Consider the following 44,516-nt stretch of genomic DNA (forward strand, 5'->3'; position numbering starts at 1 on the left):
TGCGGGGAGCGCAACCGCTCGCCGCCTGCTCGATGACCGGCTGCTTGACCGCCTCGACCGACAGGCGTCGGCCGAACTGGCGGAGGAAAATGGGCAATGACCGCACTGGTTTCGGCAAGCCGCCGGGTCCGGCTGGCCAGCAAGCGCCAGCGACTGGCGGTGACCGCCCGGATGCGTCTGACCCTGGTACTGGCGGTGTTCGGGCTGGGCATGGCGTCGATCCTGATGCGCCTGACCTTCATCGGCGTGTTTGGTGAGCAGGCGCAGGCGGCATCGCGATCCTCGCATGTTGATCCGGGTCGCGGCGACATTGTCGACCGCAACGGCGTGCCATTGGCGCGCACCATCCAGGGCTACGCCATCCGCGTCGTGCCCGAGCGGCTGATCGGGGATCGTAAGGCGCTGGCCGCCTCGCTCTCCGAGATTTTCCCTGATACCAGCGAGGCGCGCTTCCTCGCTTTGCTGAACAACAAGAAGCCCACCTATTTGCGCCGCCGCGCCGTTCCCGAAGAGGTCAACAAGGTGCATATGCTGGGCGAGGTCGGCATCGAATATCCACGCGAGCAGGAACGCTTTTACCCGCAGCTGCAACTCGCCGCGCACGTGCTGGGCTATGTCGGTCATCCTGAGCGGAAAAATGCCGCTGGCCAGATGGTGCCTTCGGTTGCCGAAGAGGGCATGATGGGCATGGAGCGCGCGCTCCAGAAGCAGCTTGTCGATCCGGTGCAGCGGCTCACCCCGGCGGCGCTCTCGATCGATATCCGCGTGCAGGCGGCGCTGGAAGACGAGCTTGGCCGCGCGATGAAATCTTATGACGCCAAGGCCGCTGCCGGCATCGTGCTGGATGTCGATACCGGCGAGGTGATGGCGATGACGTCGCTGCCCAGTTTCAACCCCAACCGTTTCGATGCCAGCAGCGCGCCGTTTGAGGCCAATCAGGTCACCTATCGCTTTTTCGAACTGGGATCGACGTTCAAGCCGCTGACTGTTGCGGCGGCGATCGATGCGGGTACTGTCACTGATCTGTCGCGGCGCTATGACGCGACCGCACCGCTTAAGGTGGGCGGCTTCCAGATCCGCGATTTGCATTCGCAGCGCCGCTGGCTCAACGTGCCCGAAACATTGATCCACAGCTCGAATATCGTGACCGCGCGGATTGCCGACGAGCTTGGCCCCGAGCGGTTTCAGAAGGTCATGCGCGATCTGCACTTTGACCGGCCCGCCGAGATCAACCTGCACGAACGCGCCAAGCCGCTGTGGCCTGCAAACTGGGGACGGCTGACCAACATGACCGTCGGCTATGGCCATGGCATCGCGGTGTCGCCGCTGCATCTGGCGAGTGGCTATGCGGCAATGGTCAACGGCGGACTCTACCGTCCCGCAACGCTCGTCAAGCTCGACCCCAGGGAGGTGCCGCGCGGCGACCAGGTGTTCAAGCCGGCAACCAGTGCGCGGATGCGACAGTTACTGCGGATGATTGTCAAGGATGGCACCGGGCGCAAGGCCGATGCGCCGGGGTTCCGGGTCGGGGGCAAGACCGGATCGGCTGAAAAACCGGGTGCGGGCGGCTACAAGCGCAGCTCGGTGGTTGCGACCTTCGCTGCGGTCTTCCCGATGGATGCGCCGCGCTATGTCGTGCTGATCATGATCGACGAGCCTGCGGGCAATCAGGCGTCATCATTCCAGCGCACTGCCGGTTGGACAGCAGCGCCGGTGGTGGCGCGGCTGGTGCCACGCATCGGGCCAATGCTCGACATCATCCCCGATGACCGGCGCGATGTCGATGTGTCTGAACTGATGCCGCTGCTGTGGAAGGCCCCGGTCAAGGCGCAGGCCACCGTCAAAGCCAAGCCCAAGGCAAATAATGATGATGGCTGAGCGATGAAGGACGGGCGGGCTTGCATCTCGCAATATGCACCATAGAGGAGGCAGGGATTTTCAGGGTCGGTAAAGGGTGTTGCGATGAAATTGGGTGAACTGACAGCCGGACTGTCTGACGCCGATGCCGCGCACACGGTTACCGGCTTTGCCATCGATCACCGGAAGGTCGCGCCCGGCACCGTGTTCGGCGCGTTCGCCGGTGCCCGCTTCAATGGCGAGGATTTTATTTCCACAGCGGTCGCATCAGGCGCGGTAGCGGTGGTGGCGGTGCCGAATGCGCAGGTGACTGGCGCGGTGCACATTGCCGACGCCGAACCGCGCCGTGCCTTTGCGCAGATCGCGGCGCGGTTTTTCACGCCAGTGCCCGCAACGGTCGCTGCCGTCACCGGCACCAACGGCAAAACATCGACCGCAGAGATGACCCGCCAGCTGTGGCACATGGCCGGGCACAGCGCCGCCTCGATCGGGACCTTGGGGGTCACCACCTCGGTCGATCAGGTGTCGACCGGGCTGACCACGCCCGACATCGTCACCTTCCTCGGCAATATGTCCGGGCTGGCGCGCGAGGGGGTCAGCCACGCGATCTTTGAGGCATCGAGCCACGGCCTGTCGCAATATCGCACCGAAGGCCTGCCGGTGCAGATCGGCGCGTTTACCAACCTCAGCCGCGACCACCTCGACTATCACGGCGACATGGACAGCTATTTCGAGGCCAAGATGCGGCTGGTCGATGAGGTGGTGGTCGATGGCGGCGCGTTTGTCGTCTGGGCCGATGACGACTGGTCCGCCAAGGTGGTCGCGCGCGCGCAGCAACGCGGGCTCGCGGTGATGACCGTGGGCCACGATGGCGATGCGATCCGCCTGATCGACCGCGTACCGACGCAGCTTGGCCAGAAGCTCAAGGTCGTGCATCAGGGCAAGGAGTGGATGCTCAACCTGCCGCTGATCGGTGCGTATCAGGCCGCCAACGCGCTGGTTTCGGCAGGCATCGTGCTGGCGAGCGGCGAAGACCCCAAATCAGTGTTCGATCACGTCCAGCGTTTGCAGCCGGTGCGCGGGCGGCTGGAGCGCGCGGTAATTTCGCGCACGGGCGCGCCGGTCTATGTCGATTATGCGCACACCCCCGATGGGCTGAAAGCCGCAATCGAAGCGCTGCGTCCACATGTAACCGGCAAGCTGATCACGTTGTTCGGCGCAGGCGGCGACCGCGACACCGGCAAGCGGCCCGAGATGGGCAAGGTCGCCAGTGACCTGTCTGACGTGGTGATCGTGACCGATGACAATCCGCGCTCGGAAGATGCTGGCCTGATCCGCGCCGCCATTATTGCCGCTGCGCCGGGAGCCATCGAGATCGGCGAACGCCGCGAGGCGATTGCCGAGGCGGTGGCGATGGCAGGCGCGCATGACATCGTGCTGCTCGCGGGCAAAGGGCACGAGCTTGGCCAGATCATCGGCGACCGTGTGTTGCCGTTCGATGATGTGCAGGTGGCGCGCGAGTGCGCGGCGTGAGCGTGATCAACCGCGACTACCCCTCCCCCTCGACGGGGTGGACAGAGTCACGTGCCTCTGTCCACGGCTGCGTAGACTTGTCAGCTTGTCTGCCTAGTCGAAGCCGGGAGAGGGTGAAGGCGGCTGGGCGCGACGGTTGTTGTGCAGCCGCTTCCCCCTCTCCAAGACTTGCCAGGCAGCAAGCTGCCAGGCCAAGTCTTTCCTCTCCCGCAAGGGGAGAGGAAGGATGACATTGTGGACCTCCGCCGAGATCGCGACCGCCACCGGGGGCACAGCCAGCGCTGACTTCTCCGTCACCGGGGTCGCGTTCGACTCGCGCGAGATCACCCCCGGCGACCTGTTCATCGCGATGGTGGGCGAGGAGACCGACGGCCACCGCTTCATCGACAGAGCGATGGCAGCGGGCGCGACAGGGGTGATCTGCCAGCAGCCTGTGGAATATCCGCATGTGCTGGTCACCGACAGTGCCGCCGCGCTCACCGCGCTTGGCCGCGCGGCGCGTGACCGCAGCGACGCAGTGATCATCGGGGTCACCGGATCAGCGGGCAAGACCGGCACCAAGGAGGCGCTGTTTCAGGCGCTCGACCGGATGAGCTTTGGCGGCGCGCACCGTTCGGTCAAAAGCTACAACAACCATGTCGGCGTGCCGCTCAGCCTCGCCCGGATGCCGCGCGATGCGCGCTATGGCGTGTTCGAGATGGGGATGAACCATGCAGGCGAGCTCGCCGACCTGACCCGCATCGTTCGGCCCCATATTGCGATCATCACCACCATCGCGCCTGCGCATATCGGCCATTTTAGCGGCGAAGAGGCCATCGCCGATGCCAAGGCCGAGATTTTCGAGGGGCTTGTCGACGGCGGCACCGCGATTGTGCCCCACAACAACGCGCATTACGAGCGGCTGTTTGCGGCGGCCTCGGCTCACGCCGCGCACGTCATCCGCTTCGGATCAAGGCCGGACAGCGAGGCAAAGCTGATCGACACCATCCGCGCGACAGGCGGCGGGTCGCTGGTCACCGCGCAGATCGGCGAGGCGCGGCTGTGCTTTCGCGTCGCCCCTCCCGGCGACCACTGGGTGATGAATGCGCTGGCGGTGATGGCCGCAGTCGATGCGGCGGGCGGCGATCTGGCGGTGGCAGGTGTAGCGCTCGCTGAACTTCCGGGCATGGCGGGGCGTGGCGCGCAAACCCGTATTGCGACGCCAGATGGCGGCACCGCATTGCTGATCGACGAGGCCTACAACGCCAACCCGGCATCGATGCGGGTGACCATCGAGGCGCTTGGGCAGGAACCGGTCAAGCGGCGCATCGTGGTGCTCGGCGCGATGAAGGAACTTGGCGCGGGCAGCGCGGGCTATCACGCCGGGCTGATTGAGCCGATTGTCGCTGCCGATGTGACCCATGCGATCCTGGTGGGCGATGAAATGGCTCCACTCGCCGATGCGCTCGCCAAATCGCTTGTCTGGCAGGGGCAAATCACGCATGTGCCCGCCGCTGGGGTTGCGTTGGACGTTCTCTCGCCGCTGTTGTCTGATGGCGATGCGGTGCTGGTGAAGGGGTCCAATGCGATGGGGTTGAGTAAGCTGGTGCGTGCGCTTGCCGAGCCGCGCCACGAGCCGGTTGCCGCGCGAGAGGGGTTCTGATGCTGTATCTGCTGGCACAATATCTGGATTTTGAGGGGCCGCTGAACCTTATCCGCTATTTGAGTTTCCGTTCGGGCGCGGCGATCATCACTGCGCTGTTCATCGGGATGGTTATCGGTCCGCGCTTCATCGTGATGTTGCGGCTGCGCCAGGGCAAGGGTCAGCCGATCCGCGAAGATGGTCCGCAGACCCATCTTGCCAAGCGTGGCACGCCGACGATGGGTGGGCTGATGATCCTGATTTCGCTCAGCATTTCGTTGTTGCTGTGGATGGACATGAGCAGTGTTTTCGTCTGGGCCTGTCTGGCGGTGACATTGGGTTTCGGGCTGATCGGGTTCCTTGATGATTATGACAAGGTGCGCAAGGCGAGCCACAAGGGCGTCTCGGGCAAGGTGCGGCTGGCAGCCGAGTTTCTTATCGCCGGGGTCGCGAGCTGGGTGATCCTCAACGAAACCGGCACGATGCTCTATGTGCCCTTCCTCAACTATCCGCCGTTTGATCTGGGCTGGTTCTACATCCTGTTCGCGGCGTTCACGATTGTCGCATTTGGCAATGCGGTGAACCTCACCGACGGGCTTGATGGGCTGGCGACCTTTCCGGTGATCATCGCCAGCCTGACCTTTCTGGTCATCGTCTATCTGGCGGGCAACGCCAAGTTCGCGGCCTATCTGGGCATTCCGCACGTGGTGGGCGCTGGCGAGCTGGCGATCCTGTGCGGGTGCATCATCGGCGCGTGCCTTGCATTTCTGTGGTTTAACGCGCCCCCGGCGGCGGTGTTCATGGGCGATACCGGCAGTCTGGCCCTCGGCGGGGCTTTGGGCGCAATTGCGGTTGCCGCGCATCACGAAATCGTGCTCGGCATCGTCGGCGGGCTTTTCGTGATCGAGGCGATGTCGGTGATCATCCAGGTGTTCGTGTTCAAGCGCACCGGCAAGCGTGTGTTCCGCATGGCCCCGATCCACCATCATTTCGAGCAGCTGGGCTGGCCCGAATCGACGGTGGTGGTGCGCTTCTGGATCATCTCGCTCGTGCTCGCGCTCGCGGGTCTTGCGACGTTGAAAATCCGGTGATCGTCTCGCAAGCCTTTACCGCGAAACGCTATTGCATCCTCGGGCTGGCGCGCTCGGGGCTGGCGACGCTCGACGCGCTGATGGCATCGGGCGCGCAGTGCACCATCTGGGACAGTCGCGAAGAGGCGCGCGAGGCGGCGCTCGCATGCCACCCCGACGCGGTGGCCGGCGACCCGATGGAGATTGACCTTACCGGCTTCGACGGCCTGATTGTCTCCCCCGGCGTGCCGCTGAACCGCCACCCGGTGGCCGACCGTGCGCGCGCCGCCGGGGTCGCGATCATCGGCGATATTGAGCTGTTCGCGCTTGCCCGGCCCTGCCTCCCGCCGCACCGGGTGGTCGGGATCACCGGAACCAACGGCAAATCGACCACCACCGCGCTGATCCACCACATCCTGCATGTCGCAGGTGTGCCCGCTGCCATGGGCGGCAACATTGGCCTGCCTATTTTGTCGCAGGCACCGCTTGCCGCCAATGGCAGCGCCACCGGCGTTTATGTGCTTGAGCTGTCGAGCTATCAGATCGACCTGACCTTCAGCCTCGATTGTGACGTCGCGGTGCTGCTCAACATCACCCCCGATCATCTTGACCGCTATGATGGGTTCGCAGGCTATTGCGCATCAAAGGCCCGGCTATTTTCAATGCAGCAGGGTGATCACCCCGCCGTAATCGCGTGCGACGACGAGCCGAGCTGTGCGATTGCCGCAAGCCTGAACCATGTGATCACGGTCCACGCCGCCGATATCAACCCCGCAGATCAGGCCGCATGGCCCAGCCTGCAGGGACCGCACAACGCGCAGAATGTCGCGGTGGCGCTCGCGGTGACCGAGGCGCTGGGGGTGGATGCAGCCAAGGCGCGCGCTGCGCTGGCCAGCTATTCCAGCCTGCCGCACCGTATGGAGCGCGTCGCCGAACACAATGGCGTGCTGTATGTCAACGACAGCAAGGCGACCAACCCGGCCTCGACCGCGCCCGCGCTTGCCGCCTATCCGCGCATCCACTGGATCGTTGGCGGGCTGCCAAAGGGCGACAGCCTTGATGAATGCGCGCCGTTTTTCGGCCATGTGGTTGAGGCCTATACGATTGGCGAGGCCGGGCCGGTCTTTGCTGACCAGCTTGGCGCCCACATGCCGGTGACCCGCGCCGAGATGATGGACACGGCGGTGCGCGCCGCGATGGCGAATGCCTTGCCGGGCGATACCGTGCTGCTGTCGCCCGCCTGCGCATCGTTCGACCAGTTCCGCGATTTTGAGGCGCGTGGCGACAGTTTCCGCCAGATCGTCGCGGCTTTGGTCACGGCGCAGACCGAGGACGCCCGAGCAAAGGACAATGTGCGATGAATGATCTCACCGCCGGTACCATGCCCGAAACGCAGCCGGCGGTGGCACGCCCCTATCAGCTGCCGCGCAGCCTCGGCCGACGTCTGGGCCGGTCAGACCGTTCGCAGCTGGCGATCTGGTTCTGGGAGCTGGACCGGGTGTTGCTCACGTTGATCCTCGTGCTCGTCGCCATCGGGCTGATCGCGGTGCAGGCGGCATCGCCCGCATCGGCGCGGCGCTTGTCCACGCCCGATGAAACGCTCAACCCGCTGTATTTTTTCTATCGCCAGCTGGGCTGGGTCACCGTGGGTCTGGTGGCGATGTTCATCGTCTCGATGCTGCCCAAGCGCGAGGCGCGGCGGCTGGCGATCATCATGACCGGCATATTTCTGGCGCTGCTGGTGCTGGTTCCCGTGTTCGGTTCGGAAATCAACGGGTCGAAGCGCTGGATCGGCTACGGTCTGACGCTGCAGCCGTCGGAATTCCTCAAACCCGCCTTTGCGGTCACACTCGCGTGGATTCTGTCGTGGAAGATCAAGGACCCAAGCCTGCCGGTGATGACGGTGTGCATCTTGCTGACCGCGTTTGTCGCGGTGCTGTTGATGCGCCAGCCCGATCTTGGCCAGACCATCGTCTTCATCGGCATCGCTTTCACCCTGCTGGTGCTGGCCGGGCTGCCGCTGCAGGTGGTCGGGCTCGGGCTGGGCGCGGGCGCGCTGGGCATGACCGCAGCCTATTTTCTCTATCCCGTCGCGACGCAGCGGATCAACGGCTGGCTGTTTGGTGGCGGCGAATACGATCAGGTGATGTTCGCGCACAAGACGCTCACCGGTGGCGGGCTGATCGGCACCGGGCCGGGGCTGGGCAGCAACAAGTTCAACCTGCCCGAAGCGCACACCGACTATATCTTTTCGGTGATCGGCGAGGAGTTCGGGTTGCTTGCCTGCGCGGCGATTGCGCTCGTGTATTTCGCCATCATCGTGCGCGTGTGCCTTCGCCTGCTTGAGGAACGCGACCTGTTCACGATCATGGCGGTGGCCGGGCTCACCGCGCAGTTCGGCGGGCAGGCGTTCATCAACATCGCGGTCAACCTGCAGCTGTTCCCGTCAAAGGGCATGACCTTGCCATTTATCAGCTATGGCGGATCGTCGATGATCGCGCTGAGCATCGGCGTGGGATTGCTGTTGGCGCTCACCCGTCGTAACCCGTTCCAGGACCGATCCATGCTTGGGTCCGAATGGAGCAGACCATGACCATCACCCGCCACTATGTGCTCGCCGCTGGCGGCACCGGGGGTCACCTGATCCCCGCTTTTGCACTCGCGCGTGAGCTGCAGCAGCGCGGCCATCATATCGCGCTTATCACCGATGAGCGCGGCGCGAAGATTCCCGGCGTGTTCGAGGGCGATCAGGTCCACATCCTGCCGCCGGGGCGGATTGCCGGCGGCCCGATGGGCTGGCTGCGCGGCATGAAGGGCATCTGGGCGGGGCGCAGGATGGCGCTCAACCTGTTCGAAACCTTCCAGCCCACCGCTGTGATCGGCTTTGGCGGATACCCCGCGCTGCCCACCTTGCTGGCGGCACAAAAGGCGGGCATCCCGACGATCATTCATGAACAGAACGCGGTGCTGGGCCGGGTCAACCGCTTTATGGCGGGCCGGGTGAACGCGATTGCCACCGCCTACAAGCAGGTCGACCGGCTGGACCCCAAGCACAGCCACAAGTTGCACATTGTTGGCAACCCGGTGCGTGAAGAGGTGCTCGACCTGCGCGGCCAGAACTATCCGCCGCTGCTTGAGGACGGGGTGTTCCGCGTGCTTGTCACCGGCGGCAGCCAGGGCGCGCGCATATTGTCAGAGGTGGTGCCCGACGGGCTCGCCATGCTGCCGGTCAATCTGCGCCGCCGCCTGCAGGTGGTGCAACAGTGCCGCGAGGAAGACATTGACGGCGTGCGGGCCAAATATGCCGAGTTCGGCATTCCGGCGGAGCTCGCCACCTATATGAACGATCTGCCCGCCAAGCTGGGCTGGTCGCATCTGTTTATCGGCCGCGCGGGCGCATCGACGATTGCCGAGCTGACCGTGGCCGGGCGGCCCGCGATCCTGATCCCGCTGCCCATCGCCACCGATGACCACCAGAGCGCCAATGCGCGGGAGATGGTCAAGGCAGGCGGTGCACGTTCGATCCGGCAGGAGGCATTCACGCCCAAGGAACTTGCCAAGCAGATCCAGAAGATGGCGCTCGATACGCAGGCGCTGGAGAATGCCGCGCTTGCCGCGCATACCTGCGGTTACCCCCACGCGGTGCGTGACCTTGCCGATCTGGTCGAGAGCTTTGGCGCTGCGCCGCTTGCCGACATCATCCGTGTCGCGCCCTCTGCGAAGGGGCATGCGATCGGTGGCGAGGCACTCGCCCGCGAAACAGAAAGAGCAGAAGCATGAAGGGCGTCGGCATCGACATCGGCACGATCCATTTTATCGGTATCGGCGGCATCGGCATGTCGGGCATTGCCGAGGTGATGCACAATCTGGGCTACAAGGTGCAGGGCTCGGACATCGCAGAAAGCTATGTCATCGATGGTCTGCGCAAGCGCGGCATCAACGTGATGATCGGCCACACCGCCGAGAATCTGGGTGACGCCGCCGTGGTTGTCACCTCGACCGCGATCAAGCGCGGCAATCCCGAGGTTGATCTGGCGCTGGAAACGCGTGTGCCGGTGGTGCGCCGCGCCGAGATGCTCGCCGAACTGATGCGGCTCAAGTCCACCGTCGCGATTGCCGGAACGCACGGCAAGACGACCACGACATCGATGGTCGCCGCGATGCTCGATGCCGGCGGCATCGACCCGACCGTGATCAACGGCGGCATCATCAACAGCTACGGATCGAACGCACGGCTGGGCGCGAGCGAGTGGATGGTGGTTGAGGCCGACGAAAGCGACGGCAGCTTCCTGCGGCTCGACGGCACGATTGCGGTGGTCACCAACATCGATCCTGAACATCTCGACCATTATGGCAGCTTCGATGCGGTCAAGGACGCGTTTGTCGAGTTCGTCGAGAACGTGCCCTTCTATGGCGCAGCGATCCTGTGCCTCGATCATCCCGAAGTGCAGGCGATCCTGCCGCGCGTCAGGGACCGGCGGATCGTGACCTATGGCTTTTCCGCGCAGGCCGATATCAAGGGCGAGAACGTCACCCCGATCCCCGGCGGCAACCGCTTCGACGTGACGGTGCGCGAGCGCGATGGCTCGATCCGGCAGATTGCGGGTATCGAACTGCCGATGCCGGGACGCCACAATGTGCAGAACGCGATTGCGGCGATTGCGGTCGCGTTGCAGATGGGCATGGCCGACAGCGACATCGTTACCGGCTTTGCCAAGTTCGGCGGGGTCAAGCGGCGCTTCACCAAGGTGGGTGAAGTCGACGGCATCACCGTCATTGATGATTATGGCCACCATCCGGTTGAAATTCGCGCGGTGCTTGCTGCCGCGCGCGAGGGCGCGGAAAACCGCATCATCGCGGTCGTGCAACCGCACCGCTATTCGCGGCTGGGCGATCTGATGGATGAGTTCCAGCAAGCGTTCAACGATGCCGATGTCGTCTATGTCGCGCCCGTCTATGCGGCCGGCGAGGACCCGGTCGAGGGCGTCGATGCCGATGCGCTGACCAGCGGCCTCAAGCAACGCGGCCATCGGCAGGCACGCACGATCAGCGGCGCGGATGAGCTGGCGGATTTGTTGGCTGAGGAGGCAGAGCGCGGCGACATGGTCGTGTGCCTGGGTGCGGGTGATATCACTAAATGGGCGGCGGGGCTTGCTGATGCGATAGCTACGCGGAGGGTGACTGCGTGATTTCTGCGGCCTCCCGCTCTGAGACAATGCCGAGCGTGCGTGGCAAGTTGACCGCCAATGCGCCGCTGGCCCCCTTGCTGTGGTTCAAGACTGGCGGCCCTGCTGAATGGCTGTTCGAGCCCAAGGACGCTGACGATCTGGCGCAGTTCCTCGTCGCGCTCGACCCGTCAATCCCGGTGATGGCGCTGGGCCTTGGCTCCAACCTTATCGTGCGCGATGGCGGGGTGCCGGGCGTCGTGGTGCGGCTGGGCAAGGCGTTTGCGCAGGTTGAACGGCTGGACGACATAACCTTGCGCTGCGGCGCCGGAGCCTCGGGTATTCTCGTGTCCTCCACCGCGCGCGAAGCCGGAATTGGCGGGCTGGAGTTTCTGCGCTCGATCCCCGGCACGGTCGGCGGCTTCGTGCGGATGAACGGCGGCGCCTATGGCCGCGAGGTGATGGACATCCTGATCGATTGCGAGATTGTCGATCGCAACGGCGCACGCCGGACGCTGGCGCTCGCGGACCTGCACTACAGCTATCGCCACTCCGATCTGCCCGATGGCGCGATTGTCATCAGCGCGCGGATCCAGGGCGCGCCTGCCGACCCCGCCGCCATTCAGGCCGAGATGGACCGCATCGCCACCTCGCGCGAGGCCAGCCAGCCGCTGCGCAGCAAGACCGGCGGATCGACCTTCAAGAACCCCGATCGGCACAAGGCCTGGGCGTTGATCGACGCCGCCGGATGCCGCGGATTGGCAGTCGGCGGCGCGCAGGTGAGCGAGAAGCACACCAACTTTCTGATCAACACCGGCGATGCGACCAGCGCCGATATTGAAGCGCTGGGCGAAGAGGTGCGCGCCCGCGTGAAGGCGCAGTCGGGCGTGGAGCTGGAATGGGAAATCCAGCGGATAGGAAATACTTCTCCCTCTCCCCTTCAGGGGAGAGGGCTGGGGAGAGGGGGAGTCAGCACATGACTAGCTCAGCACACTCCCCTCTCCCTTCGCCGCTGCGCAGCTCTTCCCTCTCCCCTGAGCCGCAGGCGAATGTAGCTCAACGAGAGAGGGCGAGGTTGCACATCGCTGTCCTGATGGGCGGCTGGTCGGCGGAGCGCGAGGTGTCGCTGATGAGCGGCGAGGGTGTTGCCAAGGCGCTTGAATCGCGCGGGCACACTGTCACCCGCGTCGATATGGACCGCAATGTGGCTGCGGTGCTGTCCGGCATTCGCCCCGATGTGGTGTTCAACGCGCTGCACGGCACGCCGGGCGAAGATGGCAGCGTGCAGGGCATGCTCGATCTGATGCAGATTCCCTATACGCACTCGGGCCTGGCCACCTCGGTGATTGCCATCGACAAGGTGCTGACCAAGCAGGCGCTGATGCCGCATGGCATTCCGATGCCGGGCGGACATATTGTGCGCTCGCAAAGCCTTTACGCGGGCGATCCGCTGCCGCGCCCCTATGTGCTGAAGCCGGTCAACGAAGGCTCCTCGGTCGGAGTTGCCATCGTCAAGGCGGAAAGCAACTATGGCGACCCGATCAGCGCTGAGGCGTCCGGCCCCTGGCAGCATTTCGATGAACTGCTCGCCGAACCGTTTATCAAGGGCCGCGAACTGACGGTCGCGGTGCTCTGCGACCGCGCCCTGTGCGTCACCGAGTTGCAGACCAAATCGGGCTTTTACGACTATGAGGCCAAATATACCGACGGGTTGACGCTGCACATTTGCCCGGCGGACATCCCCGCCGATATCGCCGCGATGTGCCTCGATCTTGCGTTGCGCGCACACCAGATTCTGGGCTGCAACGGCGCGTCGCGCTCCGATTTCCGCTGGGATGATGAACAAGGCGCGGCAGGGCTTTACCTGCTTGAGGTCAACACCCAGCCGGGCATGACGCCGTTGAGCCTGGTGCCCGAACAGGCGCAATACTGCGGCATCAGCTATGCCGATCTTGTCGAAGCGATTGTCCAGCAAGCCCTTGGGGAGCAGGCATCATGACCACCCGGATCAAACGCGGCGCACCCGCCCGCAGCAGGGCATCAAGCCGCAAGCCGCGCACCCGGCAGCGCTCGCGCGCCAACGCGCTGCTCGGACGCCTGCCGTTCAGCGATGCGCAGCTGCAAAAGGCGGCGACCATCGGCGTGCTTGGGTTACTGACGATCGGTGGCATCATCACCGCGCAGTTCATGGGCCTGCCCGCAATGGCGCGCGATGAGGTGGCGCTCGCTGCGGGCCGCGCGGGCTTTGAGGTCAAGAAGGTCGAGGTGCGGAACGTCGACAAGATGAACGAGCTCAAGGTCTATGAAATCGCGCTGGCGCAAAAGGACCGCTCGATGCTCAACGTCGATCTTGAAGAGCTGCGCTATGAACTGATGGGGATGAAGCTGGTCGCGCCCGATGCCGAGGGCGACGCCGCTGGCAAACGCACCGCGCCGACCGGCTGGATTGCCGATGCACGCATTTCGCGGCAGCTGCCCGATACGCTGATTGTCGATATCGTCGAACGCAAGCCCGTTGCTGTGTGGAACGCCAAGGGCAAGACGATGCTGGTCGATGCGCAGGGGGTTCCGCTGGAGCTGCCGCGCGACCAGATCGACCCCAAGATGCTGCGCATCGTTGGCGCGCGCGCCAATGCGCGGATCGGCGATCTCACCAAGCTGCTCGATGTTGCCCCGGCGCTGACCCCGCAGGTGAAAGAGGCCGAATGGGTCGGCAACCGGCGCTGGAACCTGACCTTCCATTCAGGCGAGGTGCTGGCGCTGCCCGAAGGGGCCGATCTGTCGGAGGCGGCTTTGGTCAATTTCGCGCGGATGGACGGCGTCAACCGGCTGCTGGGTAAGGGCGTGACCTATTTCGATCTGCGCGATCCCGAACGCGCCTATTTACGCAAGCCGCGCGAACCACGGCCCGCCCCCGACAGCATGGCATTGGCAGAACAATGACAGACAGCAAGTCACGCAAGGCACCCGCCGCCGCCAAACCGCGCATCGAGGCGACGTTCGGCGCGCTCGACATTGGATCGTCCAAGATCGCCGCGCTGATTGTTGGTCGCACCGAGACCGGCGAGCTGCTGGTGCTGGGCGCCGGGCAGCGGCTGAGCGAAGGCGTCAAGCGCGGCTATATCACCGATCTGCAGGCGACCGAGCTGGCGGTGCGCGAGGCGGTGGAACAGGCCGAGCGCATGGCGGGCATCAACATCGATCACGTGCATGTCAGTTGCACATCGGGCGGCTTGTCGAGCACGATTGCACGGGTTGAGGTGGACCTGGGCGGTGGCCGCATCGATGAGGATGATGTCGATCATCTGCTGGTCGCGGGGCGCGAGACCATCCAGCCGGGCGGACGGCTGGTGCTGCATGCGCAGCCTGCGCTCTATACGCTCGATGGCGCGACGGGCGTCAAAAAACCGATCGGCTTGCATGCCGAGCGGCTGGGGGTCGATATCCATGTGGTGTTTGCCGATGGCGCGCCGGTGCGCAACATCGACCAGACCGTTGGCGCGGCTTACCTTGGCGTGCGCGGCATTGTTGCCTCGCCGATCGCTGCGGGCACCGCGTGCCTGGGCGAGGAGGAGCGCGAGCTTGGCGTGGCGCTCATAGAAATGGGTGCGGCGGTCACCAACATTTCGCTTTACGCCGGCGGCATGCTGGTTGGCCTGTTCACCATTCCCTTTGGTGGATCGGACATCACCGACGCCATTGCCTCGGCCTTTGGCCTGCGCCGGACAGAGGCGGAGCGGATCAAGTGCTTCCACGGTGCAGCGACATCGTCACCGCGGGACAATCATGACATGATCGACCTGCGCCTGCCCGATGAGGACAGCAAGCTGGTCGGTACGGCAGCCCGCAGCGCAGACGACAAGAACAGCATCAGCCGCGCACAGCTGGTCTCCGTGATCCGCCAGCCGCTCGACTATCTGGTCGGCGAGGTCGCCAAAGGATTGAAGGCATTGGGCTTCACCGGCGCGCAGGGTCAACGCATCGTGCTGACCGGCGGCTGCGCAGAGCTGCGCGGGCTGGCCGATCACATGCAGGTGGCGCTTGGCCGCACGGTACGCATCGGACGCCCGACGGGGCTGGTCGGCCTGCCCGATGCCCACGCTGGCCCTGCCTTTTCGACGCTCGCCGGGCTGGTGCTGTTCGCAGCAAACGAGCCGGTGGACATCCGCACCGTCGCGTCATCCTATCAGCAGGTCCACAAGCATTCAGGTGCTGCCGTCATGCAGCGGCTCTGGCGCACCTTCCGGGCCAATTTCTGATGGGTAGCGCCTCGAAAACCAGCGCAAATGCACGAAGCGGTGGAAAACGCGATATTTTACGTGAATTCGCGAATCAAACTGTGCAAGGTGAAACCTGCTATTGCTTCAATTTCATGAAGCATGGGAGATTGGACGCATGAGCATCACCATTGGACCGCCCACCGTTGACGAATTGCGTCCGCGCATCGCGGTGATTGGTATCGGCGGCGCAGGGGGCAATGCCATTGCCAACATGATCGCGGCCAATGTCGAGGGCGTCGATTTCATCGTTGCCAATACCGATGCGCAGGCGCTCAATTCATCGACTGCCGAGCGGCGTATCCAGCTCGGCCCGGATGTGACCCAGGGCCTGGGTGCAGGATCGCGGCCCGAGGTTGGTCGCGCGGCTGCCGAGGAAACCGTGCAGGATATCGAGGCGATCCTTGAGGGCACGCATATGTGCTTTATCGCCGCAGGCATGGGCGGGGGCACCGGCACTGGGGCTGCGCCGGTGATCGCCAAGGCAGCGCGTGAACGCGGCATCCTGACCGTCGGTGTGGTCACCAAGCCGTTCACCTTTGAAGGCACGCGCCGGATGCGCGCCGCCGACAGTGGCATCGAGGAACTGCAGAAGAACGTCGATACGCTGATCGTCATTCCCAACCAGAACCTGTTCCTGATTGCCAACCCCAACACAACCTTCAAAGAAGCCTTCAAGATGGCGGACGAGGTGCTGCAACAGGGGGTGCGCTCGATCACCGATCTCATCGTCAATCCCGGCCTGATCAACCTCGATTTTGCCGACATCCGTTCGGTGATGCGCGAAATGGGCAAGGCGATGATGGGCACCGGCGAGGCCGAAGGCGACGGCCGCGCGCTGGAAGCGGCGGAACGCGCAATCGCCAATCCATTGCTCGATGGCGTTTCGATGCGCGGCGCCAAGGGTGTCATCGTCTCGATCACCGGCGGCGATGACATGCGCCTGATGGAGGTTGACGAGGCCGCCAATCACATTCGCGAACTGGTCGATCCCGATGCCAACATCATCTGGGGCAGCGCCTTCAACCCCGAGCTTGAAGGCAAGATCAGGGTCTCGGTGGTGGCGACCGGGATCGATGGTGAGGGTTTGCAGAACGCAGAGGATTCGCGTCCATTCACGCTTTCGACCGCAGGCACGCGTGGCTTTTCGATGCCGACGCCTGCGCCAGTGCCGGTGGCAGCACCCGCACCACCTGCGCCATCGACAACACCGTCCTTTGCCCGTCCACCCGAGGCCGCAGCAGCCTCCGGGCTGGACATGGCCGAGCCTGAATATCCTGAACCGCTGGACCTGGGACTGGCCGCAGAAGCGATTGGCGATGACGACGCGACAGAATCCAGCCCGGCCAACGACGAACTGCTGCTCGATGCCGAAAGCCTTGCCGAAGCAGACCAGCAAGAGGCCCCGGCACCGCTGGTGGCACCGACAGAAAGCCCGCTCAAGCCCAAGCCGCCGCGTGTAGCGACCGGCGGCGGCACCTTGTTTGAGCGGATGTCGAGCATGTCGCGGGGCGGCGCGCGCGATGGTGACAGTGACGAAGATGATACGACGGACGCACCGCCGCTTAACATCCCGCGCTTTCTGGGCCGCCAGAACAATTCTTGATGACATGGTGAAGCCGGGTGGTGTGCATGGTTGCTCACGCCCGGTTCTACCAATCGTCGAAGCCGCGCCACGCTCTGGCGCGCCTGATCCACTTTGCGGCTTGCATTCACCGCCGCCAGGGGCGACGTAAACGTCAACCATGACACAGATCAATTCAGACTTCCGGCAGGTCAGGCGTTTCGTTGCCAGCCTGTTGCTCGGCACCGCGCTGTTTTCTGCACCTGCTTTGGCACAGGAGGGGCCTGACGAGCCGGAGCAAGCAGGCTCGGGCTATTCATCGCTGAGTGTTGCGCAGCCTAAGGGCACGCGCGAGCTGCAGAGCGCGTTGATGCGACTCGCGACCGATTCATCGGACCTCAATGCGCTCATTGATGCCGGTCATGCCGCTCTGCTGCTCAACGATCCGCAAGCCGCCATCGGTTTTTTCGTCCGCGCCGACCAGATCGACCCGCGCAACGGCAGGATCAAGGCCGGGCTCGGATCGACCTTGTTGCTGAATGAAGACCCGCATGAAGCGCTGCGTCTGTTCGATGAGGCTCAGCGGCTGGGTGTCGCCGAAACTGTGTTCGCATCCGATCGCGGACTTGCCTACGATCTTGTCGGCAACTTCGATGCTGCGCAAAACGACTATGAACTGGCTTTGCGGCGCGGTAGCGACGATGAGACAATCCGGCGTTATGCGTTGTCGCTGGGCATATCCGGGGATCGCGCCGCCGCCGAGGCGCAGCTCGATCCGTTGCTGCGCAAACGCGATGCCGCTGCGTGGCGGACCCGGGCTTTCGTGCTCGCGGTGACTGGCGATGTTGAGGGTGCGGTCTCGATTGCTGATGCGACTATGCCCAAGCGGATGGCCGCGTCGATTGAGCCGTTCTTTCGGTTCATGGTGCGGCTTACCCCGGCGCAGCAGGCAGCTGCCGCGCATTTCGGGCACTTTCCGCAATCCGCCGCCATCGGCAAGGATGATCCACGCAACCGGCAGTATGCCTCACGTGGCACCCCGCGTCCGCGCACCAACAGGGCCGATGCCGGGCTTATCCCGGTGGGAGACCCGTTGGGACCATCGGCCGACAGCAGGGGCCGCAAGACGGTCAAAGTTGACAAGGCACAGCGGCGCAGGCCGGGTCGCAAGGCCACCGGTGGCGAAACGCAGGTGGCGCTCGCGCAGCCTGCGCCTGCTGCAGCGCTAAAGGCCAGCGCTGCGCCGCCTTTACCCGCGCCGCCGCGTCTGACCGGACCAGTCGTTGCGACATCGGCACCAACATCTACGCCAACGCCAACGCCAACGCTTCCGCGGGCGATGGCCGCTGCAACTCCAGCGACCGTGCAAGCGATCGGCGTCGACAGGGGAGCGGGTGCGGCGCGCAGGCGTGCGGAGGAGGAGTTGGCTGCAATTGACCCGGCCAAGGTACAGCGCATCGCCGGGGCCAGCCAATTACCGGTTCCCGAAGGTTATCGCACTGTGCCTGCTGCATCCTCCCAAGGGGCGATGGTGCAGGCGGTGCCGGGGGCAGAACCGGCATCAGCGGCGCGCGCCACCGTGCAGGCCGTGCCCGGTGCAGCGATGACCTCAACCGACCGTGCAACAGTGCAAGCTGTGCCTGGCACAACCGTGCCCCCGGCAACACGCGCCACCGTGCAGGCAATTCCGCCAGCCGTCGCCTCGGCGCCGGGCAACGATTCTGTGCGCCCTGGCTTTGCCAGCCTGCCCGATGTTACCACGCGCGCGGTTACGCGAAATGAGATCGCCAGAAATGAGATCGCCGCGCTTCCCGCCAGCCCGGTCCAGCAGGCAGGCACCGGCGCACCCGCGCCGCAGGTCAACGGTCCGACCGGCTTTGACCTCGCCCGGGTTGCGTCCCCCACCGCTGCAGCCTCGGCAAGCGTCACACCTGTGCCTTCGGATGCCGCCCCAACGGGGCAACAAGCCGCGACGACACAGCCGCTTGCCAGCCGTATCAGCCTCGCCACGATCATGCCCGACATCAAGGCGATGCCGCAGGAACCGGTGGCCAATCCCGACGCGGTGGATTTGACCAAGATCAAGCCCGCGCCACCAAAGCAGCCTGAGGCCAAAAAAGCAGAGCCCAAAAAGCCCGAGCCCAAAAAGGTCGTGAAGCCTGAGCCGCCCAAGCATCCCAAGCGCCATTGGGTGCAGGTGGCTGGCGGCGCCAATCGCACCGATCTGGCCAAGGAATGGAAACGCCTGACCGGTGCCGCCCCGCAAGCATTCAAGGGCAAGCAGGGTTGGTGGACACCCCTTAATGCCACCAACCGCTTGCTTGCTGGCCCATTTGGCAGCGAAGGCGAAGCGCAGGCCTTCGTCAACGCGCTGTCAAAAGAAAAGCTCTCGGCCTTTGCCTTCACAAGTTCAGAAGGCCAGCAGGTCACCAAGCTGGGCGGTTGAGCCTGTTCCATCACCACTCCCCTCTCCGTTTATGAGAGGGGCAAAGGTTCGCCTCGCTGAAACGGGTGGGGTCAATTGTATCGCAGCAAAAAAAGGGGGGCTCATGGCCCCCCGATCCCCTGTATCTGGCCGCAGCGATCTTGCGCCGCTGCGGCCTTTTTTCCAAGCAGGCTTAGAATTTGAAGCGCACAATGCCGCCATAGGTGCGCGGCTGGTTCGGGTAACCCGAGACCGTGCCGGCCTGTGCGACGCCATCGAACACCGTGATGATGTATTGATCGTCAAGCAGGTTGCGCGCCCAAACGCCGACCTCCAGCCCATTGTCGAGTTGCAGAATCATCGACGCGTTCACAAGATTGACTTCGCGCTGGAAGATCCGCAGGTCGCGGCGCGCGTTGACTGGGCCGTTGAAGGTCGGCAAGCCGTTGTTGATCGCGACATTGCTTTCATGGCTGTAGTCAATCCGCGTCAGCAGTTTGTTGCCACTGCTGCCGAATTCGTGGGTGTAGGTCGCCGACGTTGCGAGGCTCCACTCCGGGATGCCGCCGGGACGAAAGCCAGTCAGATTACCCACCGGGCTTTCGGTGAAGCTGTCGAAATTGGCATCAAGATAGGTTGCCGCAAAGGTGAACACCAACCCTCTGGTGGGGGTGATGGTCGTATCGAGTTCGAAGCCCTTCACCGACTGTTCGCCGGCATTGTTGAGCTGGAAGCCCGTGCCGGTAAACAGGAAGCTCTGGAAACCCTGAATCGTCTGGTCGAACAGCGCGAGGTTGACGCTCAGTCCCGGCCAACTGGCCTTCATGCCGAGTTCGTAGACTTCCGCTTCTTCTGGTCCGGCGAAGCGCGAACCGGTACCGAGATTGGGCACCGCCAGACCTGCGCCGATGATGGGCGAGTTGGGCGCTGCGAAGGTCGAACGACCCGGGCCGGGAATGAAATCCCCAAACGCCGGGCGGCTGTCGCGCGACAGGTTGATCGAGCTCGCCTTGAAGCCGGTCGAATAGCTGGCGTAGACATTGACCCGATCCGAAACCGCGTAAGACGCGCGCAGCAGATAGGTCAGCTTGTCGTCGCGCGTCCGGCCGGGCTCAACTGCGTTGGGCAGGTTGAGGAACGGCGGCTGGAACTGGAATGCGCTCAGACCGAGCAGCGGGTTGACTGCCGGATTGGTCGCCGCTGCAAGCAGCGCCTGCTGGTTGGCGGCTGGCAGCGCCTGGAATGCCGCACGGTTGCGGACCCCGCCACCCGTGGCCTGAACGATAAAGGCATCGACCAAGTTGATATTGGCCAGCGGATCAAACGACTGCTGTGCAAGCGCGAAATCCTTCTTATCGTCGGTGTAGTTGAACCCGGCGGTAAAGACGAGGCCATCAACCGGCTCAAAATCGACCGTCCCGAACACCGACCACGACCGGTTGTCCATCGCGAATTGTTCAGCCGTAAGCGGGCCGGGCCTGAAGATCGAATTTTGCGGCAGGCCAAGCCCGGCTTCGACCCCGTTGAACACCATCGGGTTGCCCGCCAGCAGGCTGAAGAATGCCCGCGTGTCGGCACCGGTGGTCAGGCGGCTGTCCTGCGTGATCGACTCATCGAAAAAGTATCCACCCAGAAGGAAGTTCAGCGGCCCATCGAAATCCGACGAGATCCGCAGTTCCTGCGTGAAGGTCTCCACATCCTGGTCGCGGGTTTCGGTCACCACATCGGCGCTGGTGAAATCGACATCCTGATCGAGGAAGTTTTTGAGTTCACGATAGGCGGTGATTGAGGTCACGGTGAGCGCGCCAATATTCCAGTCGGCCTGGATCGATCCGCCGTAATTCTTGACTTCGTTGCGCGGCACCTGGCTGAGGAAAGTGTTGTAGCTGAAGAAGTTGGTGTCGAGTGCGCCACCAACCGCGAACACCGCAGGCGCGGTGGGCCCGGCCACCAGGGTCGAAACCAGACAGCACACTTCGTCGATCTTGCCATAATCGACAATCGCGCGGATCTTGAAATCTGCGCTCGGTTCAATCAGCAACTGGGCGCGCGCCGTCCAGCGGTCGCGGTCCGAAACGTCCTGATTAAGATTGACGATATTGGCATAGCCATCGCGGCGGTTGTAACTGCCGTCCACCGAGAACGCGATGTTCTCGCTGATCGGACCGGTAATTTCGCCCTTGAGGATCAGTGCGTTGAAGTTGCCGTAGCTGGCCTCAACCTGGCCGCCGAATTCATATTGCGGCTCTTTGGTGATGACCGAGATCACACCGGCGCTCGCATTTTTGCCAAACAGGGTCGATTGCGGCCCGTTCAGGACTTCAATGCGCTGAACCATGTTAAGGTCAGACAGCGCAGCGGCCGAACGTGAGCGGAACACGCCGTCAATGAACACGCCAACCGAAGGTTCGATGCCGAAGTTGTTGTCGCCGTTGCCGAAGCCGCGGATGATGAACGTGGTGGCAGACGCGCTCTGCAACTGGCTGACCCGCAGCGAGGGAGTGACCGTCTGCAGATCCAGCACGTCACGGATTTGCGCGTTTTCGAGCGTTTCGCCGGTGGTCACCGATACCGAGATCGGCACTTCCTGCAGCGTTTGCTCGCGCTTGGATGCGGTGACGATGATGACGTTGCTTTCAAAATTCTCTTCGTCCTGCGCCGCATCTTGCGCCAGCGCTGCACCCGGCATCGCGAGCGTGCCGATGGCTGCGCCGGAAAGAAGAATCGATTTCAGGCGTGTTTCGGTGAATTTCATGGACATCTCACTCCCCTAAAGTGCTGACGCGAAGGCACATTAACCAGCTCTCTCGCGCGTTATATCGTTCTTATGGTCGCGGGCCGGGCAGGACAATCACAAACCACGGAATCAACAGCGATTCCGGGATTTACGTGACATAATTACAACGATCCGTTCGGAGACTGGCGTCTTTGCCGCTACACAACGTGCGCGCGGATCATGGAATTAACCCCCACCTGCGCCTTCAGCCTGCTGCCCAGCAGGAACACCCCACCAATCTTTCGCTGGATGAACAATGTGTCGACCGGTGGAATGTGATAAAAGCTGCGTTGCTGCGCAAACGCCATGCCCTCGTCGCGCAACTGGTTGACGGTGTCGCTTGAGGCAAAATCGAACGAGCCTTCGGTGCGCAGCGGCGCGAAGGCGGTGTCGAACATGCCCAGCACCGCATCCTTGTGCGATTCCGGCGCGTCTTGGTGGATCAGGCCGAGTGTGATGGCCCACTGGCGAGTGGCCGCGCGGTCGCTCTTCAGCCCGGCCCCCAACAACGCGCGATAGGCGTCGGCCACCGGCTGCGTGACCGGGCGGGTCGCCCCGAAATCGAGCAGCACCAGCTGCCGGGTGGCAGGGTCATAGCGGTAGTTGGCAAAATTGGGGTCGGTCTGCATCAGCTTGAATTCAAACAGCTCGCGCATCAGCAGGCCGACGAGCAGTTCGGCAATCCGGTCACGGTCCACCTGCGGCAGATGCTCAGTGTCCTCTACCGCGATGCTCTCATCAAATGACATCGCCAGAATGTCGCCGGTGCTGAAATCCTCATGCAGCGCTGGCACGCGATAGTCGGGTTCGCCCGCCAGCAGCTGGCCGAAGCTCGTCAGATGCGCGGCTTCGTGCTCATAATCGGCCTCTTCATGCAGCTGACGCTTGGCTTCCTCAAGCATCGCATCGATCTCCAGCCCGGCAGGCAGCAGGCCGGAGAGCTTGATCAGCGAGGCGACATTATCGACATCGCTGTCGATGCTCTGGCGCACCCCAGGATATTGCACCTTGATCGCCAGGTCGCGGCCATCGACGGTGCGCGCGCGGTGAACCTGGCCGATTGAGGCGGCGGCGATCGGCTTGAAGCCGAAGCTGGCAAAGCGCTTTTCCCAGCCGCGCCCCCAGTTGTGTTCCAGCACCTTGCGCAGCTGGCCTTGCGGCATGTGTTGCGCATCGGCGCGCAGGCGGCCCAGAATTTCGGTGAGTTCGGGCGGAAAGAAATCGCCGGTGTCCATCGACATCAGCTGGCCCAGCTTCATCGCTGCACCGCGCAGGTTGGCGAGCTTGTCGGTGATCCGCCGGGCGTTGGCCGGGGTCAGCAGCAGATCGCTGACGCTGGGGCGTTTGCCCTGTGCCCACTGCTTCGCGCCATCGACCAGCATCCCCCCCGCGACGCCACCCGCCATGCTGCCAAAGCTGGCAAAGCGCTGGATGCGGCCGCTGGGGACGGCCTTGCCGATGGACCGGGTCTTTGGGGGGAGCATAAGACGCGAGCACCTGTCACTGGCTTGGCGTCACCATAGACGCCTTGCGTTACCCATGTAGGTGCGCGTGGCCGCGATGACGAGGGGTTCAGCTACAGCTGGCCCCGCCCAGCACGCAAAATCGCGCGCAATGCGGGTGGTTGAGCGAGACGCTGCGCGATGCCTCGACAAGGCTGCGCCCCATGTCGAACTGCGGATCATAGGGCAGCAATGTGCAGGCGGCGACAGTGGGCCGGTCCGCGCCCTTGTGTTTCACCACCATCCGGCTGCTGGCGCACATCATGCTCGCCGGGTCGATCTTGAGAATATCCCAGCAGCCGGTGCTGATCTCGGCGATATCGGCGGTCGCGTCCATCTCAGGGAACATGACAAAGGCCTGCGGGTCGTTCACGTCGATGGCCAGCCCCTCGCGCGCAAACAATGCGGCAAATCCGGCGCGCGCCTCGGCATCGCTTTCGTTGCCCAGATGCCGCCCCGCAACCGCGATGGCAAAGCCGTTGTCGTTCAACCATCTGAGACCAGCTATCGCCTTGTCCCAGCTGTTTGGTCCGCGTTCGGCCTCGTGGACCGCCTGGCTGTAGTGGTCGAGGCTGACACGGATTGTGAGCTTGCGCCCGTGGCGTGCCCGCAGATCGAGCAGCGCGGCTTCATAACGGCGTAGCGGGCGCATCGCGTTTGACAGCACCAACGTGTCGAACCCGCGCGACAGGCACAGATCGAGGATGGCGATGAGTTCGGGGTTCATGAACGGCTCACCACCGGTGAACGCAATCTCGCGCGTTGGCAGGCCGTGCGCCGCAATTTCGTCGAGATATTGGGTCACTTCGGCCAGGCTGATATAGACCAGCGCGTCGTTTCGCGGCGAACTTTCGATGTAGCAGCTCTTGCAGGCTAAATTGCATAAGGTGCCGGTGTTGAACCACAAGGTGGTAAGCCCCGTCATCACGACCGATGCGCGCGGTTCGCCTTTCGCGGTGACCATGGGATCGCGGAACTTTTTCGGATCAAGCGGCTGCGCGGCGTCCAGCGCAAACGGGCTGGCGGCGAGATTGGGCTGTGTGGCGATAAAGGGCTCCATCGGTGTGCTGCTGGCGGGCAGCGTCAATCGCTCGATATCTGCTCTGACCGGGGCTTGGCAAGCCGCGAAGCGAGCGGTGCCGAAACGATCAGCTGTAATTGGTGATACAAAAGCACAGGCAGGATGATGAGCCCCGCCTGCGGCCCCCCGAACAGGATCGCGGCCAGCGGCGCGCCAGTGGCGATGCTCTTGTGCGATCCGGCAAACAGCAGGCTGATGCGGTCGGGCCTCGGCAACCGCAGCAATCCGCCCAGCCCCCAGGCCGCGACCATTGCGATGGCGAGCATCACAGCGATGGTGCCGGTGAGGATGCCGAGCACCGTCCAGCTAAGCGCTGCCATCTGTCCACCGGCGACCGCAGAGCAGAACGCGACATAGACCGCCAGCGCAATGGCAAAGCGGTCCAGAAAGGTCAGCAGCGCCTTGTTGCGCATCGCCCAGCCACGCAGCCAGCCTTGTGCAATCTGGCCGAGCACGAACGGCAGCAGCAGGATCGCGACGATGCGCAGCACCGTGTCCGCGCCGATGTCCGCGCCTCCGGTCGCGCCGATCAATAGCACCACGAGCGCGGGCGTCATGAAAATGCCGGACAGGTTAAGCAGCGCCGCCGCCATCACCGATGCCGCGATGTTGCCACCCGCCAGCGACGCATAGCTGATCGCCGACTGGACGGTGGAAGGCAAGATACCGAGAAACAGCAGTCCGACGATTAATCCGGCGGGCATGAAGGACGGCTGCGCAAATGTCGCTGCCAGCCCGACCAGCGGCATCAGGCCGAAAACGAACACAAAGATCAGGCCCTGCAATCGCCAGTTGCGCATCGCGGCAATCACCTCGGCGCGGGGCAGGCGCAGGCCATGCAAGAAGAACAGCATGAAGATCGCCACCGACACCGCGTGCCCAGCATAAACCGCCGCCGCGCCGCGTACCGGCAGCACCGCAGCGGCTGCGACGGTAAGCAGCAGCACGAGCACAAAGCGGTCGGGGATCAGGCGGGAGAGAAGCGACATGGGCAGCACAGCCATTGCCCGCTTCGCCCAGCCAGCGCAACGGCTTGCTTGCCGCCCGAAGCGATGCGACAAGACCGTTGAGCAATGAGGGGCGCGGGGATGGACTGGAAACCGGTTTTGGCAGCGATTGAGGCTGCGACCGCGCCGCACATCGGCAGCGGCAAGGTCGCCGATTACATCCCTGCGCTGGCGAGGGTTGACCCCAGCAAGTTTGGCATGGCGGTGGTGCTGGGCAGCGGCGAGATGCTGACGCTGGGCGACAGCCATGAGCCGTTCTCGATCCAGTCAATCTCAAAAGTTTTTACGCTTTCCATGGCTTTACGTTGGTTTGGTGAGAGTGTTTGGGATCGGGTTGGTCGCGAACCCAGCGGCAGCGCATTCAATTCCATCATTCAGCTTGAAAATGAAAAAGGTATTCCGCGTAACCCTCTGATAAATGCAGGCGCGATCGTCATCACTGACATGCTGGTTGCCGCCAGCAGCGCCGATGCGGTGGTCAATGAACTGATCGCGCGGCTGCGGCGCTTTTCGGGCGACGAGACGATCAAGATCGACGAGGAAGTGGCAGAATCTGAGTCCGCCACTGGATCGCGCAACCGGGCGCTCGCCTATTTCATGGCGTCGTTCGGCAATATGAACAATTCGGTGGAGGAGAGCCTCGGCGCATATTTCCGCCAGTGCGCGGTGCGGATGAGCTGCCGCCAGCTGGCGCGCGCGGCATTGTTCCTAGCCTTCGATGGCCGCGACCCGATCACCCGCGAACAGATGGTCTCCCGCGAATACTGCCGCCGGATCAACGCGGTGATGATGTCGTGCGGCCATTATGACAACAGCGGCGATTTCGCCTATCGCATCGGCCTGCCCGGCAAAAGCGGCGTCGGCGGCGGCATCCTCGCGGTCGCGCCCGGCCACGGCGTTATCGCCACCTGGTCGCCGGGGCTGAATGCAGCGGGCACATCAATGGTCGGCGCGGTGGCGCTGGAAGAGCTGGTCGAGGCGACGGGATGGAGTGTGTTTGTTTGAGCAAGAGCGGTTTCGGTATCACGCGTGATATTGATCAATGCCGCTTGCTTTTTTCACGCCATATGGCCATATTTCTCATATGAAATCGAACCAGTCTGCATCGAAACGCGCGTTGCTTGCCAAGCACAGAGATTTGGTGCTGGGGCGCAGCGCAGTGACAGGGCAATATGTATTAAGGCCAGCATCTAAACAGGGTTCGGTGTCGATAAAGAATGCCAATGCCGTGGTCAAAACTGTACTAGCTGATCAGAGCAAATAGCTGCTGGTGACACAACAACGCACTTCAACGGACGACGTATTTATCAATTGTCCGTTTGATCACCAGTTCAATGCAATATTCAACGCGTTAATTTTTACGATTTATGCTTGTGGTTTCCGGCCACGATCTGCGCGCGAGCTGGACGATGGCGGACAAGCGCGGCTCGATAAACTGTATGCCATTATTGAGCAATGTCGTTATGGAATTCTTGACCTGTCGCGTACAGAGCTTGATAATGTGTTTCTTTTGCCAAGATTCAACATGCCAGTGGAGCTTGGTATTTTTTTGGGTGCCAAGCGCTATGGCGGGAAATTACAAAAGGACAAGAGACTGATAATCTTTGATATAGAGCAGTATCGGTATCAAAGATTTATTTCTGATCTCGCAGGAATGGATATTCATGCGCATAGCAACGATCCGTCGCTCGCGATCAATGAGGCTCGTAATTGGCTGGCAAATGTTTCGCGGCGAAAGCTACCGAGCGGACGTAATCTGATACGCGCCTACCATCGTTTCAATCACGATCTCCCCGCGCTTGCACAGGCCCTCGACTTTGACGTCGATGCACTGCCATATGTAGATTTTGAAAGGTTCGTTGTCACGTGGCTACTTGAAGCCAAGGCAGATGGCGAGAACTGAGCTCACCCCATTCTCGGCACATCCGCAGGCGTCGCGCTGAAACTTGGCGCAGGCGCGGGCTGCAGCACGCCATCCACCTCGACGAACGTGCCGCGCTCCTTGTTCTGCGGGTGTTCGGGGGCCTCGCGCAGGCTTAGCACCGGGGCGAAGCAGATGTCGGTGTGTTCCATGATGGCGCACCAAGCGTCGCGGGTTTTGGTGAGAAACAATGCGGTCAGCTTGCCCTTCAGCGCGCTCCACTGGCGCGGGTCCATCTGCGCATCAAACGCCGGATCGTCGAGCCCGGCCTTATCGCGCAGCAGCGCATAAAATTGCGGTTCGATCGAGCCGATCGAGATGTATTTGCCATCAGCGCATTGATAAGTGTCGTAGAAATGCGCGCCGGTATCGAGGAGGTTGACCCCGCGTTCGTCGCGCCACTGGCCGTTGGCGAGAAACGTATAGGTCATCGCCGACAGGATTGCCGCGCCGTCGGTCATCGCGCAGTCGATCACCTGGCCCTTGCCGGTGCTGCGCGCTGACAGGATGCCCGCGAGCATCCCGAATGCCATCATCATGCCGCCGCCGCCGAAATCACCCACCGCATTGACCGGCGGCGTGGGCTTGTCGCCCGCGCGGCCATAGCTGTGCAGCGCGCCCGAAAGCGCGATATAGTTGATGTCGTGCCCAGCAAAAGGCGCATATGGCCCGGTCTGACCCCAGCCTGTCATCCGGCCGAACACCAGTTTCGGGTTGTCGGCCAGCAGCACATCGGGGCCAAGCCCCAGCCGCTCCATGACGCCGGGGCGAAAGCCCTCGATCAGCCCGTCGGCTTCTACAACCAGCGCGCGGACTTGCGCGACGCCATCTTCGGACTTGAGGTCGAGCGCGATGACTTCGCGATTGCGGTTGAGGATGTCGCGGTTGCCGGCATCGCCAACCATTTGGCGGGAGGATGCGCGCTCAATCCGGATGACGCGCGCGCCATGATCGGCGAGCATCATCGCGGCGAATGGGGCAGGGCCAATCCCCGCCAGTTCGATGATGGTCACCCCGTGCAATGCGCCTGGCATATCGTGTCACTTTCAATTTAATTGATCGGTTAAGGGCGCGACGGTATCGCGGTGTGGCATGAATGCAAGCCTCAAACGGCAAGTTCGCATGTTGCAACGCCGCAGTTAATCGTCTGATTAACAGGTTCCGTAGCGTCAACCGCGTGTTGCAATGCACAAGCGCGCATTTCTGCGGGACTCGACGATTTCAGCGCGTTCGTATTTCGCGCCAACGACACAAAAAAATTGCATTGGTTCAGCGTTTGTGACAATTTTCTGATTGTGCTCAAAGCGGCAAAGATCGCTTGAGACACAAAAGCAACACTATGCTTTGCTTGTGGGAGAAGAGGATGCGCACTTTGTTGAAGCCCGTTGCGGGCTTGCTCTGCACTGTTTCAATGACATCGATCGCCATGGCGCAGGATACGCAACGCGATGATGCGCCCGACCGCGACATCATCATCGTTACCGCCACGCTGCGCGCCGCCGATGTGCAGGACATCCCGCTCGCTGTGACCGCTGTCAGTCCCGAACAGCTCGATCGGCAAAATGTGCAGGACATCAAGGCGCTGACATCGATTTCACCCAGTTTCAACATCCAGTCATCACAAACCGAAAGCCAGGGCACATCGATCCGCATCCGCGGCGTCGGCACCACCGGCAACAACACGGGGCTCGAAAGCTCGGTCGGGGTGTTCATCGATGGCGTTTACCAATCACGCCCCGGCATCGCGCTGGGCGATCTGCTCGATCTGGAGCGGCTGGAAATTCTGCGCGGCCCACAAGGGACGCTGTTTGGCCGCAACACTTCGGCAGGTGCACTCAACCTCACCACCAAGCGCCCTGACCTCAGCAAGGTCGAGGGCTTTGCCAATGCGACTTACGGCAATTTCGACTTTTTCAACGTCCAGGCCGGGGTCAGCCTGCCGCTGGTAACCGATCAGCTGGGGATCCGCCTCTCAGGGGCCTATCGCAAGCGCGACGGCTATCTGCGCAGTGTCATCGTACCGGGTGCCGAAAGCGGCAACCGTGACCGCTTCATTGTGCGCGGGCAGCTGCTGTGGGAGCCTTCGCCCGATATCAGCATTCGGCTGATCGGCGATTATGCCGAGGCGAATGAAAACTGCTGCGACGCGGTGATCGTGCGCGAAACCGAGCTGCAGCCGTTCTTTGCCTTCCACGGTCTGGCGAGCGACGGGGTTGACGCGTTCGGTCGTGATGCGTTGGTGCGGCGGCGCACCAACAGCCAGCAGTTCAATAATGACACCGAGCAATATGGCTTTTCCGGCGAGCTGAAATGGGATTTCGGCCCCGCGCAGATGACCTATATCGGTTCGTATCGGCGGTTTGAGGCGTCATCGGATCAGGAATCCGATTTCGTCGGGCTGAATGTGTTCAGCTCTGGCGCGGGATCGACCGCAGCCCCGACAACGCCAAGCAACGGCGGCCCGATCAAGACGATGACCCACGAACTGCGCTTTCAGGGCAGCGCATTCAACGATGCGCTCGATTTTCTTGTCGGCGCTTACTATTCGGATGAAAGCATTGATGAAATCCAGACGCTGACGCTGGGCGCCGATTATCAGCGCGCGGTCAGCGCGGGCAATTTCGCCAATGTCGCCGGGGTCAATCCGCTGTTCGCGCTGACAGCGCTGGGCAATGGCGGGGTACCGGTCAATGCGGCGGGCAATTTCGCCATCAACCGCTTCCAGCAAGAAGCAAAGAGCTTTTCGATCTTCACCCACAACGTCATCAATTTCACCGACAACATCAGCCTCACGCTCGGCGCGCGCTATGTTGACGAGAAAAAGGACGGCAGCTTCGATCAGTTGGCGGCATCGTCACCAGCGTGTCAGGCGATCACCAATGGTGTGATCGCCGGGACCATTCCTGCGGCGTTGCGCGCCGGGGCGCTGGGGCTGACCTGCTTCCCGTTCTCAACCTCGGTGGGGATTACCGTGCCAGGCACTGGCGGCACGGTGCTCGCCAGCACCATCCCCGGCCTGCCGCTGCCGCGCGAATATGATCTGCGGTTCAAGGATGACGAACTGACCTATACCGCGCAGCTCGCCTATAACAGCAACAATGGCTTCCTTGCCTATGCAGGCTTCAGCCGCGGGTTCAAATCGGGGGGGTTCAACCTTGACCCTGCCGCCGCCGCGAACGGTGCAGACCCGCGGTTCAACTCTGAAAAAGTCGATGCTTATGAGGCTGGCATCAAGACCACCTTCGCCAACGGACGCATCCGCGCCAATCTGGCGCTGTTCCACATGGAGATGACCGATTTCCAGGTGCTTGAATTCACCGGGGTCCAGTTCCAGACCTTCAATGTCGGGGCGGCCAAATCGACCGGGGCAGAGCTTGAAATGTTCGGACAGTTCGATTCGGGCATTTCAGTCAACCTTGCGGTGACCTATGCCGATGCGCGCTATCCGGGCAATTGTGCGGTCGGCGTAACCGGCAACGCGGCGACCTTGCAGACAGTGCGCAGCCTGTGCGGGGCGGACCTCACCAATGCGCCAAAGCTGACCGGGGTGTTCGGCATCACCTATGATAACCAGATCACCGATTCCGGCTGGAAGATGCTGGCCAATTTCAACATCGCCTATTCGGACGACAGGCGCACCAGCACATCGCCGCTGGACACCAACGGCTTGCCGATCCCACTCGATATTCAGGACAGCTATTTCAAGATGAACGCGCGGCTGGGCTTTACTACCCCGGATGACCGGTTCAGCTTTGAACTGTGGGGCACCAACCTGAATGACGAAATCACGCGCGGCATCACCGCCAACACCCCACTGCGCGGCGGTGCGGGTACGCGCTCGCGCATCGGCTTTATTGAAGAGCCTCGCATGTACGGCATCACGCTGCGGGCCAAATATTGATACGCATCATTGATGGGAGACAGTGTCTGCGGACTTAAGCATTTCGGCCTAAGTGACCAATGACATTGAACATCAATGCACTGGGGCGGCCCTTTTCAGGACCGCCCTTTTTTTGTGCCTGTATGGTGCCGGGTAACGCAGCGATTACTTGTCGCCGAAGGCATCCGCGATCGAACAGGCTGCCGGGCCGAGGATAACGACGAACAGCGTCGGCAGAATGAACAGGATCAGCGGAATGGTCATGATCGCGGGCAGCCGCGCGGCCTTTTCCTCGGCCCGCATCATGCGTTCGTTGCGAAATTCGGCAGACAGCACACGCAGCGCGGACGCCAGCGGTGTGCCGTATTTCTCGGTCTGGATCATGGTCGTCACCACCCCGCGCACTGAATCGAGCGCAACGCGATAGGCCAGGTTCTCAAACGCCTGTCGCCGCTCGGTCAGGAAGGCGAGTTCGATTGCGGTGAGGGCAAACTCGTCGCCCAGCTCCGGATAGGCCCGGCCGAGTTCCTTGGCGACGCGATTGAAGGCGGCGTCCACGGTCAGCCCGGCTTCGGCGCAGATCACCAGCAGGTCGAGCGCGTCAGGAAGCCCCTTGCGGATCAGGTCGGTGCGCTTGGTGATCATGTTCTGGACGAAGATGTCGGGCGCCTTGTAGCTGCTGATCAGGATGGCGGCGAACAGGCCGAACTTCTTCATCGGTGTCCAGTCGGGCACCAGAATGCCAAAGCCATAGATCGCCAGCGCTGCCCCGCCGCCGAGCACAATCGGCAGCATCATGCGGCCAAAGATGATCGCCACGGCAACGTCTTTTGAGCGGATGCCGGCCTGGGCGAGCTTCTGCTGCGCGGACTTGAGCTGTTCGTCCTGCAACACGCGCAGCGACTGCAGCGTGCTGCGCATCTTGTCGGTGGTATCGTTGCGGTGAACGATCCGCGTGCGTTTCTTGGCGGTTGAAGCGGTGATGCCGGCCTTCAGCTGCTCGCGCCGCTCATTGAGCGCTTTGACCCGCTTGGCCATGGGATCGCGCACTGTGGTCGCTGCATAGATGGCAATCAACACCGCAAGCGTGGCGATCGCAGCCAGCATTGTCGCCACAAAGACGACATCAATCCCTATCAGGGTCGGGTTGGCAGCATTTGGCACTGGTCCGTATCCCCCAAATCAGATTTCAAAGCTGACCATTTTGGCCATGATGAACACACCGATGCTCATCCAGAGCAAGCCACCGAGCCCGGCAATCATCAGCCGTTCTTCGCTGAAGAAACCGGCAAGATATTCGGGGTTCACCCACCAGATCATGATGAAGACGAGAAACGGCAACGCGCCGACGATATAGGCTGAGGCTTTGGATTCGGACGAGAGCGCCTTGATCTTAAGCTTCATCTGCGCGCGTGACCGCAGCACGGCGCCTAGGTTCGACAGGGTTTCAGCCAGATTGCCGCCGGTTTCGCGCTGGATGGCGAGCGTGATGCAGAAAAAGTTGAATTCCGGCAGCGCCAGTCGGTTTGCGCTTTCTTGCAGCGCGTCCTCCATCGACCGGCCAATCTTGATCCGTTCGGTGACCAGCTTGAATTCCTCGCCCACCGGGCCCGGAATTTCTTTGGCGACGACCTGCAGCGTCTCGGTCACCGGCAGACCAGAGCGCAAGCCGCGAACCAGCAGATCAATGGCATCGGCAAAGCGGGCAATGAACTTGGCGAGACGGCGCTTGATGAAATGACTGACGACCATATGCGGCAGGCCAAAGCCGACTGCGGCGCCGATGGCCGCGCTCATTGCCAATTGCCCGGTCCTGAAATAGACGAGTAGCGCCACGACAAGGCCCAGGCCCACCACAACCTGCAAAAACTTGCGCACGGTCCATGACTTGCCGGTCATCGCAAGCCGGCGGCCAAGCATCTCGGTCTTGGTCAGGCTTTCGGTGGTCTGGTTGAAGCGTGGCTTGCGGTTGGCGATGGCCTTGCGCATCTGCGCTTCGACCTTTGCGGTGGCGTTTTCGCTGTGCCGCTCGCGCACCACCAGAATCCGCCGCTGCAGTTCCTTGCGCGAGGAAGGGCCGGCGAACGCCATAATCACCATCGTCAGCACGGCCAATGTACCAAGTGCCAACATCAATGTTTGCGCCATGCTCATGCGATTTGCCCATCCTCATCCGGCCCTGCTTTCCCATCGGGCAAGCAGCTGGCCTTATTTTGCCTTGGCGGGCTTTGCCGGCAGCAGCGACCTGAAGTCACTGAATTTGCCAAGCAGGGATTTTTTTGCGCCGCCCTTGTCCTTTTCCGTCACGACCTCCTCGTCGGCCAGGCCCAGGCAACGTTCGGTCAGCGCCTTCATCACCACGCCTGCCTTGCTCGATTTGCCCGCTTCGCAGAACGGTTGGCCAAGCTTGGCAGCCTGCGCAGCGGTCTTAAGGTCAGCCGGGATGAGGAAATCGATCTTGTGTTCGATGGTCGTCTCAAAATCGGCGCGGGTGATTTCCAGCGCAGCAGGCTGCACCTTGTTGGCGACCACCAAGATGCGCGCGACCGGTGCGTTGGACTTGAGCCAGGCCAGCAAGCGAATTGCGTCGCGTGCCGATGCCAGCGTCAGCTCGGTCACCAGAATTGCGATGTTGGTGTCAGAGACAAGATGTGGATAGTCGATCAGCATCTGGCGCGGCAGATCGACCACCGTGGCTTCAAAGGCGTGGCGGAATTCTTCCTTCAGCTGGAAAAACGCCGCGCCGTCCGTCATCAACGGCGCGCTGATCGGCGCTTCGGCGGACAGGATGGAGAGCTTGTCATTGGCCTTGATCATCGCGCGCTCGATAAACAGCCCATCGATGCGGCTGGGGTTGTCGATGGCGTCGGTCAGGCCGCGACCGGGCTCAAGGTCCATGGTCAGCGCACCGGTGCCAAAATGCAGGTCAAGATCAAGCAACGCCGTCATCCGCCCGGAATATTTGCTGAGTTGCCAGGCAAGCGAGGTCGCAACGGTCGATCCGCCCACGCCGCCGCGCGTGCCGATGACCATAACACCGATATGCGTGCGGTCAGCTACCACTTCGCCCGGCTTGGGCGCGGTCAGCACTGCCTGCGCCTGCATGACCGTATCGCGCAGCTGTTCAGGGCCGACCGGCTTGAGCAGATAGTCGTGCAAGCCACTGGAGATCAGATCGCGGTAAAGCCGGACGTCATTGACCTGGCCCATGGCAATAACCACGGTCCCAGGTTCGCAAACCTCTGCCAGCGCGTTGATGTCGTTGAGCGGATCGCCCGATTCCGACAGGTCAACCAGCAGGATGTTGGGACTGGCGGTGACTGAGAGCGACTGCACGGCATTGCGCAGGCCGCCCTTGTGGCACTTTTCGGTTGGCCAGCCCATGTTGACGGCAAGACCTCGCACGATGTCGAGCGATGACTCATCGCAGATAAAGGCGGCAAATGGATCGCGCGTGCCAGAGATGCCAGGTTTCCAGGGTGCGTTCACTGCGATCCTCCACCAGTCTGGGTCGAGCTTTCCTTCAGGCCCTGCGCGCCGGTCGGCTCAGCCTCACGATATTGCTTGATGGCGCGATCAGAGCGCTGGGTGGCAACAGTGCCGCTGCCCGGCTCGCCGCGCACCAGATCTTCCTTGTTCGCTACCATCGACGCCAGGTTGCTGTTGGTGGCGCAGCCGTAGTTGCTACTGGTCGCGTTGTTGTAGTTCATTTCCATCTTGGTTTTCCAGTCAGGGCAACCGGGTACCGAGGCGGTGCTGCGGGTCACGACCACGCGCACCGTGCCGGGGGCGATGGTGCCGGGTGTCACCGGGGCGACATCGCTGACCTGCAGGCCATGACGCGATGCAGCCGCCTCGACCGATGACTGCACCACGACGTTGCCGCCCGAAGGATCATCAATCGCCACCCGGTCGCCGTAGCCCAGCTCCATCGCGCCGAACCATTCGGCCAGCCGCTTCTGTTCCTCAAGCGCCAGCGTGCCATTGCGCGTGTCAAGATCGAGCGCAAAATTGCTGCGCTGGACAACGGGCTGATGCACGCTTTCCAGCATGCGGTTGCTCGACATGTTGCCACAGCCGGACAGCGTGATCATCGCTGTTGCTGCGATGGCTGCATGATATGCGCGCATTGTATTTCTCCTCACGACCGCCCCTGACCTTATTCGAACGAAAAGCCCGGGCTGGCGGATGCCACCGTGCCGGGTTTAACCTGGCGATTTTTCGCCGCGCGCGCCTCACGCCTGGGTTTGGCAGGCTCAGACGGCATCGCCCGAGGCTGCATCGGCAACGCGCCAAAATTCGGTGCGCTGTCAGCAGGCTGTTCAACGCTAGGCTTGGGCCGGTCGCCGCCGGTGATGCCGCTTGAATCCTGATTGTTGATCAGCTGCTCGGCCATATTGGCAGACCGCAGCGCGTCGGTCGGCAGCACAATGTCGTTGGCATTGACCGGCTTGACCAGATACGGTGTCACGACGATCACCAGTTCGGTTTCGCCGCGCTGATACTCGCGTGACTTGAACAGGTTGCCGAGCACCGGCATATCGCCAAGGCCGGGGGCTTTTTCGATCAGGCTCTGCGAGGAATTGCTGAGCAGACCGGCGATCATGAAGCTTTCCCCCGACCCCAGCTCGACCGTCGTTTCGGCGCGGCGGGTGGTCAATGCGGGCACCTGAAAGCCGTTGAGCGTGATCGAGCCGACGGTTGACAGTTCAGACACTTCGGGACGCACCCGCATCGAGATGCGGCCATTGGCGAGCACGGTAGGGGTATAGGCCAGGCTGACCCCGAAATTCTTGTATTCGATGGTTGTCGTGCCCAGACCCTGGTTGATCGGGATCGGAAACTCGCCGCCCGCCAGGAAGTCCGCCGTTTCACCCGAAAGCGTGGTCAGGTTGGGCTGCGACAGCGTCGTCACCAGCCCAACGCGTTCGGCAAGATCAAAGGCCGTGGCGACATCGAGCCCGAACAGGCGGCCAGCCAGCTGTACCGCAGTGGTGCCATCTGTGGGCGTGTTGAACGTCGTGCTTGTGCCGCCAACAACGAACTGACCCGTCGCCGGATTGAACGGCAGGCTCAGCGTGCCTGCAGGGAAGCCAAACTGCGAAGAGGCATCGATGCGCGGGAAGTTGGCCGATGGCACCGCTTCACCAATCGTGGCGAAGCTGCGGTTTGCCCGGCCGATCCCGAACAGGAACCCGCCGGTGGTATCGCGGGTCAACAGGTTGGCGCCGATTTCGCGCACCAGCGAGCGGCTGACCTCGGCGATGCGCACCTGCAGGTTAACCTGCAGCGGGGTCGCGGTTTTCAGGCGACTGATGACTTTAACTTCTTCGCCGACAAAGGCCTGCACCAGACGTTCTGCCTCGGCACTATCAACCGGGGCACCCACGGTGCCGGTCAGCAGCACAATGCCGTTCAGGGTGCTCACCCGCACCTTGGCATCGGGCATGGCCAGCGTCAGCATCTGGTCAATCGAATCGAGGTTCGATCCTACGCGGATCGTTGCCGAATAGACGACCTGACCGGCGGCGTTGCTGGCATACAGCGTGGTTTCGCCGCCCGCCTTGCCGAACACGTAAACCTGGTTTGCGGTCTTGACCTGCACATCGGCGATCTCGGTATCCGCGATGAACAGATCGCTCATTTTGCCGGGCAGGTTGATCAGCTGCCCGCGACCGATGGAGAGCACCAGCGTGTCCTGCGGGCGCTGCATGCCCGACTGCGCGTTGGCTGCGCCCGCCAGGATCGGGGCGAGCCCCGTGAAGGTGCCGACCGTCGCAATTGTTCCGCACAGCAAAGCGGTTTTGATCATATTAGAGATACGCATGATCATTTTCCTCCGACCGGCACCACGGTCACTTCGTTACCCCGTGCGACACGCACCACTGGCCCGGTGCGGACAACAGCAGCGCCGACATTGCCGCTGGAGACGTTGCCGCTGGCGACGTTTGTTGCAGGCGCTGGTTGTGCGCTTGCTCCGCCACCACGATTGTTCTGCGGGGGCACTGTGCTGCGCTGAAAGCGCGAGACATCGCCCCCGGTGACATAGGAGACATCGGTATCGACCGGACTGGTCGCGAGCGCCTTGATGAAGCGGTCCTCGGTCCGGCGGTCAGCGCCTTCGGGCAGTTTGACGTCGCCTGCGGCGATCGACCGCTCAAGCTCTGCTTCGTTGTCGGCAATTGAGCGCAGTGACAGGCTGAGCGTGCCAATGGTTTGCGCCACGGCGATTTTTTCTGCCATCTTGGGCGTCGCTTCGACAGTAACGGTGGTAAAGGCGATGACCTCGGTCTTGCCTTCTGCGTTCTCGGCATCAATGCGCTGGTCGGTAGCCAACACGCGCAGATTGCGGATGATCGTTTCGGATGCCTTGAGCGCCGAGCCGTCGCCTTCAACCGACTGGGTCAGCACAAGGTCGACCCGGTCACCCGGGAACACAAAACCGGCAACGCCGGTGCGCGCCGAAACCGGCACGGTGACCGCGCGCATTCCGGGGCCGAGCGCTGCGGCGAGGAAGCCGCGATCGCCCGGTTTGACCAGCGAGCCTTGCGTCACCGGCTGACCCGCCGTGATCGGATTGCGCACGACGGTGCCCAGCAGCGTGTCGATCCGCGATGCATCTTCAAGGAAATAGGCGTTGGAAACAAGCTTGGCCGGCCAAGGCTGAAAGGCCACGCTGTCGGGCGTGATGATCGTGCCCACCGGCAATGACCGGTTTGCGACCAGAACGCGCGGGCCTTTGGGCTCTGCGACCTGCTGGGCTGCGGTTACCTCTGGCGTGGCTGACCCTGTGAACAGGCTGCGCGCCAGAAAGGCAGTGGTCAGCGCGACCAGCAACGCTCCAACGAGGAGGATGACTTTCCTTCTATCCATGACGCCCGAGGTCCCTAATTTCCTGCTTGATGTTCACGTTTTCATGCAAAATGGTTAAAAAACCGTTCGCCAACCACCCAAAGCCCCGCTGCGGCGATGGCGATGCCGTAGGGAACCTCCGGGCGCCCTTCCAAGCGGCGGATTTTGTGCAACGCGACGATCACCAAGGTAAGCACTGCGCCGACCAGCGACATGATGATCACGATTTTCAGCATCGTCATCCAATGGAACCACAAAGCCAGCGCGCCGAGCAGCTTGACATCGCCGCCACCCATCGCGCCGATGGCAAAAACCAGAGCAAACACGATGAAAACACCAAGGCCCAGCGCCAGCTGCATCGCCATATCGGGCCAGACGGCGAGGCCAGATGCATACCAGAACAGCGGCGCGGCAAGCGCGATGCCGATGTTCAGCCAGTCTTCGATCTCGCGGCGCACCACATCGGTATAGACCGCGTGCAACAGCGCGATTGCCAAGGCCCCCAGCAGACCGTAGACGAACAGATCATTCATGGGGCAGAGCGTTAGCGCGGATGACTTACCAAAAAGTAACCATAGATCGCCGCAGAATTCCTGACGATGCGGTCGAAACAATCTGGCACACTGCTGATGGCTGGCCGATCCGCAAAATCGATATGGCGGCAGGCGGGGTAACCGGCGGCACGGTGCGCGGGTCGATGCTGTTTTTGCCCGGACGCGGTGACATTTACGAAAAATATCTGGAGACCCTCGCCCACTGGCAGGCGCAGGGCTGGAATGTCTCTGCGGCCGACTGGCGCGGGCAGGGCGGGTCGGGGCGATTGTCCGATCACCAGTTTGTCGGCCATATCGATGATTTTTCGACCTGGATCGACGACATCAGCGCGCTGTGGCGCGCGTGGCAGACACAGACGCCGGCGCCACACGTCATCATCGGCCATTCGATGGGTGGCCATCTTATCGCGCGCGCGATCATCGAAAAGCGGATAGATCCCGTGGCCGCCGTGCTCAGCGCGCCGATGCTGGGCCTAAAGGGGCTGGGTCTGCCCGCGAGCTTTGGTCATGCCGTAACCCGCGTCATGCGTGGGCTGGGCAAGGCCGAACGCCCGGCGTGGAAGGTCAGCGAGAAACCGGCATCGCCGCTTGCTATCCGCCAGACTTTGCTGACCCATGACAATGACCGCTACGCCGATGAGCTGGACTGGTGGGCACAGCGACCCAATCTGGTGATGGGCCCGGCGAGCTGGCACTGGGTCGAGCGCGCCTATGATTCGACACGGCGCACCAATGCTCCCGGCCAGTGGGAATCGGTGACCGTACCGACGCTGCTGATCGGCACCCGCGCTGACCAGCTGGTCGACAATGACGCGATCATCGATGCAGCCGCGCGCATTCCGGATAGCGAATTGCTCGTCTTCGGCCGCGAGGCACGGCACGAGGTGCTGCGTGAGGTTGATTCGGTGCGCGACAAGGTGCTGCAGACGATTGACGCGTTTTTGGCGCGCAAGGTGCCCGCACCGCTTGCCGAAGGGACCGGGGCGCTCGCCTGATGGCTGACTATGATGTGGTTATCATCGGCGGCGGCATCGCCGGAGCCAGCCTGGCTGCGGAAATCGCGCACCACTGCCGGGTGCTGATTGTCGAGGCGGAGGATCGGCCAGGCTATCACGCGACGGGCCGATCTGCCGCATTCTGGGCGGAAAGCTACGGCGGACCCAAGGTCCAGCCGCTGACAACCGCATCGGGACCATGGCTGGCATCGCCGCCGCCCGGCTTTGGCGAGAAAAGCTTCCTCAGCCGCCGTGGGTCACTTACGCTGGCCAGAGCTGACGAGGCCCATCTGCTCGAAGCGTTCGTCGCGGACTTCGCGCACAGCGGGGTGCGGATGGACTCGCTCGACCGGGCCGCGCTTGAGGCGCAGGTGCCGGGGCTTGCGGCGGACATTGTGGCAGGCGTGTTTGAGCCAGATTGCCAGGATATCGATGTCGGCGGCCTGCATCAGGCCTATCTGGCGTTTGCAAGGCGCGCAGGCGCAGGCGTTGCCTTGCGCGCGCCGCTGGTGTCGGCACGTGCGACATCGCAGGGCTGGTCGCTCGTCATTGGCGAGAACACCGTGACCACCCGGCGGCTGGTCAATGCCGCAGGGGCCTGGGCGGACGCTGTCGCGCACATCGCTGGCGTGCAGCCTTTGGGGGTGCAGCCGTACCGGCGCACCGTCGTACAGTTGCGCACCAGCCCCGCGCCGCCGGTTGATCTGCCGCTGACACTGGGGGTGAAGGGCGATTATTATTTCAAGCCAGAGGCCGGGAGGTTGTGGCTCAGCCCGCATGACGAAACGCCCGAAAGCGCCGGCGACACTGCGCCCGAAGAGATCGACATGGCGCTGGCCATCGCGCGCTTCGGCGAGGTGGTGGACTGGCAGATCGAGGCGGTCGAGCATCGCTGGGCCGGGCAGCGCAGCTTTGCGCCCGACCGGCTGCCGCTGATCGGCTTTGCGCACGACCAGCCGGGTTTCTTCTGGTTTGCAGGTCAGGGCGGCTTCGGCATCCAGACTGCGCCCGCTGCCGCAAAACTGGGCGCAGCAATTCTGCTCGGCCTGACGCCCGGTGCGATGCTGCGCGCGGTTGATGGGCAATTGTATGATCCTGCGAGGTTCGCTTGAACGGGCTTTGCAACCGTTATGCCAGCAAGCCATCGGCGGTGAATGCTATTGAATCGATCAGGAAAAACGGGCTGTGCGCACCGACAGAAGACAACAGCTGAGCGCTTCTGGTTTGTCTGTTTGAGCTGTTCTCCGGGGCCGGAGAACAGCAAGACTTGCGTATCACCCTCGCGCGACCTCCGCTGCATCACTTGCCAGCCGGTCGGCGCGGTCGTTTTCCGGGTGGCCGGAATGGCCCTTGACCCAGCGCCAGTCGATCTCGTGCCGGGCGACGGCGGCGATCAGTTCGTGCCACAAATCGGCATTGCGCACCGGCTTTTTTGATGCAGTTTTCCAGCCGTTGCGCTGCCAGCCATCGACCCAGCGGGTGATGCCGTCTTTCACATAAGTGCTGTCGGTGTGCAGGATGACATGGCACGGCTCGATCAACGTTTCGAGCGCGCGGATCGCGGCAAGCATCTCCATGCGGTTGTTGGTGGTATCCGCCTCGCCGCCCGCAATCTCCTTCTCGTGCTTGCCAAAGCGGATCACTGCGCCCCAGCCGCCCGGGCCAGGGTTGCCCTTGCAGGCACCGTCGGTGAAGATCTCAACCGTTTTCATAGGATGTCCGCAACCCGTTTGTTGTTCTGTGCGCGATCAGTCAAACACATCAGCATGGACTGGGTCCGCATAAAATTGCAACCGCCGGGCAAAGGCCATGGGATCCTTGCGGGTCACCAGCGCGTCTGGCGGCGTATTAATCCAGTCATAGGCGCGGCTGAGCGTGAAGCGCAAGGCAGCGCCGCGTGCCAAAACGGGAAGGGCGGCTGTTTCTTCGCCAGTGAGTGCAATTTTACTGCGGTATCCGACGATCAGCGCGTCAGACACGGCCCGGTCAAAGCCGGTGCCATCGCCGTTAAAGCACCAGGCGCTGTGTGTCACCGCAAGGTCATAGGCGCGGGCATCAGTGCACGAGAAATAGAAATCGATCAGGCCGGTGACCGTATCGCCCAACATCAGCACATTATCCGGGAACAGATCGGCATGAATCGTCGATTGCGGCAAATCGACAGGCCAGTGCGCATCCAGCCAATCGAGTTCGGATTGCACCAGCTGGCCGAGCGCAGGGTCGATCTTGTGCCACTGCCCGTCACAGCGCGCGGCCAGATCATGCCAGGCCGCCTTGCCCATGCTATTGGCCCGGATGAGCGTGAAATCCTCCAACGCTAGGTGCATCTCGGCCAGTGCCTCGCCTGCCGCGTGCGCCTGCACCGGGCTGGGGCTGGTCAGCGATACGCCTTCGAGAAACTCAATCAGACAGGCGGGGCGTCCGGCGAGATCCCTGATCTGATGCCCGTCGCGATTGGCAATCGCGCGCGGCACGCGGCAGCCGCGCGCCGCCAGATGATCGAGCAGCGCCATGAAAAACGGCAGGTCACCGGCATCGACGCGCTTTTCGTAAAGCGTCAGGATGAAGCGGTGGCCATCTGCGCCACCGCGCGTTTCGACCAGATAATTGCTGTTCTCGACGCCCTCGGCAATGCCCTTGAAGCTGATCAGCTCGCCGGTCTGATAGTCATCGAGAAACCGCGCCATCAGCTCGGCGCTGACTTGCGTGTAGACCGCCATCAGGCAGCGTCGGCCTGCTCGGTCAGCCCGCGCGGCAGCTTGAAGGTGATGCGTTCATCGACGGTGCGCACTGTCTCTTCGATCACATCAAAGCGATGTGAAAGCAGATCGATGACCTCACGCACCAGCACTTCGGGCGCGGATGCACCGGCGGTCAGCCCCAAGGTGGTCACGCCGTCAAGCCAGCCCAGCTCGATTTCCTGTGCGCGCTGGATCAGCCGCGACCGGGTGCCGTGACGCTCTGCCACCTCGACCAGTCGCAGCGAATTAGAGCTGTTGGGTGCGCCGATGACCAGCACGAGGTCGCACGACGAGGCCATGGCCTTCACCGCCGCCTGCCGGTTCGATGTCGCATAGCAGATGTCCTCGGCCTTGGGGCCGACGATGCGGGGGAAGCGTTTGCGCAGCGCGACAACGATTTCGGCAGTGTCATCGACCGACAGCGTGGTCTGGGTCAAAAAGGCGAGGTTGCTCTCGTCATCAGGTTGCAACGTGCCAACATCGTCAACTGTCTCGACAAGCGTCATGTGGCCCGGCGCGACCTGGCCAAAGGTACCGATCACCTCCGGATGCCCCCGGTGGCCGATGAAGATGATATGCCGTCCCGCCTCGACCTGGCGTTCGGCCTGGCGATGCACCTTGGAGACAAGCGGGCAGGTCGCATCGAGATAGTTCAGCCCGCGCTCGGCGGCCTCGTGCGGCACCGCCTTGGGCACGCCGTGCGCCGAAAACACCACCGGCACGCCATCGGGCACCTCATCAAGCTCCTCGACAAAAACTGCGCCCTTTTCCTTCAGGCTGTCGACGACATATTTGTTGTGGACGATCTCGTGCCGGACATAGACCGGCGCGCCATATTTGTGCAGCGACAGCTCGACAATTTCGATGGCGCGGTCCACGCCTGCACAAAATCCGCGCGGTGCGGCGATTTTGACCAGCAGGGGGGGCTTGACCTGCAACGGGTGGCGGGCGGTTTCGCTCATGTTCAGCTTCGCTTTCCTAGTTCTTGTCCCGGTCTTAGGCGATGCGACGGCGTGAGGGAAGTATTTCAACTTGCCCCGATGCTGACGACAGGCCCCGCGCGCGAAATCAGGCCGTTGCGCTTGGCCGGTCTGGCCGATAAGGAGCGTTGGATATGACATTCAAGGATTTCCGCCCAGCCATGGCCCATCTGCCCAAAAAACCGACCGTCGTGATGATGGGTTCTGCGCTGGCCCTGCTGGCGTTGGGCGGCTGCGCAGAGAAGAACCAGCTGGTCGTGGACTCGGGTGTGGGCGTCACCTCCACCCTCACCGCTTGCCCGAATGTCGCGATTCCCGCGCACACCGGCGATGTCACCTTGTTCAATCCGGCGAGCAGCCGCGATGCGAGCGCGATCGATGTCGTCGCCACGCTGACCAACGTGCGCAGCACCTGTGATGAGACCGGCGCGCAGATCTATTCGACCGCCAGCTTTGATGTGCAGGCGCGGCGCACCGACAATCGCGGCCAGCGCACGGTCACTCTGCCTTATTTCTCCACCATCGTGCGCGGTGGCACCGCCGTGGTCGCCAAGCGCGTTGGTGCGGTCACGCTGAACTTTGCCGATGGCCAGTATCGCGCCGAGGCCAAGGGCACCGGGGCTGGCTATATCGAAAAGTCCGCTGCGACGTTGCCCGAGGACATCCGTGAGCGCATCACCCGCCGCCGCAAGACCGGCGATCCTGACGCTGCGGT

Annotated in this window: 36 protein-coding genes; 21 read left to right on the forward strand and 15 right to left on the reverse strand. The window is 62.7% G+C overall.

Annotated elements, in window-relative coordinates; translation table 11 throughout:
- Nucleotides 1-96: 96 nt before the first annotated feature.
- The 14 genes from ACEW8G_RS05410 to ACEW8G_RS05475 all read left to right on the forward strand — a co-directional run bounded on the left by ACEW8G_RS05410 (nt 97) and on the right by ACEW8G_RS05475 (nt 19,533).
- A complete protein-coding gene (locus ACEW8G_RS05410; RefSeq protein ID WP_373487418.1) occupies nt 97-1,878 on the forward strand; it encodes a peptidoglycan D,D-transpeptidase FtsI family protein in 1,782 nt (593 codons plus the stop codon).
- A gap of 84 nt (nt 1,879-1,962) precedes the next feature.
- Complete coding sequence (locus ACEW8G_RS05415; protein ID WP_373487419.1) at nt 1,963-3,390, forward strand: UDP-N-acetylmuramoyl-L-alanyl-D-glutamate--2,6-diaminopimelate ligase; 1,428 nt, start codon at nt 1,963-1,965, stop codon at nt 3,388-3,390.
- A gap of 226 nt (nt 3,391-3,616) precedes the next feature.
- Entirely contained in the window at nt 3,617-5,032 is a 1,416-nt protein-coding gene (gene murF, locus ACEW8G_RS05420) for a UDP-N-acetylmuramoyl-tripeptide--D-alanyl-D-alanine ligase (RefSeq protein WP_373487420.1), read from the forward strand.
- Nucleotides 5,032-6,102 (forward strand): phospho-N-acetylmuramoyl-pentapeptide-transferase, encoded by a 1,071-nt coding sequence (mraY, locus tag ACEW8G_RS05425; protein ID WP_373487421.1) that lies wholly within the window; start codon nt 5,032-5,034, stop codon nt 6,100-6,102. Before murF ends, mraY begins: the two co-directional genes overlap by 1 nt.
- Entirely contained in the window at nt 6,099-7,442 is a 1,344-nt protein-coding gene (gene murD / locus ACEW8G_RS05430) for a UDP-N-acetylmuramoyl-L-alanine--D-glutamate ligase (RefSeq protein WP_373487422.1), read from the forward strand. The genes mraY and murD overlap by 4 nt, the downstream gene beginning before the upstream one ends.
- Nucleotides 7,439-8,674 (forward strand): FtsW/RodA/SpoVE family cell cycle protein, encoded by a 1,236-nt coding sequence (locus tag ACEW8G_RS05435; RefSeq protein WP_373487423.1) that lies wholly within the window; start codon nt 7,439-7,441, stop codon nt 8,672-8,674. Before murD ends, ACEW8G_RS05435 begins: the two co-directional genes overlap by 4 nt.
- Nucleotides 8,671-9,861, forward strand: a complete 1,191-nt coding sequence (gene murG / locus ACEW8G_RS05440) for an undecaprenyldiphospho-muramoylpentapeptide beta-N-acetylglucosaminyltransferase (RefSeq protein ID WP_373487424.1) — start codon at nt 8,671-8,673, stop codon at nt 9,859-9,861. Before ACEW8G_RS05435 ends, murG begins: the two co-directional genes overlap by 4 nt.
- The gene (murC, locus tag ACEW8G_RS05445) at nt 9,858-11,270 is read left to right on the forward strand and encodes a UDP-N-acetylmuramate--L-alanine ligase (RefSeq protein ID WP_373487425.1); all 1,413 of its coding nucleotides are present in this window, start codon (nt 9,858-9,860) and stop codon (nt 11,268-11,270) included. Before murG ends, murC begins: the two co-directional genes overlap by 4 nt.
- Before the next feature lie 26 nt (nt 11,271-11,296).
- Nucleotides 11,297-12,226 (forward strand): UDP-N-acetylmuramate dehydrogenase, encoded by a 930-nt coding sequence (gene murB / locus ACEW8G_RS05450; RefSeq protein ID WP_373487452.1) that lies wholly within the window; start codon nt 11,297-11,299, stop codon nt 12,224-12,226.
- 95 nt (nt 12,227-12,321) lie between these two features.
- On the forward strand, nt 12,322-13,245 hold the full coding sequence (locus tag ACEW8G_RS05455) for a D-alanine--D-alanine ligase (protein WP_373487426.1): 924 nt from the start codon (nt 12,322-12,324) through the stop codon (nt 13,243-13,245).
- The gene (locus ACEW8G_RS05460; RefSeq protein ID WP_373487427.1) at nt 13,242-14,189 is read left to right on the forward strand and encodes a cell division protein FtsQ/DivIB; all 948 of its coding nucleotides are present in this window, start codon (nt 13,242-13,244) and stop codon (nt 14,187-14,189) included. The genes ACEW8G_RS05455 and ACEW8G_RS05460 overlap by 4 nt, the downstream gene beginning before the upstream one ends.
- Entirely contained in the window at nt 14,186-15,505 is a 1,320-nt protein-coding gene (gene ftsA / locus ACEW8G_RS05465; RefSeq protein ID WP_373487428.1) for a cell division protein FtsA, read from the forward strand. The genes ACEW8G_RS05460 and ftsA overlap by 4 nt, the downstream gene beginning before the upstream one ends.
- A gap of 136 nt (nt 15,506-15,641) precedes the next feature.
- Nucleotides 15,642-17,129 (forward strand): cell division protein FtsZ, encoded by a 1,488-nt coding sequence (ftsZ, locus tag ACEW8G_RS05470; RefSeq protein WP_373487429.1) that lies wholly within the window; start codon nt 15,642-15,644, stop codon nt 17,127-17,129.
- A 139-nt stretch (nt 17,130-17,268) separates the two neighbouring features.
- A complete protein-coding gene (locus ACEW8G_RS05475) occupies nt 17,269-19,533 on the forward strand; it encodes an SPOR domain-containing protein (protein WP_373487430.1) in 2,265 nt (754 codons plus the stop codon).
- A 172-nt stretch (nt 19,534-19,705) separates the two neighbouring features.
- Here the strand turns inward: ACEW8G_RS05475 and ACEW8G_RS05480 are convergent, their stop codons facing one another.
- From ACEW8G_RS05480 to ACEW8G_RS05495, 4 genes are all read right to left on the reverse strand, one after another.
- Complete coding sequence (locus ACEW8G_RS05480; protein WP_373487431.1) at nt 19,706-22,267, reverse strand: TonB-dependent receptor; 2,562 nt, start codon at nt 22,265-22,267, stop codon at nt 19,706-19,708.
- A 179-nt stretch (nt 22,268-22,446) separates the two neighbouring features.
- A complete protein-coding gene (locus ACEW8G_RS05485; RefSeq protein ID WP_373487432.1) occupies nt 22,447-23,772 on the reverse strand; it encodes an ABC1 kinase family protein in 1,326 nt (441 codons plus the stop codon).
- Nucleotides 23,773-23,860: 88 nt separating this feature from the next.
- Nucleotides 23,861-24,850 carry a radical SAM protein gene (locus ACEW8G_RS05490; protein ID WP_373487433.1) on the reverse strand — a complete coding sequence of 330 codons (990 nt, stop codon included), beginning with the start codon at nt 24,848-24,850 and terminating at the stop codon, nt 23,861-23,863.
- Nucleotides 24,851-24,873: 23 nt separating this feature from the next.
- The gene (locus ACEW8G_RS05495; protein WP_373487434.1) at nt 24,874-25,860 is read right to left on the reverse strand and encodes a bile acid:sodium symporter family protein; all 987 of its coding nucleotides are present in this window, start codon (nt 25,858-25,860) and stop codon (nt 24,874-24,876) included.
- A 99-nt stretch (nt 25,861-25,959) separates the two neighbouring features.
- Between ACEW8G_RS05495 and ACEW8G_RS05500 the strand changes: the two genes are divergently transcribed.
- Nucleotides 25,960-26,883, forward strand: a complete 924-nt coding sequence (locus tag ACEW8G_RS05500; RefSeq protein ID WP_373487435.1) for a glutaminase — start codon at nt 25,960-25,962, stop codon at nt 26,881-26,883.
- A 265-nt stretch (nt 26,884-27,148) separates the two neighbouring features.
- Nucleotides 27,149-27,781, forward strand: coding sequence for a hypothetical protein (locus tag ACEW8G_RS05505; protein ID WP_373487436.1), 633 nt, complete (start codon nt 27,149-27,151; stop codon nt 27,779-27,781).
- A gap of 2 nt (nt 27,782-27,783) precedes the next feature.
- On the opposite strand, the gene ACEW8G_RS05510 is transcribed toward ACEW8G_RS05505, so the two are convergent.
- Complete coding sequence (locus ACEW8G_RS05510; protein WP_373487437.1) at nt 27,784-28,833, reverse strand: CaiB/BaiF CoA transferase family protein; 1,050 nt, start codon at nt 28,831-28,833, stop codon at nt 27,784-27,786.
- 377 nt (nt 28,834-29,210) lie between these two features.
- On the opposite strand from ACEW8G_RS05510, the gene ACEW8G_RS05515 reads away from it, so the two are divergent.
- Nucleotides 29,211-31,700 carry a TonB-dependent receptor gene (locus tag ACEW8G_RS05515; protein WP_373487438.1) on the forward strand — a complete coding sequence of 830 codons (2,490 nt, stop codon included), beginning with the start codon at nt 29,211-29,213 and terminating at the stop codon, nt 31,698-31,700.
- Nucleotides 31,701-31,844: 144 nt separating this feature from the next.
- Here ACEW8G_RS05515 and ACEW8G_RS05520 read toward each other — a convergent pair whose 3' ends face one another.
- The 7 genes from ACEW8G_RS05520 to ACEW8G_RS05550 form a co-directional block, all read right to left on the reverse strand.
- Nucleotides 31,845-32,786, reverse strand: coding sequence for a type II secretion system F family protein (locus ACEW8G_RS05520; RefSeq protein WP_373487453.1), 942 nt, complete (start codon nt 32,784-32,786; stop codon nt 31,845-31,847).
- Between the two features lie 75 nt (nt 32,787-32,861).
- Complete coding sequence (locus ACEW8G_RS05525; protein ID WP_373487439.1) at nt 32,862-33,833, reverse strand: type II secretion system F family protein; 972 nt, start codon at nt 33,831-33,833, stop codon at nt 32,862-32,864.
- Nucleotides 33,834-33,887: 54 nt separating this feature from the next.
- On the reverse strand, nt 33,888-35,168 hold the full coding sequence (locus tag ACEW8G_RS05530; protein ID WP_373487440.1) for a pilus assembly protein CpaE: 1,281 nt from the start codon (nt 35,166-35,168) through the stop codon (nt 33,888-33,890).
- The gene (locus tag ACEW8G_RS05535; RefSeq protein ID WP_373487441.1) at nt 35,165-35,809 is read right to left on the reverse strand and encodes a CpaD family pilus assembly protein; all 645 of its coding nucleotides are present in this window, start codon (nt 35,807-35,809) and stop codon (nt 35,165-35,167) included. The genes ACEW8G_RS05530 and ACEW8G_RS05535 overlap by 4 nt, the downstream gene beginning before the upstream one ends.
- 29 nt (nt 35,810-35,838) lie before the next feature.
- Nucleotides 35,839-37,512 (reverse strand): type II and III secretion system protein family protein, encoded by a 1,674-nt coding sequence (locus ACEW8G_RS05540; RefSeq protein ID WP_373487442.1) that lies wholly within the window; start codon nt 37,510-37,512, stop codon nt 35,839-35,841.
- Nucleotides 37,509-38,552: a Flp pilus assembly protein CpaB gene (cpaB, locus tag ACEW8G_RS05545; RefSeq protein ID WP_373487443.1), complete on the reverse strand. Its 1,044-nt coding sequence runs from the start codon at nt 38,550-38,552 to the stop codon at nt 37,509-37,511. The genes ACEW8G_RS05540 and cpaB overlap by 4 nt, the downstream gene beginning before the upstream one ends.
- Nucleotides 38,553-38,593: 41 nt before the next feature.
- A complete protein-coding gene (locus tag ACEW8G_RS05550) occupies nt 38,594-39,064 on the reverse strand; it encodes a prepilin peptidase (RefSeq protein ID WP_373487444.1) in 471 nt (156 codons plus the stop codon).
- 20 nt (nt 39,065-39,084) lie between these two features.
- On the opposite strand from ACEW8G_RS05550, the gene ACEW8G_RS05555 reads away from it, so the two are divergent.
- Genes ACEW8G_RS05555 through ACEW8G_RS05565 form a run of 3 tightly spaced genes read left to right on the forward strand, consistent with a single transcriptional unit; the run spans nt 39,085 to nt 41,293 of the window.
- Nucleotides 39,085-40,080 (forward strand): alpha/beta fold hydrolase, encoded by a 996-nt coding sequence (locus ACEW8G_RS05555; RefSeq protein ID WP_373487445.1) that lies wholly within the window; start codon nt 39,085-39,087, stop codon nt 40,078-40,080.
- Nucleotides 40,080-41,192, forward strand: coding sequence for an NAD(P)/FAD-dependent oxidoreductase (locus ACEW8G_RS05560; protein ID WP_373487446.1), 1,113 nt, complete (start codon nt 40,080-40,082; stop codon nt 41,190-41,192). The genes ACEW8G_RS05555 and ACEW8G_RS05560 overlap by 1 nt, the downstream gene beginning before the upstream one ends.
- A complete protein-coding gene (locus ACEW8G_RS05565) occupies nt 41,189-41,293 on the forward strand; it encodes a DUF1508 domain-containing protein (RefSeq protein WP_373487447.1) in 105 nt (34 codons plus the stop codon). The genes ACEW8G_RS05560 and ACEW8G_RS05565 overlap by 4 nt, the downstream gene beginning before the upstream one ends.
- Nucleotides 41,294-41,354: 61 nt before the next feature.
- Here the strand turns inward: ACEW8G_RS05565 and rnhA are convergent, their stop codons facing one another.
- The 3 genes from rnhA to ispH are packed head-to-tail and all read right to left on the reverse strand — an operon-like array spanning nt 41,355 to nt 43,783.
- Nucleotides 41,355-41,792 carry a ribonuclease HI gene (rnhA, locus tag ACEW8G_RS05570; protein ID WP_373487448.1) on the reverse strand — a complete coding sequence of 146 codons (438 nt, stop codon included), beginning with the start codon at nt 41,790-41,792 and terminating at the stop codon, nt 41,355-41,357.
- A gap of 36 nt (nt 41,793-41,828) precedes the next feature.
- Nucleotides 41,829-42,800, reverse strand: a complete 972-nt coding sequence (thrB, locus tag ACEW8G_RS05575; RefSeq protein WP_373487449.1) for a homoserine kinase — start codon at nt 42,798-42,800, stop codon at nt 41,829-41,831.
- Nucleotides 42,800-43,783: a 4-hydroxy-3-methylbut-2-enyl diphosphate reductase gene (gene ispH, locus ACEW8G_RS05580; protein ID WP_373487450.1), complete on the reverse strand. Its 984-nt coding sequence runs from the start codon at nt 43,781-43,783 to the stop codon at nt 42,800-42,802. The genes thrB and ispH overlap by 1 nt, the downstream gene beginning before the upstream one ends.
- 152 nt (nt 43,784-43,935) lie before the next feature.
- Here ispH and ACEW8G_RS05585 point away from each other — a divergent pair.
- Nucleotides 43,936-44,516, forward strand: a 581-nt coding sequence (locus tag ACEW8G_RS05585) for a hypothetical protein (protein ID WP_373487451.1), incomplete at its 3' end; no start/stop codon positions are given.

Source organism: Blastomonas sp. (genome assembly GCF_041747255.1).
Taxonomy (GTDB): domain Bacteria; phylum Pseudomonadota; class Alphaproteobacteria; order Sphingomonadales; family Sphingomonadaceae; genus Blastomonas.

Coding starts and splice junctions, on each gene's coding strand:
- ACEW8G_RS05410 (WP_373487418.1), top strand. CDS start 97: ATGACCGCACTGGTTTCGGCAAGCCGCCGGGTCCGGCTGGCCAGCAAG.
- ACEW8G_RS05415 (WP_373487419.1), top strand. CDS start 1,963: ATGAAATTGGGTGAACTGACAGCCGGACTGTCTGACGCCGATGCCGCG.
- murF (WP_373487420.1), top strand. CDS start 3,617: ATGACATTGTGGACCTCCGCCGAGATCGCGACCGCCACCGGGGGCACA.
- mraY (WP_373487421.1), top strand. CDS start 5,032: ATGCTGTATCTGCTGGCACAATATCTGGATTTTGAGGGGCCGCTGAAC.
- ACEW8G_RS05435 (WP_373487423.1), top strand. CDS start 7,439: ATGAATGATCTCACCGCCGGTACCATGCCCGAAACGCAGCCGGCGGTG.
- murG (WP_373487424.1), top strand. CDS start 8,671: ATGACCATCACCCGCCACTATGTGCTCGCCGCTGGCGGCACCGGGGGT.
- murC (WP_373487425.1), top strand. CDS start 9,858: ATGAAGGGCGTCGGCATCGACATCGGCACGATCCATTTTATCGGTATC.
- murB (WP_373487452.1), top strand. CDS start 11,297: ATGCCGAGCGTGCGTGGCAAGTTGACCGCCAATGCGCCGCTGGCCCCC.
- ACEW8G_RS05460 (WP_373487427.1), top strand. CDS start 13,242: ATGACCACCCGGATCAAACGCGGCGCACCCGCCCGCAGCAGGGCATCA.
- ftsA (WP_373487428.1), top strand. CDS start 14,186: ATGACAGACAGCAAGTCACGCAAGGCACCCGCCGCCGCCAAACCGCGC.
- ftsZ (WP_373487429.1), top strand. CDS start 15,642: ATGAGCATCACCATTGGACCGCCCACCGTTGACGAATTGCGTCCGCGC.
- ACEW8G_RS05475 (WP_373487430.1), top strand. CDS start 17,269: ATGACACAGATCAATTCAGACTTCCGGCAGGTCAGGCGTTTCGTTGCC.
- ACEW8G_RS05480 (WP_373487431.1), bottom strand. CDS start 22,267: ATGAAATTCACCGAAACACGCCTGAAATCGATTCTTCTTTCCGGCGCA.
- ACEW8G_RS05485 (WP_373487432.1), bottom strand. CDS start 23,772: ATGCTCCCCCCAAAGACCCGGTCCATCGGCAAGGCCGTCCCCAGCGGC.
- ACEW8G_RS05490 (WP_373487433.1), bottom strand. CDS start 24,850: ATGGAGCCCTTTATCGCCACACAGCCCAATCTCGCCGCCAGCCCGTTT.
- ACEW8G_RS05495 (WP_373487434.1), bottom strand. CDS start 25,860: ATGTCGCTTCTCTCCCGCCTGATCCCCGACCGCTTTGTGCTCGTGCTG.
- ACEW8G_RS05500 (WP_373487435.1), top strand. CDS start 25,960: ATGGACTGGAAACCGGTTTTGGCAGCGATTGAGGCTGCGACCGCGCCG.
- ACEW8G_RS05510 (WP_373487437.1), bottom strand. CDS start 28,833: ATGCCAGGCGCATTGCACGGGGTGACCATCATCGAACTGGCGGGGATT.
- ACEW8G_RS05515 (WP_373487438.1), top strand. CDS start 29,211: ATGACATCGATCGCCATGGCGCAGGATACGCAACGCGATGATGCGCCC.
- ACEW8G_RS05520 (WP_373487453.1), bottom strand. CDS start 32,786: ATGCTGGCTGCGATCGCCACGCTTGCGGTGTTGATTGCCATCTATGCA.
- ACEW8G_RS05525 (WP_373487439.1), bottom strand. CDS start 33,833: ATGAGCATGGCGCAAACATTGATGTTGGCACTTGGTACATTGGCCGTG.
- ACEW8G_RS05535 (WP_373487441.1), bottom strand. CDS start 35,809: ATGCGCGCATATCATGCAGCCATCGCAGCAACAGCGATGATCACGCTG.
- ACEW8G_RS05540 (WP_373487442.1), bottom strand. CDS start 37,512: ATGATCATGCGTATCTCTAATATGATCAAAACCGCTTTGCTGTGCGGA.
- cpaB (WP_373487443.1), bottom strand. CDS start 38,552: ATGGATAGAAGGAAAGTCATCCTCCTCGTTGGAGCGTTGCTGGTCGCG.
- ACEW8G_RS05550 (WP_373487444.1), bottom strand. CDS start 39,064: ATGAATGATCTGTTCGTCTACGGTCTGCTGGGGGCCTTGGCAATCGCG.
- ACEW8G_RS05555 (WP_373487445.1), top strand. CDS start 39,085: ATGACTTACCAAAAAGTAACCATAGATCGCCGCAGAATTCCTGACGAT.
- ACEW8G_RS05560 (WP_373487446.1), top strand. CDS start 40,080: ATGGCTGACTATGATGTGGTTATCATCGGCGGCGGCATCGCCGGAGCC.
- rnhA (WP_373487448.1), bottom strand. CDS start 41,792: ATGAAAACGGTTGAGATCTTCACCGACGGTGCCTGCAAGGGCAACCCT.
- thrB (WP_373487449.1), bottom strand. CDS start 42,800: ATGGCGGTCTACACGCAAGTCAGCGCCGAGCTGATGGCGCGGTTTCTC.
- ispH (WP_373487450.1), bottom strand. CDS start 43,783: ATGAGCGAAACCGCCCGCCACCCGTTGCAGGTCAAGCCCCCCCTGCTG.